We start from the raw sequence: 57,458 nt of genomic DNA, 5'->3' as shown, positions 1-57,458 counted from the left end.
AAGATTACGGATGACACGCTGCTGATTTCGGCGATCCCGAATGGCGGCAGCATCGCCTGGACCTGCAAGTCAACTGACCTTCCGTCCAAGTATCTGCCGTCGTCCTGCCGTTAAGTTTTTCAGCTGCGCAAGAAGGGCCGCTACGTGCGGCCCTTCTTTATTTGTAATCGGTGAAAATTCACGCGCTCTTCCAAGCCACGCAGCCCGGTGTTCAACATCACGACTCATTTACGCCCCCAGGGCCGATACGCGCTTCTGGGTTGCGGTCTGATGGCCGTTACGCTGGCGACAGTGTGGCTCGTGTACGCGCCCGGCCTGCATGGCGCTTTTCTTTTCGATGATTTCGCCAATCTGCCGGCGATCGGCGCGACCGGCCCGGTCGACAACTGGCCGGCATTCTGGCGCTACATCACATCGGGAACTGCCGATCCGACGGGTCGGCCGCTGACGCTGTTGAGCTTTCTGCTGGACGCGCGCGACTGGCCCGCAGACCCCTTTGCCTTCAAGCGCACGAATCTGTTGCTGCACATGCTGAATGGCGTCCTGCTATGGCACCTGCTGAGACAACTGGGTTTCTTGCTGGCCAAGCCCTCCCCACCCACCGCCGCACAGCGCGTCGAAATGGCCGCCGTATTCGGCACAGCGCTGTGGTTGCTGCATCCGCTATTCGTTTCCACAACGCTGTATGTCGTGCAACGCGAAGCGATGCTCCCTGCAACCTGCGTCATGCTGGGCCTGCTCGCGTGGCTACACGGACGAACGCATTTTGCTGCAGCAAGGCCCGGTCCGGGCTTGGCCTGGATACTCGTCGGCATCGGCGCCGGGACGTGCTTCGGCGTGTTGAGCAAAGCCAATGGCGCATTGCTGCCGGTCTATGTACTGCTACTGGAGCGGAGCATCCTGCGCGCCGCCCAGCCACTTCCGTCGCCGATCCAAGCGCGCTACTACCGCTGGCTCGGCTTGCTGGCGGGGTTGCCGACCATCGCACTTCTGGCATACCTCGGCTGGGAAGGCTATCGCGGCATCGCATCCGGCATTGGAACCCTGCGTCCCTGGACGCTGACGCAACGTCTGCTGACCGAGCCCCGGGTTGTCCTTGAATATCTGCGACTGCTCCTGCTGCCACAGCCATTTACGACCGGTTTGTTCAACGACCAGATTGCGGCGTCGCGCAGCTTGCTGTCCCCTCCTGGCACCGCACTCTCGATCCTGATCGTGTCCGGGTTGCTGGCGTTCGCCTGCTTTGCCAGAAAGCGCTATCCGATTGTCGCTGCCGCGCTGCTGTTCTTTTTTGCCGGCCAGCTGCTCGAGTCCACTACAATCCCGCTTGAACTCTATTACGAGCACCGGAATTACATTCCGGCCGTGCTGCTGTTCTGGCCGCTGGCATGGTGGATCTGTGGACTTGAGCTTCGTGCGCCAAGCGGCATGTCTCTCGCCAGTCCAGGCGCATTTGCAAGAGTACGGCTCCCCCTCGCCGTTGCGATCCTCGCCGGTCTGACACTGATGACGCACGCCCGCTCCAGCCTCTGGGGCAATGTCCGGGATCAGGCGATCTTGTGGGCGCAGATGAACCCCGCCTCACCCCGTGCGCAGGCCAATGCCGCCCAGATCGAAATGTCCGCCGGCATGCCGGACCGCGCCCAGGCGCGGCTGCTGCGCGCACTCGCAGCGCATCCGGACGAGACCCAGCTCGCGCTCAATCTGATCGCCGCACGTTGCATGCTCGGTGGCGCCGACTCAGGCTCGCTTCACTCTGCGGAGAACGCACTACGCACGGCCCGCGAAGGCGGCACCTTGCTGGTTGGCTGGTTCGAACGCATGATTATCAACGCTGCCGAGGATTCGTGCCCGGGCCTCGATCTGCACGAAGCGGATCGCCTGATCTCCGCGGCGTTTGCCAATCCTTTCACCGCGAATCAGCCAGGGCGGCTGCAGGATCTTCATTATCTGCGCGGCTCGCTCGCCATCAAACGCAAGGACGGCGACGCTGCATTGGCCGAATTCGATCGTGCCCTCGCCCTGCAGGTCCGCAGCGGGGCAGCCATGCGCTACGCTGCGCTGCTGGGATCCGCGGGCTACCCGAAACTGGGCCTGGAGCACCTCGACTATTACGCAACGATCAAGGAGCGCGCGTACCAGCCGGGCTGGGGCATGCCACGACTGCACGAACTGGTACTGCAAAAGCAGCAATACACGGACAACGAACTCTCGCACCTGCGTACTGTTCTGGAACAAGACGAACACGATGCGAAACGGCAAGATTGATCTCGAATGGTCTACCCATAAATGGCGGCATGCTCGCCCCGCAGCCGGTGCGGCCCGTCCCGGAACGAACAAATGTTGATCTCGCCAGCATCCGTACGCAGCCTCAAACCGCAACACCTCGCCTGGGGGCTTGTTGCCGCCGCGATGGTACTGACCGTGCTGGTCTATTGGCCGATGCTGCATGGCGGCTACATCTTCGACGACTACATCTATTTCGTCGACAACACCGACGTGCACGTCACCACGTTGAACAGCAGCGACTGGATCAAGGCCGCGTTGCAGCAATTCCACGGCGGCACCAATCAGTTCCGCGCACTGAGCATGCTGAGCTTTGCCGCGAACTACTACTTTACGGGGCTGGATCCGTTCTGGCCGAAACTCACCAATGTCGCGATCCACCTGCTCAACGGTTTTTTGCTTTTCCTGTTGATGCGCGAGCTGTTTCGCCTTCGACTGACCGTAGCGCGACTCGACTCGGACGCAATGCCCGGCGACGTGATCGCAGCCGTCATCGCGGCGGTCTGGCTATTGCTGCCGATCAATTTCACCGGCGTGGCGTATGTCGCGCAGCGGATGGAGTCCCTCGCCAATGTCTTCATCTTCCTGGGACTGTTCTGGTACTTCCGGGTGCGTCGGCGCGGCTACGCTACCGATGCGCAGGGAGGCTCCGGTCCGATGCTGTTCGTTTGCATGCTGGTCAGCACGGCGTTGGCGCTCGGCGCAAAGGAAACCGGCGCCATGCTGCCGCTCTATACCGCGTGCGCAGAATTCTCGATCACCCGCTTCCGAAAAGCCGATGGAGCGCTCAGTCGCCCGGCATTGTGGCTGCACGGGATTTTTCTCGGGCCGCCCCTCATTGCGGGCTGCGCATGGATCTCCACCTGGATCTTCCGCAGCATGGCACATTCCCGCACGTTCACCGTCGGGGAGCGCCTGCTGACCGAGCCGCGCGTGATCATGGATTACATCGGCTGGTCACTCGCGCCGAATCTCAATGCGCTGTCGTTTTATCACGACGACATCAAAGCTTCGCATACCCTTTTTGACCCGCCGACCACGCTGGTCGCGATAATTGCCCTGTTTGCCCTGCTGGGGCTCGCGCTGCGGTGGCGACGAAGCAAGCCCCTGTTCTGTCTAGGCGTGCTCTGGTTCTTCGCCGGCCACGTCCTGACGGGTACGGTCATCATGCTCGAGCTGGTTTTCGAGCATCGCAACTATTTTGCGTCAGCCGGTCTTTTGCTCGCCGTGGCATCGCTGCTCGCCATCGAACCCGGATTGCGTCTTCCGAGCGCACGCGCCGCGATTGCGGGCGCATTCATTGCGGCGTGCGCGTTCACGACCCTCTTGCGTTCAGAGGAATGGTCTGATCCGCTGCGCCTGGCCTATTCCGAAGCGCTCAAGCGCCCCGACTCTCCGCGCGCGCAATACGAGCTCGCACGCACGCTGGTCGTCGCGGCCGGAAAAGACGAGAACTCGCCATTGATTCCCAAGGCGATCGGCATTCTCGAGCGCATCGCCATGCGGCCGGACAGCGGGATCGCGCCGCTGCAAGCCCTGATCTTCGCCAGGCGCCACGAGCCAGAGAAGATCGATCCGCGATGGTGGCAGGCAATGTCCGAGAAGCTTCGCAGCCGCCCTCCGGATTCGACCGATGTCAGCGCGATTATCTCGCTGTATCACTGCCAGTATCGCGGCGAATGTCCGAAGCAGACATCGGAATTGCTGTCCGTGTTTGCCGCCGGACTGGAATCCTCGGATGGCAACGTCTATTTGATGAGCGCATACGCGGACTTCGCGCTCAACAGTCTCGGGGACAGCGAATTGGCGGAAAGAATGTCGCGCGCAGTCGTGGACGCAAAGCCGGATGTGCCGATCTACCGCGCCAATCTTGTTCGCTTGCTGATCGATATCGGCCATTTCGACGCAGCCGAATCCGAGATTTCCGGCATCGCGCCGCTGAACCATGGCGGGGCGTTGGACGGCTTGATCGCGACGCTGCGCAATGAAGTTGCAAATGGGAAAGCCGCAGCAATGGCAAAGCCGACGACACCGTCACCCGAAATGCCGACTCCCGACGCTGATGCAGCGGCGGTTGCCGGCTCCCCTGCCCAAGTTCATTGACACAGTTCATGAAGTTAATCATCCAGATTCCGTGTCTCAATGAAGCCGAATCGCTGCCCGTGACTCTTGCGGCGCTGCCGCGCAGCATTGCGGGGTGCAGTTCAGTTGAATGGCTGGTCATTGACGACGGCTCCAGCGATGACACCTCGGCCGTGGCACATCGGTGCGGCGTGGAGCATGTCGTACGCCATCCCGTCAATCGCGGTCTGGCAGCGGCTTTCATGACTGGGCTCGACGCAGCGGTGGCGCGAGGAGCAGACATCATCGTCAATACCGACGCGGACAATCAGTATGACGCGCGCGATATCGAAACCCTCGTGCAACCCATCATCAAGGGCGAGGCGGAATTCGTGATTGGCGCGCGGCCGATTGCAACCATCCGGCATTTCTCCTGGATCAAGCGCGCGCTGCAGAAGCTAGGAAGCACGGTGGTCCGCATCGCTTCGCGAACGACTGTCGCGGATGCGCCGAGCGGCTTCCGCGCCATGACACGCAACGTGGCACTGCGCCTGAATGTGTTCAATACCTACACCTATACGCTGGAGACCATCATTCAGGCCGGCCGCAGCAACATCAGGGTAGCGTCCGTCGCAATTCGTACCAACCAGGACATGCGGCCATCCCGCCTGGTAAAGAATATCGCTCAGTATGTGATGCGTTCGCTGGGCACCATCGTGCGCATCTTCGCAACCTATCGGCCAATGCTGTTCTTCTGGATACTCGGCGGTCTGTTCACGCTTGCGGGTCTGGTGTCAGGGGTACGATTTCTTGCGTACATGGCAACGGGGCATGGGGCCGGTCACGTCCAGTCGGTGATCCTGTCCACGCTTTGCGTGACGCTCGGCTTCCTGCTATTTATGCTCGGCTTCCTTGCCGACCTGATCGCAACAAATCGACGCCTCCTGGAGCGCATCGAATGGCGGATTCGAAAGCTCGAATTGTCGCTACCTTCCTCGTCACAGAATTCGTCAAATCTTCCTTGAGGGCCCGATGGCGAAGTGCGCATTAATTTCCGGAGTCACCGGACAGGACGGCTCTTACCTTGCGGAGTTCCTGCTGTCCAAGGGCTACGCGGTTCATGGGATCAAACGCCGCGCCTCGTCTTTCAATACCGAGCGCATTGACCATCTTTACGAAGATCCACATGCCTCCGGGCGCCGGTTCACCTTGCACTACGGTGATCTCACCGATGCGACCAATCTTATCCGCATCATCCAGCAGATCCAGCCGGACGAAATCTACAATCTAGGCGCCCAGAGCCATGTGCAGGTTTCGTTCGAAACGCCCGAGTACACCGCAAACGCCGACGCGATCGGCACGCTGCGCATGCTCGAGGCGATCCGGATATTGGACCTGGGATCCAAAACGCGTTTTTACCAAGCCTCCACTTCCGAATTGTTCGGAAAGGTTCAGGAGACCCCACAACGCGAGACAACGCCGTTCTATCCGCGTTCGCCTTATGGCGTAGCCAAGCTATATGCGTACTGGATTACGGTTAACTATCGTGAGGCCTACGGTTTGTATGCCTGCAATGGCATCCTGTTCAACCACGAATCGCCGGTTCGCGGTGAAACCTTCGTTACTCGCAAGGTCACCCGGGCACTCTCGAGGATTCACCTGGGACTGGAGAATTGCCTGTATCTGGGCAATTTGGATGCACGCCGCGATTGGGGTCATGCCCGCGATTTCGTGGAGGCACAGTGGCTGATGCTGCAGCAGGCTGCCGCTGAAGATTTTGTCATCGCAACCGGAACACAATATTCGGTTCGTGACTTTGTCACTGCCGTCGCGTGCGAACTTGGTATCACCCTGGAATGGCGCGAGAAGGGCCGACATGAGCATGCCGTCGCGGTGATGGCGCCTTCTGATTCGGCGGTAAAGCCGGGGCAGCGCGTCGTCGAGGTCGACCCTCGCTATTTCCGCCCGGCGGAGGTGGAAACCCTGCTGGGCGATTCGACGAAGGCACGCGAGAAGCTGGGTTGGACGCCGAAAACGAGCTTTGCCGAATTGGTGAGTGAAATGACGCGCAGCGACCTGGAGCTTGCACGCCGCGACGCCCTGGTCAATTCTGCGGGCTACCATGTACCCAGACAGCATGAGTGAAACAGGTTTTGATGCTTCGGCCCGAATCTATGTCGCGGGTCATCGCGGTCTGGCGGGGGCTGCTCTGGTGCGCAGACTCCGTCAGGCCGGCGCCGAGCATCTCATACTGCGCCGTCACGACGAGCTTGATCTGACCAATCAGGCCGCCGTCGAACACTTCTTTGCCGAACACCGCCCCGACTATGTGTTCCTCGCAGCCGCGCGGGTCGGCGGCATTCGCGCCAACAGCACGTATCCAGCCGAATTCGTCCACGACAACCTCGCGATCCAGAACAACATCATCCATTCGGCCTGGCGGAACGGAACCCGCAAGCTGCTGTTCCTCGGCTCGTCGTGCATTTATCCCAAGCTGGCGCCGCAACCGCTGCGTGAAGATTCGCTGCTGACAGCCCCTCTGGAATCATCCAACGAGTGGTATGCGATCGCCAAAATCGCCGGCATCAAGACCTGCCAGGCCTATCGTCGCCAATACGGCTTTGACGCGATCTGCGCGATGCCGACCAATCTCTACGGCCCGGGCGACAACTTCGATCCGCTGGATTCGCACGTTCTCCCCGGCCTGATCCGACGTTTTCATGAGGCCGTGCAACGCGGAGACGACACGGTGACGATCTGGGGCACCGGCACGCCATTGCGCGAATTCATGCATGTGGATGACCTCGCTGACGCTGCATTGCTGCTGATGCAGCGTTACAGCAGCGAGGAAATTGTCAATATCGGCTCCGGCGACGAGGTCAGCATTGCCGAACTGGCACAACTGATCGCGGAAGCGACGGGATTCCGTGGACGCATGGAATTCGATCCATCGCGCCCGGACGGAACGCCACGCAAGCGCCTCGATACATCAAGGATGGACGCGCTCGGCTGGAAAGCCGGCATCAGACTCCAAGCTGGCATCGTAAGCACCTACGCTGCGGTTGTCGCCGATCGGGAATTACCTCTGGGCAACATCAGGGCCCGTCAGATCAGGTCATCCTGATGGCTGCCCGCTTGGCGCGCATTCTGACCTCACCGCGCCCATCCTCTTTGATAGGGCATCGTGGACGCAACATTGCCAACACCGCCAGTTGGGCGCTGGCGGCCAAGCTGGCCGCCGCCGCAAATCTATTCGTTGCGGTGCCATTCGTACTCAGCTCGCTGGGGCCGAAGGAATTTGGCGCTTGGGCGACACTTGTGTCGCTCGTATATTTTGCGGGCTTCCTAGATTTCGGTTTTGGCAGCGGAACGATGAACCTCGTCGCCGCGGCGCGCGGTCGTGGTCAGAGCAGCGAAATTCCGATAATTCTACGTGAAGGCCGGCGCACTCTTTTTAAGGTCGCCGCGTGTCTGGCACTTACCGTGCTGATTGCGCTCCCGCTGGCGCCGTGGCACCGGTTACTCGGACTTCCCGAGACCATGTCGACGGATTGCCGTTTCGCGTTCGCAGCGGTTCTTTTTTCAATAGTAGCCGCAGTACCGCTAAATCTGGCAAACCGCGTACAGCTTGGCCTCGGCCATGGCGCGCGCGCGTTCCGCTGGCAAACTGCGGGGCAGCTGCTGGCGCTTGCGGTCGTGATGGCAGCTTCCGTTCTGGGAGCCACTCTGCCCTGGCTTACTCTGGCCGCAGTCGGCACACCGCTGCTCGCGTCAATAGGCAATACATTTTCGCTCGCACACGATCCAGCGACGCAAACCTCAGAGATTGTTCCATATCAAGCCAGAATCGCCACGCAGATTCGCCGCGAAGGTTCGCTGTTCTTCGTAATGCAGCTGGCAGCAGCACTTGCCTTTTCGGCGGACCTGCCGTTGATTTCAGCCCTGCAGGATCCAACACAAGCTGGTGTTTACGCTATCGTACAGCGGCTCTTCTCAGTTATTCCCCTGGCCCTCAGCCTAATATGGGCACCATTGTGGCCGGCCTATCGCAACGCGCTTGCAGCTAAAGACCAGCATTGGGTGCTAAAGACGCTTAGAAATTCGCTAGCGCTGGCGGGCATCTTCTCGATCTTGTTCGCTTCTGTGCTTGTGCTCGGGTTCAAGTACATCCTGCGGTTCTGGATGCATCACCCAATAGACGTGCCAAGCGCGTTGCTGACGGGATTTGCGCTCTGGTCGATATTTGAATCTGTCGGCTCCGCAATTGGCACCTTCCTGAACGCCGCCAGTGTGATGCGCTACCAAATCATCGTCGGCTGCACATTCGCTGCGGTTTGCTTCTCTGCAAAAATCTGGGCGCTAGCCAATATTGGCGTCGTGGCGATGCCGTGGACTACGCTGATTAGCTATATAGGATGCAGCCTTCTTCCCCTGATACTGTTTAGCCGTCGGATCCTGACTGACGTTCTCGCAAAGACGTACTGATTCGCGGAGTCGCGATGCAATACCGAATACCAGTCTACCAACCTGATCTCTCGGGTAACGAGAAGGCCTACGTCGCCGAGTGCTTGGACAGCACCTGGATTTCGTCCAAGGGACGCTTTATAGAAATATTCGAGAGGAATTTCGCGAACTATGTCGATGCGCCCTACGCAGCAACCGTGTGCAACGGCACAGTCGCCTTGCATTTGGCCTTGTTAGCACTCGGTATTGGACCAGGTGACGAGGTTATCGTTCCGACACTGACGTACGTCGCGTCCGTAAATGCGATCCGCTACGTTGGCGCGGTGCCCGTTTTCGTGGATTCCCTCGCCGATACTTGGCAGGTCGATCCTGACGACGTCGAGCGCAAGATTGGACCGCGTACACGAGCAGTAATGGCCGTACATCTATACGGCGGCGCATGCGAAATGGAGAGGCTCGCAGCAACCTGCGCGCGCCACCGCTTGCTACTAGTGGAGGATTGCGCAGAAGCGATCGGCACCCGACTTTTCGGACGGCATGTCGGCACCTTCGGAGATGTCGCCACTTTTAGCTTTTTCGGGAACAAGACGATTACAACAGGCGAAGGCGGTATGATCGTCTGTCGGAACGCAGAGCTCGACGCTCGCTTGCGTCACCTGCGCGGTCAAGGCTTGGTAGCACATCGCGAATACTGGCATGACGAGGTGGGCTACAACTACCGCATGACCAATATATGCGCCGCACTCGGGGTGGCGCAGCTCGAACGGGTTGATGCCATTCTGAATGGCAAGATTGAACTCGCCACGCGTTACCGCACCCGTCTTTCCGGTACACCTCTTACTTTCCAAGGAGTGCGCAGCGGAGAGGAGTCCTCGTACTGGATGGTAACTGCTCTGACACCAAGTGAAAGGCAGCGTGACCAGCTACGCTCGGCTCTGTCGGCCGGTGGAGTTGAAACGCGACCGATATTCCATCCAGTGCACACGATGCCAATGTACCGTGAAGACTCGGAGCAGTATCCCGTGGCCGTCAACATTGCGTCGCGCGGCCTGAACTTTCCAAGCTGGCAGAGCTTGTCCGAAGATGGGTTCGAAATCATCATCGATCTGATCTTGGCGCACTTCGGGGAAACCGCATGATCTTGGTATTTGGCGCCGGCGGTGTAGCGCTCGAAATCGCGTGGCTTCTCGACGAAATGAACCCACGAGATGGATCGGAGCGCGTTGCCGCGTTCGTCGTCTCCGACTCTGATTGGCGCCCGGGCGAAGTAATCGACGGTATCCCGGTGACAGCCGAGGGCCAGCTTCAGGACTTGTGCGGAAAACAACTAGTCGACGTGTACATTGGGATCGGTGACAGTGCGGCGAAACGGCGAGCACTGACGGCGGCCGAGAAACTACCGAACAGGCGCTACCCGCCGCTGATCCATCCGTCGGTCGTAATGGACAGGCGACCAGGCAAGGTGACGTTTGGCCATGGCGCAATCGTCTATCCCGGAGCGTCGCTGAGCACTGAGGTCGCAATCGGCAATTTTGTACATATCAATCCGAGAGTCGCCATAGCGCACCATAGCCGAGTAGGCGACTTTTCTACAGTGTGCCCCGGCGGAATAATATCTGGGCGCGTAAGCCTTGGTTCGGATTGTTTCGTCGGAGCCGGCGCGGTAGTCAAAGACAGCCTCTCAATTATCGACGGCTGCACGATTGGCGCGGGCGCAACGGTGATCAGATCCATTCTCGCGCCAGGCGTTTATATTGGAACACCGGCGAGGCCGAAGACGTGAGGGTTCTACTACCACTGCATGGATTCATTGCGTGGAACGGCGGCTTGGACTTCTCACGAATGCTGGTCGCAGCGCTGAGCCACCATTCAGTGGCTGCCGACGTTTCCCTTCACTGCGCGCTTCCGGAGCCTTCGCTATCTCAGCGGGCGTGGCAAAGGACAATGCGAAAATGGCGATCAATACGTTCGAAATCCACGACAGGCTCTAGTGCACCTTCGCTGGCAGGTATCGCTCGCAGCATAGCCGGTGATCACTGCCTCGTGAGATGTGCCAACAGCGGGAGCGGGATACTGCAAGCTGCCGAAAAAATTGGGGCGGATATCGTGTTTCCAACCATGCTCCCATTAGCTAGGGAGAGTGCAATCCGTATCGGATACATTTTCGACTTCCAGCATCGTCACATGCCGCACCTCTTTGCCCCGCATACCCGATACCGTCGCGACCGGCGATTCCGCGCCATTGCCGCAGCATCGGACGGCGTTGTCGTCAACTCGAAAGATACGGCACGAGATGTTTCAAAGTTCCTTCACGTTGATGCTTCTCGCATATTGGCAATGCCATTCACGCCCTATGCGATGCCGTGGTGGTTTGACGCTGATCCTGCGGTTATAGAAAAGCGTTACGACATCAGCGGTCCGTACCTTCTTGTATGCAACCATTTCTGGAAACACAAGGATCATGCAACGGCATTGCGAGCCTTCGCCCTCATGAAAGAGGATTCAAAGTGGTCAAATCTACGTTTAGTACTGACTGGCGATCCGATAGATCATCGCGATCCAGCTCACTACGGGCGACTGCTTGACCTTGCACGGTCGCTTCAGATCAACGCCGACGTAAAGTACCTTGGACTCATCCCCAAGCGCGATCAGCTAGCACTTCTACGCGGATGCGAAGCGCTACTGCAGCCCACCTTGTTCGAGGGAGGCCCTGGAGGCGGCTCAGTCTACGAAGCGGTCGGTCTAGGCGTTCGAACCGTGGTGTCGGACATTCCCGTCAACAGGGAGATCGATTGCGGAAATATAAGTTTCTTCGCGGCGGGAGACCACCGAAGCTTGGCCACGGCCGCTGCCGAGATGATAGCCACACCACACGAGCGCCCGCAGCGCGACGAACTCCTCTGGCTGGGAGACCAGCGACTGAAACATCTGGCTCGCACCATCGTCACATACCTTGATGGCTGCCGAGCCCGTGACGACGTATAGCCTTCACATAGCAAACTGAAGTGAGACATTCTTGCGAGTACTCTTCGTCTGCAAGCGACATCCCCAGCAAAGGGATCTGATCGCCCGCCCCTATGGTCGTTTCTACCATCTGCCGGTCGCGCTGGCCGCGCTCGGTCACGACGTGCGCGTACAGTTGTGCGGATACCAGAAACAGCCTTCACTGGAAATCGATCGCGACGGCATTGTCTGGTCGAGCCACGATTTCCTTACGCTCGGCATTCCGAAGCTATGGCGCACTGTAGAGTCGGAAGTCCGCGCTTTCAGACCAGACTGGATCGTCGGTTGCTCGGACGCCTGGGCGGGATGGCTGGCCCATCGTTTATCGCGCTCCGCAGATTGCAGGCTGGCGATCGACGCTTATGACAACTATGAAGCCTATCTGCCAGCCAACCTGCCGCTGCACTGGTTGTGGCGTCGTGCGGTGCGGGCCGCCGATCTCGTCATCGCAGCCGGTCCACAGCTTGCGGAAAAGCTCGGTCGCTCGCGGCAGAATCCATCCGACGTGCATATCCTGCCGATGTGTGCCGACCCGAACTTCTTTCGGATGGATCGTGGCGAATGTCGCAGGCGGCTAGGATTGCCAGAGCGTGCCACGCTGTTCGGCTACGCGGGAGGATGGTCGAAGAGCCGCGGATCAAATCTGATCCTCGATGCATTCGCAGCCGTTCGCAAACAACTTCCGGAATCGCACATGGTCCTTACGGGCAGGCCGCCAGCGCACGCCATCTCGGCACCAGGTGTAATCAGCCTCGGCTACGTTGACGATGCAGCGATGCCCGTGGTGACGAACGCAGTCGACCTGTGCTGCGTCGTGCTTGCAGACACTTCGTTCGGGCGATACAGCTATCCCGTAAAGCTTTGTGAAGCCATGGCGTGCGGCGTAGCCGTTGCCGCTTCGGCGACCGCCGCCGTGTCCTGGATGCTGAGCGACAATGCACACTTCCTTGCTCGCATAGGCGATTCCGCCGGCCACGCGCAACGGATGATGGAGAACCGCAGCATGCGCACGCCCGAATACAAGCTGCCGCCATCATGGGATACCAGTGCGCTGCGTCTTGAAGAACTGCTTGCGTGACGCGATACCGAACCAGCGTTCCGTCCCATCGCGTGCCAACAATGCCATCCGGCTCGAGGGCTGTTAGCCGAAAATCGAAAAGCGCCAGACTTACCTCTCAAGAATGGTAGCGCGCAGCTTCGCCCCAAATTCGCCCCACCCGAACTGCCGGGCGAATTGATAGGTTGTCCGTCGGAATTCGTCGGCCGCCGGGTCCGCCATGAGACGAACGACTTCCGCAGCGAACCGTTCATGATCTCCCGGCTGGACCAAAACACCCGAAACGCCATCTGCAACCGCGTCGGGGATGCCCCCGGTCGAATATGCAACGGTAGGTACTCCGCGCGCGGCAGCCTCCAGCGCAACCATCCCGAAACCTTCGGGATCGCCAGGAATCTCGCGCACCGGAAAAACGTGCAAATCAGCCGATCGATAGACTTCGTCGAGTCGCTGCTGATCCGTGATGACACCCAGAAACAGGATATTCGCGCCGACGCCTGCCGCGTCGGCAGCATCCTGAATGCTCTGTCGTGTCTGAACTTCAGCATGCAACGAATGCGTCGGCGCATCGCCGACGATGACCAGCAGAACTTCGGGTCGCCGCGCAACGATCTTCGGCAAGACGTCGCTCACGAATTCGCGCAATCCCTTGCGTCGCGTGAGCCGGCCAACTGATAGCAGCAAGGGCCTGTCGCGAATGTCGCTCCGGCTCCTGAATATTCCCGCGGCGGCAACATCCGGTGATCGCGACGAAATATCAGAGCCCGGATGAATGATGCTGATGCGCGCTGCGCGAATGCCCAGTTCAGCAGCCAGAGCCGCCGTAGCGCGGCTATTGGCAACAACGCGATCCATTCTCCGTAATGTCGGAAACCAGATGGCGCGATAGATCGGGTGCGAAACCGCAACATCCAGTCCATGCACGTAAACGACAGATGACGCACCGCACACTCGTGCCGCGATCCAGCACAAAGGCGCCGTCAGTCCGCTTCCCGCGAGCACAATGTCGGGTTGCCATTTTTGCGCAAGCTGGAGCGCCCGCCACATGGACTTCAGCAGGAACCATGGCAGTGGCTTGAGCGGAATTTCACTGACTGCAACCGCTGCCGGTGCACATGCCGCCGAACCCGAAGGTCCAACTATGCGCACCTCGGCTTCTCGAGATAGTTCTTCGGCGATATGCCAGTTCAGTCGCTCCATGCCGCCCCAATAAGGGGGAAGATTTCGAGCAACAATCAGAACCCGCTTCCTTCTCGCCATTGCTCAGTCGGCGCGCCGATAGGTCAGTGCCGTGATCTGCTCCGAGATCAATCCGATCAGAAACACGACCACGGCCGCGGAGAACAGCAGCACGCTCATGTTGGTGAGGCGATGTTCGGTGACAAACGTGAACATGTAGTGCCCGAAGCCGAGCAGGAAAAACATCACGCTGGCAGGAACAAAGAGTTTCAATGGCGAATAGAGTGTTGCGATCTTGAAGATGATCAGCAGGAAGCGCATGCCATCGCGGATCGGCCTGATGTGGCTTTTGCCGACACGCTGGCTGACGGCGATCGGCAGGTAGGCGACCGCGTAGGCGCTGCGGAAAAACGCCATCGTGCTGGTCGTCGGATACGAAAATCCGTTGGGCAGCAGATGCAGGAATTCCTTGAACTTGTCGGCTCTGGCGATGCGAAAGCCCGAGGTCAGGTCTGCAACCTGGCAGTTGGTCATCCGTGACGCCAGCCAGTTGTAGAGCGTGTTGGCCAGACCGCGACCGACCCCGGCCTGACCTTCCCAGTTCCGGGCACCGACGACCATGTCGTAGCCCTCTTCGAGTTTCGTTCTGAGACGTTCGATATCGGCCGGATCATGTTGGCCGTCGGCGTCCATGAAGACCAGGATGTTGCCGGTCGCAGCGCGAGCGCCTCGCTTGATCGCGGCGCCGTTGCCCATCGAATACGGCGATGACAGGCACTGCACACCGGCTTGCAGGCAAAGTGCACGAGTGTCGTCGGTTGAACCATCGTCGACCACGATGATTTCGGCGTCCGGTTGCGCCGCCAGCAACCGAGGCAACAAGCCCTTCAACGCTGCGGCTTCGTTCTTGGCCGGCAGAATAATGCTGACGTCGCTCAAATTTGGTCCTGTTTCGTGATTGCGGCGATCCGGAAGACACGCTCATCGCCTGCTATTGCCAAGCCAGGGTCGTCAACTTTCGAGTGCAGCCAGCGGTGCCATTGAGCCTTTCGTCGTGGGCTCACGTGGCGCGATCAGCACGAGGCACCGCGGCCGAGATCACCCTGCGATTCATCCCCCTCGTCCCGGGCGGCAGTATGCCGGCACATTCCCCAGCCTGCCATCCCTGTGACCTGGCACACAGTTGATGCCCGCTTACGGCAAGTGATTGATCAAAATGTGATCGTCGTCGCGGAAATCGCGGTGTGTGGTTCGGATACTCGCCTGGCACGGAACGTCCCGTGCTGACAGGGAGCCTGAAGATGAAAACAACCCTTTCAGCCGTACTGCTCGGCCTGGGTCTCGCACTCGCAACGCCGTCGTTTGCGGCGGTCGACATCAATACCGCCGACCAGAAGGCCTTGGAGAAGCTGCCGGGTGTTGGCCCGGCGAAGGCCAAGGCGATCATTGCGCATCGGCCTTACAAGACCAAGGAAGACCTCAAGAAGGTCGACGGCATCGGTGACAAGACCTACAAGGTTCTCGAACCGGAAGTCACGGTGACAGCCGGCAAGTCCGCGAAGTAGTACCGGCAATTTTGAGGTGAAGAACGGGCGGATCTTCCGCCCGTTTTTTATTGCGCCAAACGTGGCACGATCGACCCGTGAAGCATCTGCTCGTCATCTACAGCGGTCAGTCCGGACATACGCAGGCAATGTGCGACGCCGTGTGTGCAGGCGCCGCGGCCGAAGCTGCCGGTGTTGAAACACGTTGCCGGCAGGCATCCGAAGCAATTCTCGACGATCTGCTCTGGGCCGACGCCCTGCTGCTGGGGACTCCGGAAAACTTCGGGTACATGAGCGGTCTGCTCAAGGATTTTTTTGATCGCACCTACTACCCGGCCGAAGGCAAGACACTGGGATTGCCGTACGCACTGTTCGTCAGTGCCGGCAACGATGGCAGCGGCGCCGCGCGCGCAGTCGAGCGGATCGCCACTGGCTACGGCTGGAAAGCGATCGCCGAGCCCCTGATCCTGAAGGGTGATGTCGGCGAGGCCGGTTTGCAGCGGTGTCGCGATCTTGGCGAGGCTCTGGCAGCCGGATTGGCGAGCGGGATTTTTTGACGTGCCCTCTGCGGGAGCGCTGGATCTGCTCGCGAAACCGGGCAGGCCCGATAACGGCTCCTGCGCTGTGCATGAAACAAATAAAGACGGCTCGGTGCCCACCGCCAGACTCGTCTCCAGGCAGGCGCGGCGTGAGCCGCGATGTTCTCCTCGCAAACGGTCGCAGCTCGCGCCGCGCCTGCAGACCAAGCCCTCGCTCCATGCGGAACGAGGGCTGGTCCAGTTCGGCGCCGCTCAGCGTCCGGTCAGACGCGGACCGAAGTTGTAGCGCACGCCGGCTTCGAAGCGATCATCGTCACCGGACTGAACCGCGGCCTGCAGATCGAGCGCGGCGGTGAGCTGATACAGGCCGTCGAGCCGTGCAGACGTATCACTGTGTCCGTGGCCGAGGTCGACGTAGCGAAGGCCAGGATCAAGTTCAAGGCGCGTGTTCGGCACCATCCAGCGCACGCCGCCACGCAAGCCGAATCCGCTGTCGCTGCCACCGTGGTTGTAGTCGTAGTGCTCGTACGAACCGCCGAGGTCGAGGTCGACGTTGCGGGTCAGCGGTGTGTGCCAGAGACCGCCGACGCTGAGCTGCTCGAAGTGACCGACATCGTCGTACTCGCCGAAAACCGCGACCGGCGACAGCACGTCGAACGAACCGTTGGCGCGAAAACCGTCCTCGTCACCAGCCTGATCGCGGTGGACATAGCCGCCCTCGAGATAGTTGTAGTTGTGCGCGAACGCGAGCGCGGGTGCCAGCAACAGCGCAGCCGCGCCGGCCTTCAGCAGATGGGATCGGGTCGCTTTTTTCATCGTTGTACTCCGCTGGATGATGTTCATTGCGGCGCAGAGCGTGAAGGCCGACGGCTTTATCCCGGCTGAATTCAGGACATTCCGATGCCCCGCGATATCACGTCGACCCAAGGTGCTGCGCGATCATGTCGGCGATTTTCGGCATCAGCATCCTGGGCAGGTCGTGGCCCATGCCCGTGATCGTTTCGAGCCTTGCGCCCGGAATCACGCGCTGCAACTCGCGCCCTGCCGCCACCGGAATCAGGGGGTCATCGGTTCCGTGAACGATTAGCGTGGCTTGCTGCAGCCTGCGCAGCGACGCGACACGATTCGGCGCGGCGAGAATCGCTGCGGTCTGTCGCGCAACACCGGCCGGGCGGTGGCTGCGATCGAATTGCGCGGCGCTCTGCGCTTGCAACTCATCGTGTGGCGTCACGAATTGCGGACTGCCGATCAGGCGCATGGTCTGCATGGAGTAGCGGATGATGTCATCACGCACGCGCAATTGCGGACGCCGCACCATGCGCAGCCGGATGGGCCAGCGCGCGCCGGGCAGACGCGGATTGCCGGAATGCGTCATCAACAGCACGAGGCGGCGGACACGCGCCGGCTGCCGCATCGCCATCAGTTGCGCAATCATGCCGCCCATCGACACGCCGACAACATGCGCCGACGGGATTTGCAGCGTGTCGAGCAGCCCGAGCGCGTCGTCGGCCATGTCCTCAAGCTGATAGGGCGCGCGCACCGGCAAGCGCAGGGTGCTGGCAATGCCGGCGCGCAGCAGATTCGGTTTGCCCAGTTCGCTCATCTGTGTCGACAGACCGGCGTCGCGATTGTCGAAGCGGATCAGATAATGACCTGCCGCGACCAGCGCGTCGCACAGCGATTGCGGCCAGGTGATCAGCTGGCCGCCCAGGCCCATCACCAGCAGCACGGGCGGGTTGCCGGGATCACCTGCCGTTTCATAATGCAGGGTCAGTCCGTTGCTGGCAGCTTGCGGCATGCGTAGGGTTGCGATCCGGGCCAGCCGGCATGATGCCTTGGCGGCACGACGCCGTCAGCAGTGCCGTCGCACCGCGCTACGGTGCCGATTCGGCCAGCCGGTCGACGCTGTCGGCAGAACAATGATCGAGCGGCGGCAACTCCGTGCGCGTATCGCCCAACGCCGCCGCATAACGTCGATCGACATCGAGCGCGGCCGCGCGATCGAGATCGCCGAGCGCGAGCCTGCGGCATTGCAGGGAACCGAGTGCACTGGCGCGGTTGTTGAGCGTGACGATGTCGTCGCCCAGTTCGAGCGCACGGTTGTACGCCGCAATTGCCGCAATCCACTCTGCGCGCCGCGCGTCGATGTTGCCGAGCGCGGTCCAGGCCAGCGCGGAGTCGGGCCAGCGCATCGTGGCGGCACGATAACCTCGCTCGGCATCGTCAAGCTTCCCCAGCGATTCGTACGGTGCCACAGCCGTCAGCCACTGCACGGCCGTGGCGGTCGCGGGGGGCGTCTGCAACCCGGACACGATAACCGCCCAGCGATCACTGTATGCCCAGCTGCGCATCAGCTCCGCGGCCGACATGCGTGCGCGCTTCCGGGTGCCGGATCGCAGGATGAAGCTGCTGCTCTGCGGCTCGTAGCCGACGACTACCGCGTAGTGCCAGACCGGCAGCCAGGAGAAGCCGAGATTGAGCAGCAACAACGGCGGATGGCCAGCCCGCAACTCCTGCACGAGGCCTTCGAGATCAGGCTCGATCTGCGTGGCGACGCGCTGATACCGTCGCGTCGCCGCGATCAGTTCCGCCTGCAGGCTGCCGTGCCGGCCCGGCAGGTAAACATCGGCGACCAGGTCATCCGGCGTGACGTCCACGCCGCTTGCGCCGAGCGCGGTCGCCAGCGCTGCCGGCCCGCACTGATAGCGCTTCTGCGGGAAAAACGGCGTCCCGCTCAACTCGATCGCTTCATTGCCGCCGGGCAGCTTCAGCTGTGGAGCAGGCACGGCCGCACAGCCTGCCAGGAAGCAGGCTGCGACGACCGCGACCCAGCGCTTCAAATGCCGTTGAAGATGTGCGTGACACCCACCAGCTCGAGGATGATCAGGATCACGAACACCAGACCGATGACCGCGAGCAAGGCATCGCCGCCCGCAGGTTGCTCGCGGACATGCTGCGCGAGCTGGCTCAGCTCCTCGTCACTGAGCGATGCGACCCGGTTCTGTGCGTCGACCGGATCGACGCCCATCTTCTCGAATTCACTGGCCACCTGGTCACGGGACATGAACGCCGTCACCGTACTGAGATCGTCGGCGCGCGTGTGCGCAGCCACCATCTGTTCGGTTCCGATCATGCTGGCGCGCGCCGGCGCAGGTGTCATCGTCACCGTCACGCCAAGACACAGCATGCCGATGAACGCCCCACGAGCTAGTCCTTCCATGGTTCTCTCCTTGCGTGATCCGGTGAAACGCCCTTTGGCGTGGACCGTACGCTCGCCCGGCAGCACTGAACGAATGCTGAAAACGGGGGCGTCGGGGCCGGCGGCGCACCGCGCAATCGTACCGAGAGTTTCAGCGTGCACAGTATTTGCGTGACAATAGACGACCTCGTCCACGCGTTTCCGTTCATGCCTCGCAATATCGCTCTCCGCCGCTCGCCGATTCACGGCAATGGCGTCTTCGCCGCCCGCGACCTGCCGGCCGGCACCCGTCTCGTCCAGTACCGCGGCACCTTGCGCCCCCACGAGGAAGTCGACGACTGCTACGGCGGCGAGTACGACTCCGGCCACACCTTCCTGTTCACGCTCAACGAGCACTACGTGATCGACGCCAATGTCGGCGGCAATGTCGCGCGCTGGATCAACACCAGCTGCGCGCCGAATTGCGAAGCCGTGATCGTCGAAGACCCGAAGGGCAATCCGAAGCGCGATCGCATCTTCATCGAAACGATCAAGGCAATACCGGCCGGTACCGAGTTGACCTACGACTACGGCATCACGCTGGACGAGCCGCACACGCCGAAGCTGCGCAAGATCTGGGCCTGCCGCTGTGGTGCCCGCAAGTGCACGGGCACGATGCTGCGTCCCAAGCGCAAGCGCGCCGCGGCCTGAAGCGCCGCCCGTGCCTGCTCGCCGGGACACCGGACATAGCGCTTCAGGCGGCACTCGTGATCATCTTGCGCGAGCCCTGACCGGCATCGCCGGAAACGGCTTACCAGCCTGCAGCGCGACGACGCCTCAAATACAGGAACGCGAGCGTCGCACCGACCAGTTCCGTGACGACGAAAAAGCCGAGCGCCGGCGGCGCGCCGACGACCAGCTGGATCACCAGCAATACCGCCACGGCCAGACGTGCGACCGCATCGATCCCGAGCAGTCGACGATCATCGGGCCGGAACAGGCGCGCACCGTTCCAGCAGGCCCCCAGCACGCCAAGCAGCTGTGCGAACAGGAGCGTCGCCGGCGTGAATTGCGACCACCGCTCGGGCACCGGCAACAGGCCAGCCGCCGACAGCAGCAGCAGGGCCCACGCGTGTGTCAGGCCCGGTACTGCCAGCGGTGCCGTGATCAAGACATCGAGCAATGCGAAAAAGCGAATCCCGCCCATCCCTTTCATGACGCCTCCCGGCGTGCCGCACGGAACTGACCTGCGCCGGTCCCGCGGCTTTCATCCCTGAACGGCATGGCGCGTCGCTCCGCACCATGGCGTGTACCCCCAGCCGCAGCGACCTGCCGCGGCACATCAGCATATGCGGATCGACGCACACCGCAAGCAAGCGTGGTGCCATGCGCTGCCGCCACGATCCCCGTCGATGCGCCGGCAGGCCTGATCGCGAACGACGGCGCGGCGCGTCGAGGGGCCGGGCGGCGAGCTTCGGCGAAGCAGAAGCCCGTTCAGCAGTCATGAAAAAGCCGCGGCATCGGCCGCGGCTGGTCCGGCAACGGCGCCGAAAGCGGGAGGCTCAGAGCGGCTGGATCGCCGCGGCCTGCAGACCCTTGGGGCCACGCCGCACTTCGTACTGCACTTTCTGTCCTTCCTTCAGTGTCTTGAACCCGGTGCCCTGGATTTCGCGGAAGTGCGCAAACAGATCTTCGCCCCCGCCTTCCGGCGTGATGAAACCGAACCCTTTGGCATCGTTGAACCACTTGACGGTGCCGGTCGATACATTGGACATGCAACATCCCCTCTGACGTCAATTGAAAAACGGGCTCACACCCTTCCGGTGCAAACAGTGTTCAAGAACCGTAGCCGGGGCCGACACCAAGAAAAATACTGCGTCCCGCCGCAGCAACCTTGCCTGAGACACGCCTGCAGCAGTGAATTTACACCGACATTTGGCACGTCGTCTAACGTCGCGCGCGCCGAAGTTTCACGCCGGAAACGTCGTCGCAGGCCGGTCCTCCGACAAGGGCGACGCGTCCTGGATTCGCCTTGCCTGTCACGCGTTCGGGTCCTGATCGGCGCACACCAAGTTGCCGCAGCATGGTGCGTACTGCTGTTCGTGCTGCCGGCGCGCCGGGACGGACCGCGCCAGGCCGCACGAGAATCGCTTCAATCGTTGTGCTGCCGATGAACACTGACGGTTGCGTGTTCCTGAATCTGACCGACCGACGTGCTGTCGATCGTCGCGAATACACGGGCGTTGCCGCCGACGTTGAAGGGAACCAGCAAGCCGCCGTCCAGACCCGAGCCATTCACTGACAGCAGATCGGAATCGCCGGTGTCGATCAGGCTCCAGCTGACGGCGCGGCTCACCGGACGCTCGACGCCGTCGTCGAACACGCCATAGGCCTGCAAGTGACCCAGATTCGGATAGGTCAGGTCGGTCTGCGTGGGATCGATTCTCATGCTGAGAATGTCGGCATCCGAGAATGTGTAGACCCGCGTCGTCGTCGTCAAGTCGATGCCGGCCTTGTCATAGGTCAGCTTGAATGCGATCTCGCGATCAAGGCGATCGGCATCTCCCGACACGACCAGATAGGGCGTCGATTCGAGATATGTATTGCCGTTGACGTCCGTCACGGTCGACGCGGCAGCCGACAGCGCGCTGGCGTTGGCCTTGTTGTATCCGTCGGCAGCGTCGACTTCGACCTGATCGGAAAGATCCTGAGGCGGTGCGCTGGCGTCGTCGAATACGGCATCGACCCGCACGCGATCGCCGAGCGTGACCGGCACCGGCTGGTTCTGCGGCTGCTCGTAACTCAGTTGCAGATTCGCGACCGTGCCGATGCTCATGGTCTGCGACAGGTTCAGATTGCAGGTCGGCAATCGCGCTTCGAGCGTGAAGTTCTGATCGACCGGAGTCCGCGACGCGACCACCGTCGACGTGCCGGATACCACCGCCGGCGCGCCGGAGTCGGTGATCATCCAGTTCACATTGGCCGTGAGGTCCTGCTCGATCTGATCGAGTTGTGGCTGGACATAGAGATGGAAGGTCGTTGTCGAGTCCGGCGCCATCCTGGTCAATACCGGAGAGATCCGCATGCTCGAAATATCGACCGCGCTGACGCTGATCGAAGCCGTCATCGCGTCGGCGTAGGTGGCCGTGATCACGGCGTTGCCGGTGGCGCGCGCGATCACCGTGCCGACCGGGTAATAGGCCCCGGAGCCTGCATAGGTTTCGACATCGCCATTGCTGACGTCGATGATGCCGGGTGCGCTGCTGCTCCAGACGACGCGCGAGGTGACGACCGACGTGCTGGCGTGATCGCCATTGTCGTCAGCGAACGTCGCCGTGGCCGTCAGCGACGTCGTCTGGCATTCGACCATGTCGACCGCCGCCGTGTTGCCGTTGTAGGTCACCGCCAGCGCCTGCGGGCCTTTGCCGGAACCGATCGGTGAACCGTTGCTGCATGCGGCCAAAAAGACTGCGGCGCCCAGAAAGGCGCCGCAGCACAGGCGAATTGCCGTCACGGGATGTACATCTCCACGCGGCTGTTACTGCGATCGGTAATGTAGAGGACGCCACCTTCGACGTAGACGCCCGTCGGGCCGTTGAGCGTGTGCTCGGTGGCTGCACCGTTCTTCTGGTCGCTATCGTCGTTGTCGGTCTTGCCGTCCTGGTTGTCGTCATTGGCGGCCGACGAGGTGAAGCTGAGGTCGCCCTGCCCGTAGACCAGCGACGCGCTGAGGCCGTTCGAAGCCGGCATCGAATCGAACTTCAGGACGCGATTGCTGCCGCGATCCGCGACCCAGAACTGCGCACCGTCGGAGGTGACGCCGGTCGGCGACACGAAAGTCGAAGCCGAGGTGCTGTACGTCGAGCGCGAGAAGTCGGTCTGGCCAACGACATTGGTCGCCGGGCCCGCCGTCACCTGCGGGAACGTTCTCCAGTACAAAACGCGATAGTTGCCGGTATCGGCAACCAGCAGCTGCGCGCCGTCGCTCCAGACCGAGTTCGGCTGGAACATGCTCTTGGCGTCGTCATCGTCGCCGTTGGTGGTGAAGCTCGCCTGGCCGAGCACGATGCTCGCATCCTGCGTCGTCGACGTCGGCACGCTGTTCCAGACCAGCACGCGGTTGTTGTAGGTGTCGCAAACGATCAGCTTGTTGTTGACGATGATCGCCGACGTCGGGCCATTGAGGGTGTGGCCGGTCACGCCACTGCCGCCGTCACCGACGATGACGTCCGGCGCCGTGTTGGCCTGCGCCTGCGTGGTCGGCGCGGTGTTCCAGATCAGCACGCGATTGTTGCCGGTGTCGGCGACGACAAGCTGGCCGGACGCACTGAGGAACGCCGTCGACGGGCTCGACAGCTTGGTGCTTGTGGTGCCGCTGGACTTGCTGGTCAGATCGGTCTGGCCGATGACGACGGTCGCCGCCTGACCGTTGGTGTTCGGAATGCTGGGCCAGACCAGAACGCGGTTGTTGGCCGTATCGGCGACGTACAGCTTGGTTCCGTCAGTGCCGACATTGCCGAACGGCGTCGCGAGCGTGTAGCCCTGCGGCGTCGACTGGCCGTCATTGGTGCTCGTCTTCATGAAGTCCGTGTGGCCGATCACCTGGAATGCGGTCTGCCAGTCGATCTTGCCGCTGCCGCCGCCACCGCCGCAGGCCGTCAGCAGCGAGGCCGAGGCGATCAGCGCCAGCGCGGATTTCGGCATCAGGCGCCGGACGGACAACGAAGAAGCCGCGAAGGCACGACGAAGACGCATGAAGACTCCTTGACGCAAAACGGGGAATGATGCGACCGGCGGGGCCGCCAAGGCAGCGATGGTGCCGGGAAGGCGTGCAAGGCGCTGAAACAGTTTGTATGTAGTTGTAACAATGACGACGCACAGGAGGCCGTTGCGGACCGCGCTGGCGACAGTCGTGCCCGCGGCAACACGTCGCGTCCCGCCACGCCGGGGAGCGGCGGCAGCGCAGCGAAGGAAATTCCTAGGGAAGTGGCAGGCGAAGTTCGATTGCGAACGGCTGGCCGTCTTTCGCCGCACGCATGGTGAGCGCGCCGCCGTGCTGCTGTGCGACACGCTGCACGATCGCCAGACCCAGACCGGCACCACCCGGATTGCGCGCACGCGAACCCTGCGCGAACGGCTTGAGCAGGCGCTCCCAATGCGCCGCGTCGATACCGGGTCCGTGATCTTCGATCGTCACCGTTACCGCCTGGCCGTCACTGCGTGTCCCGAGCCGGATCGGCGAGGCACCGTGCGCGTTGGCATTGTCGATCAGATTGCGCAGCGCACGCATCAGCGACTGCCTGCGCAAGGGCAGCAGCTGCGGTGCGGCGAGATCGCATTCGACGACGGCGTCGTCGGGATCGTGCAGCACGGCGCGCACGACTTCGTCGAGCGAGATCAGGGTTGTCGCTTCGTCCTGACCATCGCGCACGTAGTCGATGCACTGGCCGATGATGTGATCGATTTCGCGAACGTCGCGCAACACGGGCGTCCAGTCGTCGCCGGGGCGCGCCCGCAGTTCGATCGCGGCCTGGATTCGCGCCAGCGGCGAGCGCAGATCATGCGACATGCCGGCCAGCATCATCTCGCGCTCCTGCGTGCTGCCACGCAACTGGCGCGCGAGCCGGTGCAGCGCCGCACCGATCTGCCGCAGTTCGCTGGGCGCCGCCATGCCGCCCGCCGCCGGCACGCTGCCGTGTTCGATGTCCTCGATGGCGCTGAGCAGCCCGCGAATCGGCCAGCGCACGATCAGACTGAATGCCAGCACCGCGAGCAGCACGACGATGCCGAGGCTCGCGAAGTTGATCCACAGGAAGTGCGCACGGATTTCGCCGAATTCGAACGGCGCGGCGCCGAACGTCGACGGCCCGTGATGCTCGCCCGGCCGGTGCTCGATCGGCGGCGGTCCGCCATCGGGCGTCACGACGCGAGGATCGTCGGGGGGCAGGCGGTGCGTGGAGAACGCGAACAGATGATCGCCGCCGCCCGGCCGCATGCGCAGCACGCGATCGACGCTGCCGTCCGGATTGACGTGCACGCAACCGCCGCGCTCGTCCTGCGGCAGCTCGTCCGGCCCGCAGCTGCGAATGTGGATCGCCACTTCCGGCGGAGGGAAAAGCTGCAGCAATGCAAGATTGATGGTCGGCACCATCACCACCGCGGCGGCCACCAGCAGGCCGAGCAGAACGCGCAGGCTCATGCAGGCTGATCGGGCACGAACATGTAGCCGCGACCCCAGACCGTCTGGATATAGCGCGGGGTGGCCGGGTCCGGCTCCAGCACCTGTCGCAGACGCGAAATCAGGATGTCGATCGAACGCGACAGCGCATCGCTGGGGCGGCCGCTGGTCAGGGTCATCAGCTCGTCGCGGTTCAGCACCCGCCGTGCGTGCAACACCAACGCTTCCAGCAGCTGGTATTCGCGTGTCGTGATATGCACCGCCTCGCCGTGCCGGCTCAGCGTCCGCGCCCACAGATCGAGTTCGAAGTCGCCGATGCGCGCGGTCTTCGGCGTGCTGACGGTTTCGGCACGGGCGGTCTGGCCGATGCGGCGCAGCACCGTGAAGATGCGGGCGACCAGCTCGCGCAGATTGCAGGGCTTGGCCAGATAGTCGTCGGCGCCGACCTCGAGGCCGACGATGCGGTCGACGTCATCGCCCTTTGCCGACAGGATGATGATCGGGATCGGCGAGGCGGCACTGCGCAAGCGCCGGCACAGCGCAATGCCGTCTTCGTCCGGCAGCATCAGATCGAGCACGATCAGATCGAAGCGGGTCCGCGTCAGCGCGCGCACGGCGGCGGCGGCGGTCGACACCCCGTCGGAATCGATGCCGTGACGCAACAGATATTCGGCCGTCATCTGACGCAGCCGCACGTCGTCGTCGACCAGCAGGACTTTCGCTTTCATGATTGGGGGACCCCGCAATGACACCGGCAGTCTGACCCAAGTCCTTGCGGGTCGTTCCATCTCGATACATTTCGAAACAATTCTCGAAAACGCCGACACCGCACGGGCGGCCGATCGCCACTACCGTGGCGCCACCCCAGAACCCGCCCGGCTCATGTCCTTTTCGATCCGTTTTGCCGCCTCGACCCGCCTCCTTTTCGCCCTGCCCCTGCTGGCCGGCGCGGTCCTGCTGACCGGCTGTGAAGCCAAACTCGGCGCCGACCTCGGCGTCAGCCAGCCCGCCGCGACGATCAAGGCCGTCACCCTGGCAATTCCGTATGTCGACTTCGAAGACAGCGACGGCGCCATCCACAGCTTCGACACCGAACGCGGCGACGCCTTCGACACGCTGCAGCACTACAGCGATTCGGACAGCAGCAACGATGCCGACACCTACAAGCTGTTCAGCGACAACAGCGCCAAGGGCAACTATGTGTCGGTGCGGCCACGCTTCGACGTCAGCAACGCCAGCATCACCGACAGCAGCGGCGCCCAATATCCGCTGAGCCTGGCGGCGCAGCCGGACTACCAGAGCTATGCGCTCGACATCGGCAACAATGATTCGGCGAATCTGGTGTTGACCCTGGAACTGCCGTTCTCGCTGATCAACCAGGTCAGCAGCAGCGGCAGTTACGAGCTGCAGCCGGTGATCCGCGTCGCCCGGGTCGACACCGCCGGGACCATTGCCGGCACCATCGCTACCGGCCTCGTCCAGGCCAGCGGCTGCCGCAACGGCCGCACGGCCGGCACGGGGGTCGCGGCTTATCTCTACACCGGCAGTGGCGTGACGCCGAGCGACTATTTCCGCACCGACACGGTCATCAACGTCAAGCAGCCGGTCGCCGCGGCCTTCGTCCACTACAGTGCCAGCGATGACGCCTACGATTTCGAGATCGACAATCTGGCGCCGGACACCTACACCATCGCCTGGACCTGCCAGGCCGATGCCGAGCAGCCGGACGTCGACGACGGGCTGACGTTCCAGGACAGTGAGACGGTCACGGTCTCGGCATCAACGACCAGCACCGTCACCTTCAGCAACTGACGCCCGCCGTCGGCACGCCCTGCTCAGGGCCGCGGGGCGCCGCGGCGCGTCAATGTGCGAACCCGCTCGCGCAGCCACGCATGGCCGGGGTCGTGTTCGGCGTTGCGGTGCCAGTACAGCATCACCTGCAGGCTCGGCAGTTCCAACGGCAGATGCACGAGTTTCAATGGCAGATGTGCGGTGAACCACTCGCCGTAGTAGCGCGGCAGGACCAGCAGCAGATCGCTGGTCGCGGCAACGTGGCAGGCCGCGTAGTAGTACTGGCAGCGCACGGCGACGTCGCGGCGCAGGCCCTCCCGCTGCAACACCACGTCTTCCAGCACCAGACCGAGCCGGCGTGAAGACACCGCGACATGCCGGGCGGCCAGCCACTGCTTGACACTCAGCCGGCCACGCGCCAGCGGATGATCCGGCCGCATCGCGACACACAGCGTCTCCTCGAACAGCGCTTCCTGGACGATGCCTTCGCCGACCGGCACCGGAATGTCGATCGACAGGTCCAGCGCGCCGGCGGCCAGCTCGCGATCAAGGCGCCGGCGCTCGATGCGCGCGCTTTGCAGCTGCAGACGCGGCCCCTCGGCCAGCAGTTCCTGTGTCAGGCGCGGCATCATCGCGAACTCGAGCACGTCCCGCATGCCAAGCACGAAGCGGCGCGAACTGGACGCGGCATCGAACACCTGCGGTGTCGCCAGGGTCTGCTGCAGGACCTGCAGGGCAGCGCTGATTTCCGGGGCGGCGGCGCGCGCGCGCGGTGTCGGCGCGACACGGCGGCCGTCACGCACGAACAGCGGGTCGCCGAACTGCAGGCGCAGCCTTGCGATCGCATTGCTGATCGCCGGCTGCGTCAGATGCAGCTGGGCGGCCGCCTGCGTCAGGCTGCCGGCACGGAACACCGCATCGAAGACGCGAAACAGATTGAGATCGACGCGGCTTGTCGCACGCTCGACATCCGGTTTCATTGATTCACCATGTGAATGTCATTTGATTCAGAAATATTAGTCGACCGAATGATAGGACAGGCTTATGGTGTGCGCCTGACCACCGGAGGAGACCGGCAATGGACTTTGCCCACAGCGCCCGCGCGCAGGACCTGATCAAGCGCATCCGCGCGTTCATGCGCGACCACATCCAGCCGGTCGAAGAAGCCCTGTTGCGCGAACAGATGGCCGCCAGGCGTGGTGGCGACTGGACGCAATGGCAGGTCTCGCCGCAGGTCGAGTCGCTGAAGGCGCAGGCCCGCGAAGCCGGCCTGTGGAACCTGTTCCTGCCCGATGCCGAACTGGGCGCCGGCCTCAGTCACGTCGAATACGCACCGCTCGCCGAGGAAATGGGCCGCAGCTTCCTGGCACCGGAGGTGTTCAACTGCAATGCGCCGGACACCGGCAACATGGAAGTGCTGTGGAAGTACGGCAGCGACGAGCACAAGCAGCGCTGGCTGCAGCCGCTGCTGGCCGGCGAGATCCGTTCGGCGTTCTGCATGACCGAGCCGGACGTCGCATCCAGTGATGCCACCAACATGCAGGCGACCGCCGTGCTCGACGGCGACGAGGTCGTCATCGACGGCAAGAAGTGGTGGTCGACCGGCATCGGCCATCCGAACTGCCGCTTCGTCATCTTCATGGGCCTCTCCGACACCGGCGCGCATCGCCACCAGCAGCACAGCATGGTGATCGTGCCGCTCGACACCCCGGGCGTGACGATCGAACGCATGCTGCCGGTGTTCGGCGAATACGACGAGCCTTACGGTCACGGCGAGGTGCACTTCAACAAGGTGCGCGTGCCGAAAGCGAATCTCATCAAGGGCGTCGGCAAGGGCTTCGAGATTGCCCAGGGCCGCCTCGGACCGGGTCGCATCCACCACTGCATGCGCTGCATCGGCGCCGCCGAGCGCGCGCTCGAACTGATGATCGAGCGTGGCCTGCGCCGCGTCGCCTTCGGCAAGCCGCTGATCAACCTGGGCGGCAACCGCGAGCGCATCGCCGACCTGCGCATCGCCATCGACCAGGCACGGCTGCTGACACTGTTCGCGGCCTGGAAGATCGACAAGATCGGCGTGCACGCGGCGCTGACCGAGATCTCGGCGATCAAGGTCGTCGCGCCGGGCGTGCTCGAACAGGTGGTCAGCGAGGCCATCCAGATCCACGGCGCGGCCGGCCTGTCGCATGACTTCCCGCTCGCGGCGTTGTACGCCACCGCGCGCGTGCTGCGACTGGCCGATGGTCCGGACGCCGTGCATCGCGGCATGATCGCCCGCGTCGAACTCGGCAAGTACGCCAAGCTGATGGCGCAACTCGGCACGGGAAAGCACTGATGAACGGCAAACGCGTTTTCATTACCGGCGGCGCTTCCGGCCTCGGGCGCGCGCTGGCCGAACGTTACGCGCGCGACGGCGCGCGCATTTGCATCGGCGACGTCAACGATCAGCGCGGATCGGAAACGCTGCAGGCGCTGCGCGCCGCAGGCGTCGAGACGCATTACCTGCATTGCGATGTCACGCAGGAAGCCGATCTCGACAACGCCGCGCAGTGGATGCAGACCCATTGGGGCGGTGTCGACATCGTCGTCAACAATGCCGGTGTTGCCGCCAGCGGCGGCATCACCGAACTGTCGCTCGCCGACTGGCAGTGGATCGTCGACATCAATGTGCTGGGCGTCGTACGCGGCTGCAAGGCGTTCGCACCGCTGCTGAAAAAGCAGAAGAGCGGTCACATCGTCAACGTTGCGTCGATGGCCGGCCTGATTCATCCGCCGCTGATGTCGGCATACAACGCGACCAAGGCCGCGGTCGTCGCCCTGTCGGAGACGCTCAAGGTCGAACTGGCGGACGACAACATCGGCGTCTCCGTCGTCTGCCCGGCATTCTTCCGCACGAACCTGACGGAAACCGCGCGCGCCGGCGACGCGGATTCCAGCCGCATGATGAACAAGCTGGTCACCAAGGCACGGCGCGGTGCCGACGAGATCGCCGCGCTGGTCCATGATGGCATCGAGCGCGGCGACTTCCATATCCTCACGCACAAGCGCGAGGCACGTATCTGGCGGCTCAAACGTCTGCTGCCATATCCGATGTTCTCGCGCATGATGCTGAAGGCGACGCGGCAGATGATGGGCAAGGCCGCGCAGCGCGCACGCGACGGATCGTGAGCGGCCGGTGCTGAAGCGCATCGATGCGCAGCTGATCCCGCATCGCGTGCCGAGCGTGCTCGGCGCGCTGCAGGTCCGCGTTGCCGGCACCGGACCGGCGATCCTGTTCTGGCCGAGCCTGCTGATGGACGGCACGATGTGGCGGGCGCAGGCGGCGCACTTCACCGAACGCGGATTTCGCGTCGTGCTGATCGATCCGCCGGGCGCCGGCGCCAGCGAAGCGCTGACACGTCATTTCACGTTCGACGAATGCGTACAGTGCATCGTGCAGATTCTCGACGCACTGCAAATCGATCGCGCGCACTGGGTCGGCAATTCCTGGGGTGGCATGATCGGCGGCACGTTCGCCGCGCGACATCCGCAACGAGTCGGCGTTGCCGTGCTCATGAATGCCACGGCATCCGCGGCAGGCTGGCGCCACCGTCTCGAATTTCCGCTGCTCGCGCACGCCGCCCGCGCACTCGGCGGCATTCGCGGTCCGCTGACCGAGCGCGTCGTCGACGCTTTCGTCGGCCCCAGCACGCGCCGCGAACGGCCGCAGGTCGTGCAGGCGATTCGCGAATCGCTGGCGACGGTGAACACGCGTTCGAGCTACTGGGCCGTCAACAGTGTCGTGCCGCGACGCCCCGATCAGCGTCCGCTGCTCACGACGATCCGCACGCCGGTGTTGGTGGTGGCAGGCGCCGAAGATCGGGTATTTCCGGTCGCCGAGGCGCGCACCATGGCCCGGGCCATTCCCGGCGCGCGCTTCGAGCTGCTGCAGAACGCGGCACACCTTGCCGGGCTGGAATGCCCGGACATCGTCAATGCACTGATCGACCAGATGATTGCGAACCATGACCGAAACTCCCAGCACTGATCGCGCCGGCAGCGTTCGCGCCGGCGAGGAACTCGACGCCGCGGCCGTCAGCCATTGGCTGCGCGCCCAGGGCGTGACACTCGACGGCGAACCGACGGTGACGCAGTTCGCCGGCGGCGCATCGAACTGGACCTATCGGCTCGAATACGCAAATCGCGATCTGATCCTGCGTCGGCCGCCGGCCGGCACCAAGGCCAAATCCGCGCACGACATGAATCGCGAGTATGCAGTGCAGAAGGCACTGAAGCCGGTCTACCCGGCGGTCGCCAACATGGTCGCGCTGTGCCACGACGAGACCGTGATCGGCTGCGAGTTCTACGTGATGGACCGCATCGCCGGCCTGATCCCGCGCCGGAATCTGCCGGCGGGCGTCGAACTGGGCCCCGAACAGGCACGCCAGTTGTGTGTCAACGTGATCGACAAGCTGATCGAACTGCATCGCGTCGACTGGCGGGCCGCCGGTCTCGACAAGCTCGGCAAGGGCCAGGGTTATGCGAAGCGGCAGATCGACGGCTGGTGCGATCGCTGGGACAAGGCACGGACCTGGAACGTGATGCCGGGTCGCGACGTGATGCGCTGGCTCAAGGCCAACACGCCGGACGATGTCGCGACCTGCGTGATCCACAACGACTGGCGGCTCGACAACATCGTCTTCGACGCCCGTGATCCGACGCAGGTGATCGGTGTGCTCGACTGGGAGATGGCGACGCTCGGCGATCCACTGATGGAACTCGGCACCACGCTGGCGTACTGGGCGCAGGCGGACGACGATCGTTTCATCCTGAGCATGCGCCGCCAGCCGACGCATCTGCCGGGCATGCTGACGCGTCGCGAGATCGTCGAGTACTACTGCGACAAGATGAATCTCGGCCCCGGCAACTGGGCGTTCTACGAGGTCTATGGCCTGTTCCGTCTCGCCGTCATCATCCAGCAGATCTACTACCGATATCACCACAAGCAGACCCGCAATCCGGCCTTCAGGCAATTCTGGCTGCTGGCCAATTACCTGATCTGGCGCAGCCGCAAACTGATCAAACAAAGTGGCAGGGGCAACTGATGGGCGCGATCTACCTGATCCGGCATGGCCAGGCGTCGTTCGGCGCCGGCGACTACGACAAACTCTCGAAACGAGGCGTCGAACAGGGCACCGTACTCGGTCGCGCGCTCGCGGCGCGTGGCGTGACCCCGGACCGCGTTGTCTGCGGCGGCATGCTGCGTCATCGCGAAACCGCGCAGGCCTGCCTGGATGCGATGAAGCTTGCGGCGAACTGGCAGGAAGATCCGGCCTGGAACGAATACGATCACGAGAACATGGTCGAGGCCTACCGGCCGCGCTTTCGCAACAAGGCGGTGATGGCGGCCGAACTGGCGGCATCGCTGAATCCGCGGCGCGCATTCCAGGACGTGTTCGCGGAGGCGATGAAGCGCTGGATCGGCGGCGAACACGATGCCGATTACCCGGAGAGCTGGGTTGCGTTCTGCGCGCGCTGCGAAGACGCGGCGCTGCGCCTGCAAACTGCGCTCGGCCGTTCGAAGACGGCGCTGGTCTTCACTTCCGGCGGACCGATCTCGGCAGTCGCGCGGCATCTGCTCGGCTTGTCCAGCGAGCGCGCGATCCGCCTGAACTGGACGCTGGCGAATGCCGCCGTCACCAAACTGATCTACAGCGAGCGCGGCATCTATCTGTCGACGCTCAACGAGCACGCGCACTTCGAGCACGACAGCTCGCTCATCACCTATCGCTAGGACCTCATCATGCGCAAGACCATCCTGATCACAGGTGCCAGCTCCGGCCTCGGCCGCGGCATGGCACGCGAGTTTGCCGGTCGCGGCCACGATCTCGCACTGTGTGCGCGCCGCACCGAACGGCTGGAAGAACTGAAAACCGAGCTGCTCGCGGCCAACCCGGACATCAAGGTCTCGTTGCGCGCACTCGATGTGCTGAACTACGAGCAGGTGTTCGAAGTCTTTCGCGCGTTCCGCGATGACTTCGGCCGCGTGGACCGCATCATCGTCAACGCCGGACTCGGCAAGGGGCAGCCGCTCGGCACCGGCTACTTTCACGCCAATCGCAAGACCGCGGAAACCAATTTCGTCGCGGCGCTGGCGCAATGCGAAGCGGCCCTCGAGATCTTCCGCGCGCAGAACGATGGTCATCTGGTGATGATCTCGTCGATCAGCGCCATGCGCGGCATGCCGCGCAATCTGACGACCTACGCCGCGACTAAGGCCGGCGTCGCCGCGCTCGCCGAAGGCATACGCGCCGACCTGCTCGGCAAGCCGATCAAGGTCAGCACGATCTATCCGGGCTACATCCGCTCGGAGATCAACGAGAAAGTGAAAAAGACGCCGTTCATGGTCGACACGGAAACCGGCTGCCGCGCGCTGGTGCGCGCGATCGAACGCGAACCGGCGAACGCCAGCGTGCCGGGCTGGCCCTGGATCCCGCTCGGCTTCGCGATGCGGCATCTGCCGCTCCGCGTCGTCGCGAAGATGGGTTGATGTCAAATTGCCGGAGCGCGCGCTGCGCGCGACCGCAACAAACGTGATGGAGATGACGATGAACTGGATGATCTACGGCGCCAACGGCTACACCGGCGAACTGATTGCCCGCGAAGCGGTCAAGCGCGGGCAAACGCCGATCCTTGCCGGCCGCAACGCCGACAAGCTCGCGGCACTGGCGCGTGAACTGAAACTCGAGTCGCGCGCGTTCGGACTCGACGATGCCGGGCAGCTGGCCAAGGGCCTGCAGGGCATCGAGCTGGTCCTGCATTGCGCCGGCCCGTTCTCGGCCACCAGCGCGCCGATGATCGAGGCCTGTCTGCAGGCCAAGGCGCACTATCTCGACATCACCGGCGAGATTTCGGTGTTCGAACATGCGCAGGCGCAGAACGCGCGCGCGCAACAGGCCGGCGTCGTGGTCTGCCCTGGTGTCGGCTTCGACGTGATCCCGACCGATTGCGTCGCGGCCTCGCTGAAGGCGGCGCTGCCAGACGCGACACATCTGGTGCTCGGCTTCGATTCGCGTTCGGGCTTTTCACCGGGCACGGCGAAAACCTCGGTCGAAGGTCTGGCGCAGGGCGGCAAGGTTCGCGAGAACGGCAAGATCCGCGCGGTGCCGCTGGCCTACCACGTCCGCAAGATCGACTTCGGCGACGGCGAGAAGCTGGCGATGACGATTCCCTGGGGCGACGTCTCGACCGCGTACGCAAGCACCGGCATCCCGAACATCGAGGTCTTCATTCCCGGCTCGCCGGCGATGATCGCCAATGCCAGACGTGCCAACTACTTTCGCTGGCTGCTCGGTCTGGCGCCGGTCCAGCGCCTGATGAAGAACCGTATCGCCAAAACCGTGAAAGGACCCAGCGAGTCGCAACGCGCCAAGCTCGTGACCCACGTCTGGGGCGAAGTCCGCAACGCCGCGGGCGTCACGCGGACCGCAAGAATCCGGGTTGCCAACGGCTATGCGCTGACCGTCACCGGCTCGCTGGCGGTCGTCGATTTTCTCCGCGAACACCGTCCGGCCGGCGGCAGCTACACCCCATCGAAACTGTGCGGTGCCGACCTCGTACAGAAACTGCCGGGCTCCGGACCCTTGCAGATCAGCTAGACGACTCGTCGTTTTTGTGGGAGCGACGCGAGTCGCGAAAGCTTTTCGAACCCAGGCAGGGTTCGCGACTCGCGCCGCGCCTGCAGACACGCAAGCCGGCTGCGATTGCTCGCCGATTTCCAGCGAGGGCGACCAAACGCTTCGCCATTCTCGCCACTTCGGAATCGACAGATTCCGTAAGGCTTTGATTCAAAAAGGCTCGAAACCTGGCAAAGGCCTTGCTCCACTCCCGGCACAGATTCAAAAACCGGGAGCCCCTCGCATGTACAAGCCACTGATCGTCACCATTTTCGTGGCCGCCCTGCTGCCGCTGAGCGCGAGAGCGGCGGACCGCGAATGTCACTGTGGCCTGCGTGCCGATGTCGCCCTCGACGGCGACGCTGTCGAGCTGCGCGGTGACGACGGCGTCTACCGTCTGGAAGGCGACCGCCTGATCCACGATGGCCGCGAGGTCCGTCTCGACGCCCGGCAGCACGCCGCGGTGGCCGACTATCGGCGCGGCATGCAGAGCCTGGTGCCGCAGGTCAGCGGCATCGCTCTCGATGGCGCGATGCTCGGCCTGGAAGCGATGACGATGACCTTCGCCGCACTGGGCAACGATCCCGACGATCTGCACAAGTACGAGCGCCGCAGCGAGAAACTCGGCGAGAAGATCCACGCGCGCTTCAACGGCCGTGAACTGCGGCGCGACCGCCTCGGTGCATATGGCGACGACAACGAGCTCGACGCCGAGATTTCCGACATGGCCGAAGACTTCGCGGCCGACATCAGCGGCAGCGTGACGTCGCTGGTATTCACTGCATTGATCCATCCGGGCCGCATCGAAGCGCGCGCCGATGCAACCGAGCGCCTCGTCGAACAGCGCATCCAGCCGAAGGCGGACGCGCTCGAGGCGCGTGCAGAACCGCTGTGCGAGGAGTTCGCGCGGCTCGACGCACTGGAGCCGCTGATCGGCATCGACGCCATCACCCAGCACGACGCCGGTGGCGATGCGCACGCACATCGGCACGGCTTCACGCTGTCGTTCTGAGCGGGGCCGCGGCACGGACCAGGCTTGCACTCCCGGGGGCGCGCTGGCACTTTGGCGCCCTTTCCTTTCGGGAGTCCCCATGCGCGTTCTTCACACCATGCTTCGCGTCGGCGACCTCGATCGCTCGATCGCGTTCTATCGCGACGTGCTCGGCATGAAAGTGCTGCGCCGCCAGGACTATCCGGAAGGCAAGTTCACGCTCGCGTTCGTCGGCTATCAGAGCGAGGCCGAGGGTGCGGTGATCGAGTTGACCTACAACTGGGGCACCGATCGCTATGAACTCGGCACCGCGTACGGTCACATCGCACTGGAAGTCGACAACGCCGCGCAAACCTGCGATCTCGTGCGCCAGCGGGGCGGCAAGGTCACGCGCGAAGCCGGGCCGATGAAGCACGGCACGACCGTGATTGCCTTCGTTGAAGATCCGGATGGCTACAAGATCGAATTCATCGAGCGGAACGCACGATAAGCTGCTGCGCTCGACATCTCGCGCGCGGGCGGTGCTCGCGACTTGCGCACGGACGATCCATCCCGCTAGACTCGCGGCGCTTTTTCGCAAAACCAAAGCAATGAACCTGTTCAAGCAGCTCGCCCTTCTCGTTGTAGCGGTCGTCGTTAGCGACGCGCCGTAGGGGCTGTTCGACATCAAGAACCCCCGCCGGCGCACACGACCGGCGGGGGTTTTCTGTTTTCTGAGGGTTCGCCACCGGTCCATCGCCTCCAAGGGTTTCCGCCATTCACACGGAACCGACATGGACATCAACGGTGCAAACCTGATCACCCGTTTTCTCGAAGCCCGCATGGACGCGCTCGGCGCGTCGGCGGGCATCGTTGCCGGCATTCCCGGCGGCGCGCTGCTGCCGCTGTATCGCGCGCTCGCCGACTCGCGCCTGACACATGTACTCGCGCGCCATGAGCAGGGTGCCGGCTTCATCGCGCAAGGCATCGCCCGCGTCAGCGGCCATGCCGGTGTCTGCCTCGCGACCTCCGGGCCGGGGCTGACCAATACCGTGACCGCGCTGGCCGATGCCAAGGCCGATTCGGTGCCGCTGGTCTGCTTCGCCGGGCAGGTGCCGCGGGCACTGATCGGCAGCGACGCCTTCCAGGAGGTGCGCACGGGCCACATTGTCGACTCGATCACCAAGGCGCATTTCGAGTTGCGCGCCGCCGCGGATCTCGTGCATTTGTTGCCGGAAGCCTTCCGCATCGCCGAAAGCGGCCGACCGGGACCGGTGCTGATCGAACTGCCGAAGGATGTGCAGACGGAGGCGTTGCAGCTCGACAAGCTGCCGCTGCCGTGCGCCGTGGCACGCGCCGGAGAGCCGGGCGCCGACGCCATTGCCCGCGCTGCGGCGATGATCGCGCGGGCGCGGCGTCCTGTGCTGTATCTGGGCGGCGGCGTGGTGCAGGCGCGCGCTCAGCATCTGGCGCAGACCTTCGCCGAACGCGCCGGTCTGCCGACCACGACCACGTTGATGGCGCTCGGCACGATGCCACCGGACCATCCGCTGGCGCTCGGCATGCTCGGCCTGCATGGCGCGCGCTACACCAACCGCGTGATCGACGAATGCGATCTGCTGATCGCGATCGGCTGTCGTTTCGACGATCGCGCGACCGGCCGCCTCGATCGCTTCGCGCCAAACGCCAGGGTGATTCACATCGACGCCGACCGCCGTGAACTCGGCAAGCTGCGCAAGCCGCAACTGGCGATCGAAGCCGATGCCGGCGCCGCGCTGCGCGCGCTGATCAAGGCGGTGACGCCGCAACTGCGCACCGACTGGCTCGCACGCGTCGGCAGCCTGCACCGCGAATCGCCGATGCCGCGGCCGGGTGCCGACGATCCGCGCAAGCCGCACGGACTGATGCGCGCAGTCGCCGCGATCGCCGATCCGGATGCCGCGATCACGACCGACGTCGGCCAGCACCAGATGTGGGTCGCACAAAGCTATCCGCTGACACACCGGGCGACGGGCGAAACGATGGCGGATTCCCTCTCCACGCCGCACCGCTGGCTGACCTCCGGCGGACTCGGCACCATGGGCTTCGGCGTGCCCGCCGCGATCGGCGCGGCGCTGGTGAACCCGCAGGCCGGTGCGATCTGCTTTTCCGGCGATGGCAGCCTGATGATGAGCGTGCAGGAACTCGCCACGCTGGCCGAACTCCAAGCGAACGTGAAGATCATCGTCATGGACAATGGCGCGCTGGGCATGGTGCGCCAGCAGCAGAACCAGTTCTGGGACGGACGCTACAGCGCTTCGCTGTATCGTCACCCGCCATCCTGCTGCGCGGTCGCCGAGGCCTTCGGCGTGCCCGCCATCGATCTCGGCTTCGCGCGCGATCCGCTGCAGGCCCTGCGCAGCGCGTTCGCGCAGCCCGGACCGATGCTGATCCGTGCGCCGATTGCCGTCGAAGAAATGGTGCTGCCGGTGGTGGTCCCGGGTGGCGCCAATGTCGAGGCGCTCGGCTAGGGCCTCCGTTGACGCCATGGCAATCGCTGCGACGGAGTGCTGCGGTTCGCGCCTTGCCTGGCGCCATTCCGGGCAGCAACGCAGCGATCGTCCATAACGTCGACAGGCCTCGGTCGCCGCGCAGCCACGCCGAAGAGAAACCTTCATCCCGATTCGCTAATCTTGCCAACGCACAACGGAATCCGACGATGCACACACCTCCAACCGGGCTTTACGAAGCGCCCTTGCCGGCCGACTGGCCGGAACCGGAAGCCCTCGGTTTCGGCCGTATCCTCGGCCCCTATCTCGCGCACGCGCAACATGGCGAGGACAGCGGCTGGCACGCGCCGACCGTCAGCGCGCGCAGCGCCCTGAGCGTGCCGGTTGCCGGCGGCGGCCTGCAATACGGCTTCTCGGTATTCGAGGGCCTGAAGGCCTACCGTGATGCGGACGGCCGCATCCACCTGTTCCGGCCGCGCGACCACGCCCGTCGCCTGCAGCAGAGCGCGCAGCGGCTGGTGATGCCGGAACCGCCGGAAGAAGTGTTCATGACGCTGTGCCAGCTGGCGGTGCAGGTCCACGCGCGTTACGTGCCGCCGTTCGGTCGCGGCTCGCTGTATCTGCGCCCGACGCTGTACGCCGAAGAGGACGCCCTGGGCTTTCGCCCGGCGACGCGGCATCGTCTCGCGGTCGCCGTCACGCCGTGCTCCGATCCGCTGCCGAAGTCGCAGCGCCTGTGGGCGGAAACCGAACTGATCCGTGCCGCGCCCGGTGGTCTGGGCGCCGCCAAGACCGGTGGCAACTATGCAGCCGGCCTTGCCGGCCAGATGCGCGCGCGCGCCAACGGTTTCGACGACGTGGTCTGGCTCGACGCACTGACGCATCGCGAAATCGCCGAGGCCGGCACCATGAACCTGTTCGTGCAGATCGGCGATGAAGTCGTGACGCCGCCGCTGGACGGCACCATCCTCGCCGGCATCACCCGCGACTCCGTGCTGCGCCTGCTGCACGCCGATGGCGTGCGCGTATCCGAACATCGCATCACGCTCGACGAACTCGCCGCGGCCGGCATGGCCGGTCAGCTCGGCACCGCGTTCGGCGTCGGCACCGCGGCGCGCCTGGTCACGATCAGCGAGATCAGCGATGGCACGACCGCGATCCGTTTCCGCGATACCGGCCTGGCCGCGCGACTTTACGAACGGCTCAAGCAGGTTCAGGAAGGCGCGACACACGCCCTGCGCGAATGGCGCGTGGCCGTGCCGACACCGCAGAATCCGTGAAGATATCGTTCACCAACGATGCAGCCCCCTCGATACAGCGCCTGCGGCGCCACTCGGGGCGAACGACAAAGTGAGGGGCCGCTTTAACTGCCCGCTCATGCCGAGTGCCGCGCGACTGCGCGGTGTATCGAGGCCCGCACGGCGCATGCAACGCGTCCCTACAAGCTTCGCGATGCTCTTCACGGATTTTTGAATATGGTCCGACACGTCATCGATCGCGATGCGCTGCCGTATGCGCCGGACAAGCTGCCGCGCAAGGAACCCTGCGGCATCGACGGCTTTCTCGCCGTCGACCTGCGCATCGGCACCATCGTGTCGGCCGAGCCGTTTGCCGCGGCGCGTAAACCCGCGTACCGCCTGCGCGTCGATTTCGGCCCGGCCGTCGGCGTGCTCGAGACCAGCGCACAGATCACGCACTATGCGATCGCTACACTGATCGGGCGGCGCGTGGTCGGTGCACTCAATCTGGGCGAAAGGCGCATCGCCGGTTTCAAGAGCCAGTTCCTCGTGCTTGGTGCACTGGCGCCGGATGGCCAGGCGCATCTGCTCGCGGCCGATGGCGCGCCACCGGACGGCGCGCCGATCGCTTGAGGAAAATCCCATGCGCTCGTGGTGGCGAGTACCGCGACGCGATCCGCCGCGAAGCCGGATTGCGCAGTGACGCGCCGGACGGCGTCGTCGCCGCTCGCCATGCACCCGATGTCGCGATGGCTCAGAACTGATACTTCAGATAGGTGCGCGCCACGTCGCGGTCACGCAGCAGGTTGCCGTCGCCACCACCGAAGAACCATGTGTAGCCGAGGTTCAGCGACAGGCTGGAGCGGTAACGGACTTCGACCCCGACATCGGCCTGCTTGCGGCCCTGGATGAAATTGGCCGCAAGGCCGGGCGCCGTCCCCTGGACGTCATGCTTCCAGACGATCTGCGGCTGCAGCGAAATGCCCGGCAGCACGGATTCGTACTTGATCTGCGAAATGATCACGTAGCCCCAGGAAAACTTGTCGGGAAAATATTTGCGGTTCTGCTGATGCGGATTGAAGCGCAGACCGTCCGGACCGTAGCTGCAAGCCTGGTTGGTCGAGCACGCCTGACGCGAGCCGTCGGCACCGGAGCCATCGGCACCGGCGCTGGCATGCGTATAGGTGCCCGGCGCTTCGAGCTGCAGGCGATCGAGCGCCGGCAGACCCGGCACCCAGGTCGCACCGAACTCGAACAGGGTGATGATCTGGTCGGCCTTGATGAAATTGAAGGTATCGGTCGCCCCCATCACATAGGTTGAACCGAGGTTGAATTCGTAGCTGTCGAAATTTTCCCAGCCGCGGATATAGCCGGGGTTCCGACGGTTGTACGGCTTGCTCGGATCCGAGCCGGGATTGGTGCCGACCACGCCGCCGCGATACGGAATGACGAACGACGGGAACGCGCGCCCCGAGCCGGGCATGTGGCCGACCAGCAGATCGTAGGTGTCGTTGTAGCCGCCGCTGCCATTGGCGGTGACAAAATCGCTGCCGCGATAAATGCAGGCGTCGGGGGTCAGTATCGCACTGCATACGCTCGGATCTTCGTAGATGCCGATGCCGCCCAGTGCATTGATGTTGTTCAGCCCCAGCGACGACGCCAGTGCACCGAATGCCTGCTGCAGTTGCGCGGGCAAGGCACCGGCCGGTATGCCCAGACCGTTGCCGGTGCCGGCGCAGCCGGCGTCCGGCAGATGACAGTTGGTCAGCGTCGGCCCGAATGCCGCGAACGCGAGATCTTCCAGATCGACTTGCATCGGCTCGTTCGGCCGATAGGCCACCTCACCCTGCAGCGACCATGCTCCGACCGTCGTGTTGAACGACAGGCCGAAAAGCTTGATGTTCTCCGGATACTCGACCTGCAGCTTCGCTGAATCGAAGCCGACCGCGTCGCTGCTCGCGCCTTCCGGATCGTTGGGATTGAGCAGCGCGTGCAGCAGCGGCACGTCGCCGCAGGCGGCGAGGAATTCGACCGTGCTGGTCGTGTGCTTGGCGCACGACTCTTCAGTCGCGTAGAAGCTCACGTAGGGCGCACGCGCGTGATAGTTCTCGAAGTAGAACGCCAGCTCGGTGCCGCTGCCCAGCCCTTCCGCGTAGTACTTGAACGCGGCACCGTATTGCCCGCCATTGCGCGGATCCCGATCGCGCAGGCGCTGAATGGTGGTCGAGGTGTTGGTGATGCCCGACAGGGGATTGTCGAGCAGCAGGCCCAGACTTTGCGGATCTTCCGCCGCACCGCCGAAGCTGACGCTCGCCTGATTGACGGCGTTGCGCGTGCCGACATCGAGGAATGAAAAATACGAGCCGGGCGCCGGCGCTTCCAGCGGTTCCCATTCGTACTGATAGAAGGTTTCGATCGTCGCGTCGTCGAACGGCTCGAACGAGGCGAACGCCATGCCGACCGGCGTGAACACCTCCTCGACCTGATAGCCAACGCGGAAGAAGTTGTTGGTGTTGACCGGATTGATCGAATTGATCGAATCGAACACCAGCAGCGTCGACTCGCCCCAGTTCAGGGTCTGGCGGCCGATCTTGACCGTCAGCTCCTTGTCGAACGGCAGCGGCAGGTGGCCGTAGACGTAAGCGTCGAGCAGCTGCAGGTCAGTGCCGATCTGCTTGAGCGTTTCTCCATCGCTGCGCTTGTTGCGCACCACGCCACCGGGTCCGTAGACGATGCCGCAGGGGCCGCCGGTGGGGTTGCGATAGGCGGGACAGGGGCGCGAATCATTGCGCACGATCAGCGTCGAAACCGGCAGGGGCAGATTGACCGGCAGCAGCTCCGAGCCCGGTGTCGACGCATAGCCGACATCGAGATAGTTGTCGGAGGTGATCCGGTTCGGGTGATACTCGCGAAAATTGGCGTTGACGGCGTCGTAGAAATACAGGCCTTTGACGAACAGCCCCCAGTCGCCGACTGTCAGATTCAGATCCTGGGTGATCTTGAAGGGCGCCTGCACGATGTCGTAGCGGTCGTAGTTGAGATCACCGTCATCGGAATTGATCGAGAACTGGCCCGGCGCCCTGGCGAGTTCCGTCGCGGGAAACGTCTGCTCGCGGAACAGCCCCTGACAGGACTGGTAATGGATGCGTTCGGTGCCGCCGCTGTCGACACGACCGCAGACACCGGGGTCATTGTTGGATTTGCCGACCAGGCTCCTGGAGCGGCTTTGCATGCGAACCGCAATGCCGGCCGTCACCGTCGTGTTGAGCGTGCCGTCGATCTGCAGATCGTCGCCGAGCGGCACATCGAAGCTGAGTGCCTGCGCGGTGATCGAGTGCAGGCCCAACAATGCGGCCCCCCACGCGAACGCAAACGCGTAACGCTGCTGCATGGCTCTCCCCCATTTTTCGTGGGTTGCACCTCTGTGGGTGCCGCCGATTCATGTCGGCGTTCGCGATGTTCGCGCGGCTCACGTCCACGCTCAGATGCGACACATCGCTTGCGATTCGATTATCGGCGGAAACCTTGCTGGCGCAAGGAGATTTTCGATTACCGGGGAAGCAGCAACTCCGTGCCGTACGCGGCAGGCAGCACCAGCGCAGAAGCCCGGCGATCGCCGACCCGCCGCGCGCCAGCGGCGGATCGGATCATGCCGTGATCAGTGAAGCGCGCGACGACGGCGACGCGCGAGCGCTGCGGCGCCGAGCACCAGCAGCGTGCCGCCACCGAAGGCGCCACTGCCGTTGTCGCCGCTGCGGGTGCCGACGCTGCTGCCCGTGGTGCCACCGTCGCCGCCGGTCGTCGTGCCGCCCGTCGTGTCGCCACCCGTCGTCGTGCCGCCTGTGGTCGTGCCGCCGGTCGTGGTGCCACCCGTGGTATCGCCGCCCGTCGTGTCGCCACCGGTGGTATCGCCACCCGTCGTATCTCCGCCGGTGGTCATGCCGCCGGTCGTGTCGCCGCCCGTCGTCGTGCCGCCCGTGGTATCGCCGCCGGTCGTGTCACCGCCGGTGGTCGTGCCACCCGTGGTGTCGCCACCGGTCGTGCTGCCGCCGGTGGTATCGCCACCCGTCGTATCGCCACCGGTGGTCGTACCACCCGTGGTATCGCCGCCGCCATTGAGCAGCGTGGCGCAGTTGTCGTTGCCGATCAGCGTGTACGGCTGCGCCGAACCGGCGGAGTCCTGCGTCAGTCCGACACCAAGCGGCAGATTGCCGCTGGTGTCGTCCGGCGTGGAGATGCGTGTACTGCTGATGATGCCGGTGAGTTGATCGCCGGTCTTCAAGCCCAGTGCGCTCTTGTCGAGCACCAGCGTGATCACGCCATCGGCGCTGTAGTTGCTCGCCGGATTCAGACTGCCGAGCACGGTGAAGTCGCCGACACCAGCCAACGGGATCGAGCTGTGCGTGCCGTAGTTGAACACCGGTACAGCACCGTCCGAACTCACCATCGCGACGTAGTATTCGGTGTCCGGATCACCGGCAATGTTGAAGTAGGTGACCCAGCGGAAGCCGGGCAATACCGTGCTCAGATTGTCGACCGTCATCGTGATGACGAGCTGGTCGTCCAGCTCGGCCGGCTCGGCGAACTGCGTCGACAGCAGGTCGTCCGTACCCTGCGCGATGTCGATGCCTTCGACGCCGGACGACACACCGGCAGGGCTGGTGATCAGGGTAGCGCCCGGCGCAACGCAAGCCTTGGGCACGCCATCGACCGTGATCGTGTGCGTGACCGACGCGCTGGTGCCACCACGCGCATCGCGCACCTGCAGGGTCGCGGTATAGGTGCCCGGATCAGCGTAGACATGCGCCGGAAAAACCGGCGTGCTCTGGAACACGAGCGGCGAGTTGTCGCCGAAATTGAGTACGTAGTAGTCCAGCGCATCGCCATCGATGTCATGCGAGGCCGCGGCGTCGAACGTGACGGCCAGCGGCGCATCGCCCTCGCTCTGATCGGCCTGCAGCGCCGCGACCGGCGGGGTATTGTCGGCACAAGTGGCAGCGGGCAGCGCCGCGTTCACGGCGGTGATGTCGAAGCTGCCAAAGCCGGTCGTGTAGTCCCAGCCCGGCGTTGCAACCCAAAGGCCGTTGGTGCCGAGCGTGATGTCGTGGAAACCGGCCGCCTTCGACAAGGGGCCGCCGCTGCTGTCGAGCGCGTAGAACATCGGCGCAGCGAAGCCGTAGCTGTTGCAATGCGCCGTCTGGATGCGCGCCCAGACGCCGGTGCTGAGCGGCGACGAGAGGCTGGTGCCGATCACCGCGCTGTGCACGCCGCCCACCACGACGTCGGCTGCCGAATAGAACAACGCGACGGCAACGTTGAAGCCGGCATCCATCGACACGTCCGGCACCGCACGCAGACCGAGCAGCGAGGTCGGCACGATACCCTTCTGCCAGTCCGGTGCCGGTTCGAAGGTGCTGGTACCGCCGCCGGTGCCGGTCCAGGTGATTTCCTGCACATAGTTGTAATCGGTGTCGGTGAACAGCGACGTACCGCCGACGGCGACGACGTATGGCGAGGATGCCGGATATTCGACCGATGGCGGACCGCTGTCCGGCGTACCAAGGTTGATCAGCACCGAGCACGAGGCGCCTGCATCGCCGGCCGAAACGAATACCGTCTGGCCCTGCGCCATCGCTTCCATGTACAGCTGATCTTCCATGTCGCTGTCGCCGAGCAGCACGTTCAGCGCTTCGCAGCCGCCAATCGAAATATTCAGCGCCTTGGCGACATTGTCGGTGACGAACTGGTTGGTGCCGTTGAGGATTGCGTCGTCGAGACCGGCGCCGTTGTAGAAGATCACCTTCTTGAGATTGGTGGCGATGCCGGTTGCGGACTGGCTGTCCAGATCCCACTCGCTGTCGCCGCTGTGATCCTGCGGATCCGGCAGATCGGTGACCTGCTTCACTTCAACCGGCACGTAAGGCAGACCGGCATCGGTCTCGGCCTGACGGAGATCGGCGATGACCTGCGCCAGATCGGAGCCGCCGGAGATGATGCCGATCGTCGTATTCGCACCGGTCGGTGTTGCATCGGCGTTGTAGGCCTTGCGAAACGCCGCCGCAGTGAAGGTCTCGTTGAGCGCTGCCGAGCCCGCATCGGCCGGGCTCAGCGCCGGCGCCGCGGCGCTGGCCGACTGCGCCTTGTGACTGACGTCGGCACCATTGACGAGTGCCGAGATATGAGTATGCGGCTTGATGGCGTTCTGCAGACCCTGCACGCCGAGCACCAGACCGGACAGTGCTGCCGGTACCTGCACGTCGCGCGTATTGATGCGCAGCGTCTTGCCGCCGGACACGATGTTGACGAGCCTCGTGTTGAACGCCGCCTGCGCCGCAGCGGCGCTGACGTCGGCGTTGATCAGCAGACGATTGTCGGACACGACGATGTGACGAAAACCCTGTGCGCTCAGGTAGTCGACGACCGACTGCACCTGCGCCACACTCGGCGAGTAGCTGGCGATGGTCTGCGCCGATGTCAGTGTCTGGCCATACTGCGGGCTGCCGGCGTGGTGCTGGTTGGCGAGGAAGGCCTTCAGCTGGTCCTTGTGCTGGACATTGAGGCTGACGATGACATGCATCGTCTGCGCCGATGGCACCGCGCTGCTCGAAAAGCCGGGATCCAGCGGCAACGCCCTGGTGCTGGTGCTGACCCAGGCCGACGCCGCATTGGCGACCGTCGTGGCGCCAAACAGCGCAACGGCACACAGCATCGGAACAGAGCGACCGATCGAACGCATAAGGAAAGCCCCCCAAGGCTTTTCCGGTGCTCGAATTCCGGCAGGACGATGTCACCGCCTGGAGGCGAATCCGGGCACTGGTATTTCAGGTTTCATTACATGCCGGGCGCCGGATTTCGGCAATGGTAAAAACCACTAGACGCCTGTCCGCCAACGGCGCGCACGCGCGACGGTGATTGTCGCGTCCGGCAAGCCGCCCCGCTTGATCGGACCTGCCAGAAGGCCTGCGACGGCCCGGCGAAGTGCCCGGATCAACCGGGCGCAGTCGCGATGTCCTCCGGCCTGCGATGGCAATGACGCACGCCGTCGGCCACGGACTCGGGCGGTGGCCGCAGCCGGTAACAGAGATCGACGGCATGCTCGCAACGCGGCGCGAAGCAGCACGCCAGCGGCGAGATTTCGGCGCGCGTCAGGCTGCCGGCAATCGCGAACATCGGCGCATCGGGGTCGGTGTCGAGCCGTGGCCGCGCCCGCAGCAGGGCCTGTGTATACGGATGTGTCGGCGCCCGCAGCAGGCGCTCGCTGTCACCTTCCTCCATCACGCGCCCGGCATACATCACCAGCGTGCGGGTGCAGAGTTCGCCGACGACGCCAAGATCGTGCGTGATCAGCAACAGACTCAAGGCGAAATCGCGCTGCAATTCGCGCAAGAGCGTGATCAGTTGTCGCTGCACCGTGGCATCCAGTGCCGTCGTCGGCTCGTCGGCGATCAGCAGTTCCGGGCGGCACGCGAGTGCTGCGGCCAGCATCACGCGCTGGCGCATGCCGCCGGAAAGCTCGTGCGGATACTGGAGCAGCCGTCGTGCGGCATCGGCGACGCGCACCGCATCCAGCAGACGCAGCGCGACGCGGTGCGACTCGGCACGTGACAATCCGCGATGCACCTCCAGTGATTCGCCGATCTGCATGCCGACCGTCAGGTAGGGATTGAGGCTTGAAGCCGGGTCCTGGAACACCATGCCGATGCGCGTGCCACGCACGACATCGAGCATCGAATCACGCGCACCGATCAGCTCGATCCCGTCGAAGCGCGCGCTGCCGCTGACACGCAGTCCCGCACCCTGCAGGCCCAGCAAGGACAGGACCGCCTGGGTCTTGCCGGAGCCGGACTCACCGACGATCGCCAGACTGTCGCCACGGCTCAGCGTGAACGACAGACCATCGACGATCGGCGCCGCCGCCGAATCCACTGGTCCAATGCACAGACGGTCGACGCTCAGCAGGCTCATGCCGCCGGCCCGCCGCGACTGGAGAGGCGCGCGCGCAGTTGCTCGCCGAGCAGATTGAGCAGCAGCAGCGTGACGCTCAGGAACGCGGCCGGAAACAGCAGCGACCAGGGCGTGACGTCCATCTCGCGCGCACCGTCGTTGATCAGCGCACCCCAGCTGGTGGCCGGTGCCTGCACGCCAAGACCGAGAAAGCTCAGAAACGATTCGATGAGGATCACCTGTGGCAGGGTCACAGCCGCATAGACCGCAACGAGGCCGAACAGATTCGGCACGACGTGGCGCCGGATGATCTGCAGATCGGAGAGACCCGACAGCCGTGCGGCGGCGATGAAATCACGCTCGCGCAGCGCCAGCGTCTGACCGCGCACGACGCGCGCCATGTCCAGCCAGTTGACCGCACCGATCGCCACGAACATCAACAGGAGATGGCGACCGAACAACACCATCAGCACGATCACGAAGAACATGAACGGCAAGGCGTACAGCACGTCGACGATGCGCATCAACAGCCCGTCGAGGCGCCCGCCGATGTACCCGGCCACGGCGCCGCAGGCGACGCCGACCAGCAGCGATACCAGGGTCGAGACCGCTCCGACCAGCAGCGAAATCCGGCCACCGCAGAGCGTCCGCACGAACAGGTCACGGCCGAGGCTGTCGGTCCCGAACCAGTGTGCGTGCACCAGCGTCGGCGCTGCCGACCAGGTGCCGGAAAAATCGATTTCGTCGCAGGCGTACGGACTGAACCATGGGCCGACGATGACCAGCGCGACCACGCAGGCGAGTGCGGCCAGTGCCGCGCGCATGCCCGGAGATGTCGTGTGCGGCCTCATGTCCTGCGCAGGCGCGGGTCGAGCGCGCCGTACAGAAGATCCACGACAAAATTGAACGCCAGTATCAGTGCGCCGTACAACAGCACCACGCCGAGCACCAGCGTGTAATCACGGTTCAGGGCCGCCTGCACGAAATAGCGCCCAAGTCCGGGAATGCCGAAGATCTGCTCGACCACCACCGAGCCGGTCATCAGACCGGCCGTCGCCGGTCCGAGATGCGAGATCACCGGCAACAGCGCCGGGCGCAGCGCGTGGCGGAAGATCAGCAGATGTTCCGGCAGACCCTTGGCGCGCGCGGTACGCAGGTACGGCATTGCCAGGGCATCGATCAGGCTGGCACGCAACAGGCGCGCGATGTAGGCGATCTGCGGCAAGGCGAGCGCCACCACCGGCAACACCATGTCGGCATAGTCGCGATGCCGCCAGCCGCCGGCGGGCAGGCAGCCGAGCACGATCGCGAACAGCAGGATCAGCAGCGGCGCGACGACGTAGTTCGGCACCGACACGCCGAGCAGAGCCAGATTCATCAGCAGGTGATCGAGCACACTGCCGGGGCGTCGCGCAGCCAGCACGCCGATCGCGCCGCCCACCAGCAGCGCGAGCAGCAGGGCACAGACACCCAGCGCCAGCGACACCGGCAGACCGGCGGCGATCAACTCCGACACGCGATAGCCTTCGTACTGGAACGACGGACCGAGATCGCCGTGCAGCACGGCCTCGACGTAGTTCAGATACTGGCGCCACAGCGGCGCGTCCAGCTGATATTCGCTTCTCAGCGCCGCCTCGATCTGTGGCGGCAGGCTGCGTTCGGAATCGAACGGTCCGCCGGGCGCCGCACGCATCATGAAGAACGCCAAGGTCAGCAGCACGAACAGGGTCGGCAATGCGGCGAACAGACGGCGCAAGGCGAAGGCCAACATCAGCGACGGTTCCGGACATTCGGCGCGCATCGCACGCACCGGTCGCGCCGCCGTTCACGATCAATCCGCCGGGTCATCGAGGCGCAGATCCTTGCTGTAGTGCACGTCGAGCAGATTGTCGTGCCAGCCGCGAACGCGCGGCTTGACGAGATGCTTGGAGACGTACCAGTAGATCGGAATGAAGGGCATGTCGTCGACTGCGCGGCGCTCGGCACGTTCCAGCAGTGCCGCGCGCCGTCGCGGGTCGGCCTGTTGCGCAGCGCTGTCGATCAGCGCGTCGTAGGTCTGGTCGTGCCATCCCATGTCGTTGCGTCCGTTGCGGGCCGTCAGAACGTCCAGAAAACTGGAAGGATCATCGTAGTCGCCGATCCACGATGCGCGAAACACCTGCGTGATGCGTCGCAGCCGGCGCTGCGCGAGAAACACCTTGTTCTCTTCGTTGATCAGGCTGGTTTCGACCCCCAGCGTCTGCTTCCACATCGCCGCGATCACCGTGGCGATGCGCTTGTGATCATCGTGCGTGTTGTAGCGCAACTCGATTCGCAACGGGCGGTCCTTCGAGTATCCGCAAGCCGCATACAGGCGCTTCGCTTCGCTCACGCTTTTCTGCCGGGACCATGACGCCCACGCTGGCGACTGCGCCCGATAGTCGGCCACGCCGGGCGGCACCCAGCCATAGGCCGGCAGCGCGAGGCCGTTCATGACCTTGTCGACGATCAGCTCGCGATCGATCGCCAGCGACAAGGCGAGCCGGAGATCGCGCCGGCCGGCGAACGGCGGCTGCTGCACATTGAAGCCATAGTAGTAGCTGCCGAGATACGGGGCGACATGCAGCTGCGCGCCGAACTGCGTACGCAAGGCTGGCGCCTGTACCAGCGGGATCTCCGAGCTCACGTCGATTTCATTCGCGCGATAGCGCTGGAGTTCGGAGGCGATGTCATCGGTCGGCAGGTACTGAACGCGGTCGATGTGCGTGTCGGCATCGTCCCAGTAATGGGCGTTGCGTCGCAGCTCGACCTGCGCCTGCACCTGCCAGTCCACCAGTTGGTATGCACCATTGCTGACGAGTCGCCCCGGCCTTGCGAAGCCGCGTCCGTAACGAGCCAGCGCCGGGCCGTAGACCGGAAAACTCACGGGGTGTGCCAGCAGGCTCGGAAAATAGGGTGTCGGCTGCTTCAGCAGGATTTGCAGTCGTGTCGGCGACAGGGCCCACGCCGCCAGCATGCTCACCGGCGCCTTGCCGCCGGTGATCGCATCGGCGTTGGCAATCGGCGACAGCAGCTGCGCGAACGGCGAACCGGTCGCCGGATCGACGGCGCGACGCAGGCCGTCGACGAAATCCGATGCGGTCAGCGCCTCGCCGTTGGACCAATGCAGGTGGTCACGAAGTTCGAAGGTATAGCGCCGTCCGCCATCGGCGATCTGCCAGCCTTGGGCGGCGGCCGGCAGCACCCGCCCATCGGCGGCGATCCGTGTGAGGCCCTCGCCGAGATCACGCGCGATGTTGAGCGCGCTGACACTCGACATCCGCTGCGGATCGAGCGACTCCGGCTCCGGACCGTTGCCGATGCGCAGCAGGGAGTCCATCGCCGCCGAAGAGCAGACAGGCAACAGCACAGCGATGCACCCCACGAGGCAGTGCAGCGCGCGCCGCCTCATGCCGATCGGGGCTGCCGCGACGCCAGGCTGACGCCGATCACCGACAGCAGGATGATCAGCGTGCCGCCGATCTGCATTTCGCTCAGACGCTCGTCGAGCACCAGCCAGCCAAGCAGGACGGCAACTGCAGGGTTCACGTAGGCATAGGTGCCGAGTTGCGACGGCGTCACCTCGTGCACGAGCCAGAAGTACGCCCCATACGCGAGACAGGAGCCCAGCAGGGCAAGATAGATCAGCGCGCCGACGGTGCCGGACGTCCAGTGCCACTGCGCCGTCTCGCCGAGCGACAGCCCCAGTCCGGTTTGCACGATGCCGGCGATTGCCATCTGCAGGGCCGCGGCCATCGGTGGTGGACAACCGACCGGATGCCGTCGCGACACGACCGATCCCGCCGCCCAGAAGATCGGCGAAATGACCAGCGCCAGATACGCCGGCCAGGGCGCGAGCGCCGCACGCAAACCGTCACCCACCAGCACCGCGACACCGAGAAATCCGACGATCAAGCCAGCCAGCGTCCAGCGACTCAGGGCCTCGCCACTGAGGCCCAGCGTCCCGAAGCCGGCCATCCACAGCGCCGAGGTCGCCACCAGCAGGGCCGCCTGGTTCGACGGCACCCATTGCTCGCTCCAGGTAACGAGGCCGTTGGCACCAACCAGCATCAGCAACGACGTGATCGCGATCACGGCCCAGTCGCGGCGCGCTTTCGGCAGGCGCGCGCCACGCCAGTACGCATAGGCCAGCATCGGGCCGGTCGCGAGCAGAAAGCGCGTGCCGGCAAACAGGATCGCAGGCGCGTCGTGCACGCCGATGCGGATCGCCAGATAGGTCGATCCCCAGACGACATAGACGATGGCGAAGGCGAAGGCGACGCCGCCTACCGAACCCTTGCTGTTCACGAACATTGCATCTTCTTAATCCGTACGCCGTTCTGCCTGCATCGAGGGACGTCCAGTTGGCGAGTGCTGCCGATCTGAATCGAGACTGGCGGCCTGACCGGCGGATTATGAGGTCGCCCGACCGCTGCGAGAACCTCCGTCGATCCGCAGCAGACCTGCTGCGCGTGTCCAGGGTCCGTCTGCCCTGCGTCACATTGCCAAAAAACGGCCGCCAAAGAAAAAGGAGACGCCAAACCTGGCGTCTCCTCATTTCGTGCCGCTTCAGCTCTGAAGTTCGACGTCCGTTCAGAACGTGACTTCGTACTGCAGGTAGTAGGCGCGTCCCAGCGGGCTGAAGTACGACGGACCAGCACCCGTGATGAACTCGTTCGCCGTGTTGGAACCGCCCACCTTCTCGGTCGGATCGAGCGGGAAGTCACGATCGAGGATGTTGTCGATGCCGAGACGAACCATGCCCAGCGAAGCCGGCAGCGTGTAGCGCAGCTGCAGGTCTATGGTCAGGAACGACGGATAGAACTCATCCGACGCAATCGGACCGCTGGTCTCGTTCGGCAACGCACCCGGCAGCTTGCCGATGAAGTTCGTCTTCACATAGGCACCATAGGCGCTGTACGACCAATCGTTGACCAGAGAGAGACGATGCCGGGGCACGGTCACGCTGCCACCGTAATTGAGCTGCTCTTCCGCCGGCGCCGAAGGATCGATCTTGACCTTGAGCGACTGCAGCCAGGTCCAGGTCAGCGTGTTGGTGAACTTGCCGACGCCGGTATTGATGCGATAGTCGATCTTGGTGTCGGTTCCCTTCAGGCGCTGGCTCGCGAAGTTCGCGGCGCCGGCGCTGATCTGTGCGTCGGAGTAGCCACCAACCGCGTTGCCCAAGCCACTGGGCGAGCCGGGATGCGAAACGGAATCCGTGATCTGATCGCAGAGCAGCCCCTCGTTTGCGCAGCTGTCCACCACCTGCTGAGCCGTCAGTACTTCGACGATGTTGTTGAGCGAGATCGTGTAGTGATCGACCGAGACGGTCAGATCCTTGACGATTTCCCAGCTGACGCCGACGTTCCAGTTCCAGCCCTTCTCCGACTTCAGGTCGGGATTGGAGCCATTGACGACCGGCACGGACTGGATGTCCGCGCACTCCGGCACGTCGTCGCCCGGATTGTGGCCGGAGGCACGGCATGCGCGGGTGTCAACCACTGTCTCGAAGCCCGAGGACTGACCGGCGTACAGCGCGACCAGGTCCGGTGCGCGGAAGGTGTTGCCGTACGACGCACGCACCAGCACGGTCTCGAGCGGACGATAGGCCAACGACACCTTCGGGCTGAACTGGCCACCCACGGAATTGATGTTGTAGTCGTCGTAACGACCCGCCAGACCGAGCTCGAGGCTGTTGATGATCGGCAGCTGCAACTCAAATGCCAGACCGTAGTAGGAACGCGAACCCGCCGCGTCCGGCGCCGCGCCGTCCGGCGTATCGCCGAACACCGACAGTTTGTCGTTGCGGCTGCTGAAATCTTCGTGGTTGTAATCCCAGTGCAGAGCAGCCTGGATCGGACCACCCGGCAGATCGATGTGCAGCGGACCGGAGACCGTTGCGTCGATACCTGTGTTGTTCGATACACCGAGGCTGGTCGGCGTGTAGCCGGCCTCGTCGACCACATCCTGCGGAATCGGATCGAACAGATTCAGCCCACGCGACAGGACCAGATAGTCGAGCACGCTGCTGATGAAGTTGCCGCGAGTCCGCGTATAGACCGACGCGTGGCTCTGCGACACCGCCGCTTCCCAGTCGTAATCATCGAGACGACCGCGGACGCCCAGCACACCGTTGTAGTTCTGGCTCGAGACGTCACTGCCGCGACCACCGAACTCGACCAGACGCCGGTTGAAATATCCGTCCTGCTCGTCACCAGTGCCGGTCGTCGGATTGCCCGGCGAGCCGGCCGGAATCAGGCCACGACCGTCCGGAAATTCGCTGTCGGGAATGACGCCGTTCGAGGTCTCGCCGCCGCCATACGGGAACGGCTCGAGCCGGAACGCCTGCTGTTCCTTGACGTAGGTGAAGCGGCCGAACGCAGTCGCGTCCAGGAACGGCAGCGTGCGGTCGCCCCAGACCGTCACCGAGCCGCGCTCGGAGTCCGGATACCATTCGCGGTACTTGGCGCGATCGAAACGGCAACGCGTTCCCACGATCACGCCGGCACCGGCAGTCGAGTCGCCGGCATTGCCCGTGCCGCAATCCGGATCGGATGCAAGCAAGGCGCCTGACGGATCGACAAAATTCGAACCGTAACCGCTGAAAGTGCCGCCGTTGGTGGCGTCCGACTCCGAATACTTGCGGTCGGTGAACATCAGGCGGTTGCTCTTGTTGTACGAAGCCGCGACGTTCAACGACATCTTGTCGTTCGCGACACCGGCACCGAACTGGATTTCACCGTTGTCGTGGCCGCCGTGCTGCGTCGTGCCGCCGCGAACGCTGAGCATGCCCCCGTTGATCGACTTCTTGGTGATGATGTTGATGACGCCGCCGATGGCATCCGAACCGTAGATGGCGGACGCGCCGTCGGTCAGCACTTCGATGCGATCGACCATCGCCAGCGGAATCGTCGAAAGATCGACCGACTGGTTGGTTTGCGACAGGAACACCGGATCGATCGCCTGACGGCGGCCGTCGATGAGAATCAGCGTGCGATTGGAGCCGAAGCCCTTGAGGTCGACGGTCTGCGCACCGGCACCGAACGAGAACGAGGTGCTGGTGTTGAACGAACCGCCGGTGTTCTGGGACATGCCTTCCAGCACGTCGGTGACCGACTGGTATCCGGCCTTGTCGATATCGTCGCGCGTGATGATCGTGACCGGGGTCGGCCCCTCTTTCTGCACCTGACGGATGCGCGAACCGGTGATGATGATTTCCGCCGGTTCCGTCGTCTGGTCGGCGCTTGCGCCCGCCGTGGCTGCGGCATCCTGTGCGTAAGCCGCACCCTCGAAACACATTACCGCGGCGACTGATGCGATCGCGGTGAGGGCAAACTGCACGCCCTTCCGCTTGCGCTTAGACGTCATTTCCATTTTTCACTCCCAAGTGAAATCGACCTGCTGTCATGGTCCGGCTGGAAGCAAGAACACACGCCCCCACCGGCTGTATTGAATGCGGCTCGAGCCTAAGCCTGCGTCGTGAACTGCGTCAATAATCTGTAACAGAATTGGGTGTTTTCCCCAGATCGATATGGATTGGTACTCTTTCGCATCTGCCAGCCGGGACGGTCCGAAATGACGGTTCACCACGAAGCCCTCGGGCCGATTCATCGCGTCTCGATCAACCGCCCCGCGGCGCGCAACGCAGTCGATGGCGCGACGGCCGCGGCACTGGCCGATGCGTTCCGGCGCTTCGACACCGACGAGACCGCTGCCGTGGCGGTCCTGAGCGGCGTCGGCGGACATTTCTGCGCTGGAGCGGATCTGAAGGCGGTCGCATCGCAGGATGTGCGACGCAGCAATCGACTGGAGACCGATGGCGACGGCCCGATGGGGCCAACGCGCATGCAGCTGTCGAAGCCGGTGATCGCGATGGTGTCAGGCTACTGCGTAGCCGGCGGCTTGGAACTTGCGCTCTGGTGCGATTTGCGTGTCGCCGACACGACAGCGACCTTCGGCGTGTTCTGCCGTCGCTTCGGCGTTCCCCTGATCGATGGCGGAACTGTGCGCCTGCCGCGACTGATCGGGCAGTCACGGGCGCTGGACATGATCCTGACCGGGCGCCCGGTGCGCGCGGACGAGGCGCATGTCTGGGGACTGGTCAATCGTCTGGTCGCACCGGATCAGTTGGAAGCCCATGCCCTGCAATTGGCACACGAAATTGCGCAGCACCCGCAACTGTGCATGCGCAACGACCGGCGCTCCTCGTACGCGCAATGGTCCATGACGGAGGCGGCAGCGATTCGCAACGAATTCGCGCTGGGAACGCAGACCCTGGAATCCGGCGAGACGCTCAGCGGCGCCACGCGCTTCGCGTCCGGCCGCGGCCGGCACGGCGCATTCACCGACGAGTAGCGCGCGGACGAGAGGTCGGTCGATCGCGCTCAGCGAGCCGGCTTCACCAGCATCCACAGTTGGGCAAGCGACGCGCCACCGTCCTGCCCGCTGACGCTCTTGAAACTCGCGGCCGCGTCGGCAGTCTTGCCCGCGCGCATCTGCGCATAGCCCAGGTGAAGGTTCGCATCATCGGGGGCCTTCAGATGGCCCTTGTCGATGCCTTGCTGCATCAGCGCGATACCCTTGTCGTACTGACCATAGCCGACGTAATTCAAGCCGGTGTTAATCAGCGCGTCTCCCGACTTCAACTTGGCTGCCGCGCTTTCGCCCTCGGCCTGGGTTCGCTTGTCTTCGGTGATCTTGGCGGTAACGGCCGCCTTTAGCGATTTGTCCTTGACCGCCCGCGGCCCGGCGCCGAGCAGGCCTTTCGCATAGCCCTGATCGATATATTGCTGGGCCTCGCCGGGCAAGCCGGCGGCGAGCGCGAGCTGCGCTGCGTCTTCGTACTCATCGGCGTTGTCGATCGTGTCCGTGGCCGCCTTCAGGCGATACATGTCGAGCAGCAGGCGATTGGAAAACCCCGGCTGGGCGACCGTGTGGGTGATCAGTTCCTGCCATAGATCCGCGCTGGGGTAGTACGTCACGAGTCGGCGCAGGGCATCGCGATAGACCGTCTTGTCGTTCTGCTTGACCGCGCAGCTCATGTAAAGCCTGAGTGGCAGTTCCGGCGGCGTCTGTCCCGCCTGTTGCATCTGCTCGAACTGCGCGAGCAATTCGTGCTCGGCGTCCGCATAGTCGTCGCTGAGATAGAGCGCCTGCGCCAGAATCAAGGGCATCTGGGCGTCGGTGCCGCCTGCGGCACGATAGGCTTTGGCGTACTCGGCAGCCTTCGCGTAATCCTTGCCCGCATATGAAAGTCGCGCCACCGTATCGAGCACCGCCTGCTTGTCGTCGCCGACCAGTTCGGGCCGATCGAGTACCGCCTTGTACGCAATCAACGCCGCCGCATCGTCGCCAGTGCCGAGCGTGGCGCTCGCCCGCATGCGCGCAATCACGTAGCTTTCGTAGGCGGTCAGCTTTTCAACGGCAGCCGCCTCATCTAGCTTGGTCAATGCGTCCGCATACTTTTTCGCCTGAATGTCAGCTTGCGCTTCGGTCAGCGGCTTGCCAACCTGCGGCCGCACCGTTTGAGCCTTGCTGTCCGCATCCGCTGCGCCTGCCGCCAGTGACACGGCCAGCAGGCCGGCCGCAACCAGCGTCCCTAAAGAAGCTCGCATCATTCCTCCAGACCTGCAGAGGCGACTCTGCAGCGATTCTTTATCTACATCGCCTCGTTGCCGACGAGTCCGATGTTGGTGACACCGAGACGCTGGGCGCTGGCCAGCACGGCGGCGACGTACTTGTACTCGACCAGCTTGTTCGGCCGGATGTGAAACTCCGGCTGCTGCACGGCATTGGCCGCCTGCACCAGGCGTGCTTCCAGCACCTGCCGGTTCGGGATCGTCTCGCCGTTCCAGATCACCGTGC

General features: G+C 63.7%; 52 protein-coding genes (1 of these 52 running past the window's edge). 29 read left to right on the top strand and 23 right to left on the bottom strand.

What is annotated here, in order from left to right:
• From G7Y85_RS19530 to G7Y85_RS19480, 11 genes are all read left to right on the top strand, one after another.
• Window positions 1-114: the 3' portion of a pilin gene (locus G7Y85_RS19530; protein ID WP_166261542.1), read on the top strand. It extends 318 nt beyond the left edge of the window; only the last 114 of its 432 coding nucleotides appear in the window; its start codon lies off the left edge, out of view; the stop codon is at window positions 112-114.
• A 156-nt stretch (window positions 115-270) separates the two neighbouring features.
• A complete protein-coding gene (locus tag G7Y85_RS19525) occupies window positions 271-2,268 on the top strand; it encodes a tetratricopeptide repeat protein (RefSeq protein WP_166261539.1) in 1,998 nt (665 codons plus the stop codon).
• A gap of 72 nt (window positions 2,269-2,340) precedes the next feature.
• Window positions 2,341-4,389 carry a tetratricopeptide repeat protein gene (locus tag G7Y85_RS19520; RefSeq protein ID WP_166261536.1) on the top strand — a complete coding sequence of 683 codons (2,049 nt, stop codon included), beginning with the start codon at window positions 2,341-2,343 and terminating at the stop codon, window positions 4,387-4,389.
• Between the two features lie 8 nt (window positions 4,390-4,397).
• Entirely contained in the window at window positions 4,398-5,372 is a 975-nt protein-coding gene (locus G7Y85_RS19515; protein ID WP_166261533.1) for a glycosyltransferase family 2 protein, read from the top strand.
• Window positions 5,373-5,379: 7 nt separating this feature from the next.
• Window positions 5,380-6,492 carry a GDP-mannose 4,6-dehydratase gene (gene gmd / locus G7Y85_RS19510; RefSeq protein WP_166261530.1) on the top strand — a complete coding sequence of 371 codons (1,113 nt, stop codon included), beginning with the start codon at window positions 5,380-5,382 and terminating at the stop codon, window positions 6,490-6,492.
• On the top strand, window positions 6,485-7,471 hold the full coding sequence (locus G7Y85_RS19505; protein WP_206675629.1) for a GDP-L-fucose synthase family protein: 987 nt from the start codon (window positions 6,485-6,487) through the stop codon (window positions 7,469-7,471). The genes gmd and G7Y85_RS19505 overlap by 8 nt, the downstream gene beginning before the upstream one ends.
• A gap of 11 nt (window positions 7,472-7,482) precedes the next feature.
• Entirely contained in the window at window positions 7,483-8,832 is a 1,350-nt protein-coding gene (locus tag G7Y85_RS19500) for a lipopolysaccharide biosynthesis protein (protein WP_166261524.1), read from the top strand.
• A 14-nt stretch (window positions 8,833-8,846) separates the two neighbouring features.
• Window positions 8,847-9,950: a DegT/DnrJ/EryC1/StrS family aminotransferase gene (locus G7Y85_RS19495; protein WP_166261521.1), complete on the top strand. Its 1,104-nt coding sequence runs from the start codon at window positions 8,847-8,849 to the stop codon at window positions 9,948-9,950.
• Window positions 9,947-10,594: an LbetaH domain-containing protein gene (locus G7Y85_RS19490; protein ID WP_166261518.1), complete on the top strand. Its 648-nt coding sequence runs from the start codon at window positions 9,947-9,949 to the stop codon at window positions 10,592-10,594. Before G7Y85_RS19495 ends, G7Y85_RS19490 begins: the two co-directional genes overlap by 4 nt.
• Window positions 10,595-10,995: 401 nt before the next feature.
• Window positions 10,996-11,796, top strand: coding sequence for a glycosyltransferase (locus G7Y85_RS19485; protein WP_166261515.1), 801 nt, complete (start codon window positions 10,996-10,998; stop codon window positions 11,794-11,796).
• A gap of 31 nt (window positions 11,797-11,827) precedes the next feature.
• On the top strand, window positions 11,828-12,892 hold the full coding sequence (locus tag G7Y85_RS19480) for a glycosyltransferase family 4 protein (RefSeq protein ID WP_206675628.1): 1,065 nt from the start codon (window positions 11,828-11,830) through the stop codon (window positions 12,890-12,892).
• A gap of 90 nt (window positions 12,893-12,982) precedes the next feature.
• On the opposite strand, the gene G7Y85_RS19475 is transcribed toward G7Y85_RS19480, so the two are convergent.
• Together G7Y85_RS19475 and G7Y85_RS19470 are read right to left on the bottom strand one after the other, a co-directional pair.
• Complete coding sequence (locus tag G7Y85_RS19475; protein ID WP_166261512.1) at window positions 12,983-14,131, bottom strand: glycosyltransferase family 4 protein; 1,149 nt, start codon at window positions 14,129-14,131, stop codon at window positions 12,983-12,985.
• A 3-nt stretch (window positions 14,132-14,134) separates the two neighbouring features.
• A complete protein-coding gene (locus G7Y85_RS19470; protein WP_166261509.1) occupies window positions 14,135-14,989 on the bottom strand; it encodes a glycosyltransferase family 2 protein in 855 nt (284 codons plus the stop codon).
• A 362-nt stretch (window positions 14,990-15,351) separates the two neighbouring features.
• Between G7Y85_RS19470 and G7Y85_RS19465 the strand changes: the two genes are divergently transcribed.
• Both G7Y85_RS19465 and G7Y85_RS19460 read left to right on the top strand, forming a co-directional pair.
• Window positions 15,352-15,615 (top strand): ComEA family DNA-binding protein, encoded by a 264-nt coding sequence (locus G7Y85_RS19465; protein ID WP_166261506.1) that lies wholly within the window; start codon window positions 15,352-15,354, stop codon window positions 15,613-15,615.
• A 77-nt stretch (window positions 15,616-15,692) separates the two neighbouring features.
• A complete protein-coding gene (locus G7Y85_RS19460) occupies window positions 15,693-16,151 on the top strand; it encodes a flavodoxin family protein (protein WP_366515006.1) in 459 nt (152 codons plus the stop codon).
• Between the two features lie 234 nt (window positions 16,152-16,385).
• Here G7Y85_RS19460 and G7Y85_RS19455 read toward each other — a convergent pair whose 3' ends face one another.
• The 4 genes from G7Y85_RS19455 to G7Y85_RS20720 form a co-directional block, all read right to left on the bottom strand.
• On the bottom strand, window positions 16,386-16,949 hold the full coding sequence (locus tag G7Y85_RS19455) for a hypothetical protein (RefSeq protein ID WP_166261503.1): 564 nt from the start codon (window positions 16,947-16,949) through the stop codon (window positions 16,386-16,388).
• A gap of 97 nt (window positions 16,950-17,046) precedes the next feature.
• Complete coding sequence (locus tag G7Y85_RS19450; RefSeq protein WP_166261500.1) at window positions 17,047-17,931, bottom strand: alpha/beta fold hydrolase; 885 nt, start codon at window positions 17,929-17,931, stop codon at window positions 17,047-17,049.
• Between the two features lie 76 nt (window positions 17,932-18,007).
• A complete protein-coding gene (locus tag G7Y85_RS19445; protein ID WP_166261497.1) occupies window positions 18,008-18,919 on the bottom strand; it encodes a PA2778 family cysteine peptidase in 912 nt (303 codons plus the stop codon).
• A 50-nt stretch (window positions 18,920-18,969) separates the two neighbouring features.
• On the bottom strand, window positions 18,970-19,527 hold the full coding sequence (locus tag G7Y85_RS20720) for a PA2779 family protein (protein ID WP_166261494.1): 558 nt from the start codon (window positions 19,525-19,527) through the stop codon (window positions 18,970-18,972).
• A 12-nt stretch (window positions 19,528-19,539) separates the two neighbouring features.
• Here G7Y85_RS20720 and G7Y85_RS19435 point away from each other — a divergent pair, with 12 nt between their 5' ends.
• Window positions 19,540-20,022 carry an SET domain-containing protein gene (locus G7Y85_RS19435; protein ID WP_166261491.1) on the top strand — a complete coding sequence of 161 codons (483 nt, stop codon included), beginning with the start codon at window positions 19,540-19,542 and terminating at the stop codon, window positions 20,020-20,022.
• 100 nt (window positions 20,023-20,122) lie between these two features.
• Here G7Y85_RS19435 and G7Y85_RS19430 read toward each other — a convergent pair whose 3' ends face one another.
• The 6 genes from G7Y85_RS19430 to G7Y85_RS19405 form a co-directional block, all read right to left on the bottom strand.
• Window positions 20,123-20,527, bottom strand: a complete 405-nt coding sequence (locus G7Y85_RS19430) for a hypothetical protein (RefSeq protein ID WP_166261488.1) — start codon at window positions 20,525-20,527, stop codon at window positions 20,123-20,125.
• A 346-nt stretch (window positions 20,528-20,873) separates the two neighbouring features.
• Entirely contained in the window at window positions 20,874-21,086 is a 213-nt protein-coding gene (locus tag G7Y85_RS19425) for a cold-shock protein (RefSeq protein ID WP_166261485.1), read from the bottom strand.
• A 377-nt stretch (window positions 21,087-21,463) separates the two neighbouring features.
• Complete coding sequence (locus tag G7Y85_RS19420; RefSeq protein ID WP_166261482.1) at window positions 21,464-22,774, bottom strand: hypothetical protein; 1,311 nt, start codon at window positions 22,772-22,774, stop codon at window positions 21,464-21,466.
• A gap of 47 nt (window positions 22,775-22,821) precedes the next feature.
• Window positions 22,822-24,066, bottom strand: coding sequence for an NHL repeat-containing protein (locus tag G7Y85_RS19415; RefSeq protein WP_166261479.1), 1,245 nt, complete (start codon window positions 24,064-24,066; stop codon window positions 22,822-22,824).
• A 223-nt stretch (window positions 24,067-24,289) separates the two neighbouring features.
• Window positions 24,290-25,510: an ATP-binding protein gene (locus G7Y85_RS19410; protein WP_166261476.1), complete on the bottom strand. Its 1,221-nt coding sequence runs from the start codon at window positions 25,508-25,510 to the stop codon at window positions 24,290-24,292.
• Window positions 25,507-26,217 (bottom strand): response regulator, encoded by a 711-nt coding sequence (locus tag G7Y85_RS19405; protein ID WP_166261473.1) that lies wholly within the window; start codon window positions 26,215-26,217, stop codon window positions 25,507-25,509. The genes G7Y85_RS19410 and G7Y85_RS19405 overlap by 4 nt, the downstream gene beginning before the upstream one ends.
• Window positions 26,218-26,371: 154 nt before the next feature.
• Between G7Y85_RS19405 and G7Y85_RS19400 the strand changes: the two genes are divergently transcribed.
• The gene (locus tag G7Y85_RS19400; protein ID WP_166261470.1) at window positions 26,372-27,301 is read left to right on the top strand and encodes a hypothetical protein; all 930 of its coding nucleotides are present in this window, start codon (window positions 26,372-26,374) and stop codon (window positions 27,299-27,301) included.
• Window positions 27,302-27,324: 23 nt separating this feature from the next.
• Here the strand turns inward: G7Y85_RS19400 and G7Y85_RS19395 are convergent, their stop codons facing one another.
• A complete protein-coding gene (locus G7Y85_RS19395) occupies window positions 27,325-28,260 on the bottom strand; it encodes a LysR family transcriptional regulator (protein ID WP_166261467.1) in 936 nt (311 codons plus the stop codon).
• Between the two features lie 98 nt (window positions 28,261-28,358).
• Between G7Y85_RS19395 and G7Y85_RS19390 the strand changes: the two genes are divergently transcribed.
• The 12 genes from G7Y85_RS19390 to G7Y85_RS19335 all read left to right on the top strand — a co-directional run bounded on the left by G7Y85_RS19390 (window position 28,359) and on the right by G7Y85_RS19335 (window position 40,262).
• Window positions 28,359-29,612 carry an acyl-CoA dehydrogenase family protein gene (locus G7Y85_RS19390; protein ID WP_166261464.1) on the top strand — a complete coding sequence of 418 codons (1,254 nt, stop codon included), beginning with the start codon at window positions 28,359-28,361 and terminating at the stop codon, window positions 29,610-29,612.
• A complete protein-coding gene (locus tag G7Y85_RS19385) occupies window positions 29,612-30,445 on the top strand; it encodes an SDR family oxidoreductase (protein WP_166261461.1) in 834 nt (277 codons plus the stop codon). The genes G7Y85_RS19390 and G7Y85_RS19385 overlap by 1 nt, the downstream gene beginning before the upstream one ends.
• A 19-nt stretch (window positions 30,446-30,464) precedes the next feature.
• Window positions 30,465-31,304, top strand: coding sequence for an alpha/beta fold hydrolase (locus G7Y85_RS19380; protein WP_436286646.1), 840 nt, complete (start codon window positions 30,465-30,467; stop codon window positions 31,302-31,304).
• On the top strand, window positions 31,282-32,361 hold the full coding sequence (locus G7Y85_RS19375; RefSeq protein ID WP_166261458.1) for a phosphotransferase family protein: 1,080 nt from the start codon (window positions 31,282-31,284) through the stop codon (window positions 32,359-32,361). The genes G7Y85_RS19380 and G7Y85_RS19375 overlap by 23 nt, the downstream gene beginning before the upstream one ends.
• Entirely contained in the window at window positions 32,361-33,050 is a 690-nt protein-coding gene (locus tag G7Y85_RS19370) for a histidine phosphatase family protein (protein WP_166261455.1), read from the top strand. The genes G7Y85_RS19375 and G7Y85_RS19370 overlap by 1 nt, the downstream gene beginning before the upstream one ends.
• Before the next feature lie 9 nt (window positions 33,051-33,059).
• A complete protein-coding gene (locus G7Y85_RS19365; RefSeq protein WP_166261452.1) occupies window positions 33,060-33,806 on the top strand; it encodes an SDR family oxidoreductase in 747 nt (248 codons plus the stop codon).
• A 58-nt stretch (window positions 33,807-33,864) separates the two neighbouring features.
• Window positions 33,865-34,914 carry a saccharopine dehydrogenase family protein gene (locus G7Y85_RS19360; protein WP_166261449.1) on the top strand — a complete coding sequence of 350 codons (1,050 nt, stop codon included), beginning with the start codon at window positions 33,865-33,867 and terminating at the stop codon, window positions 34,912-34,914.
• Between the two features lie 262 nt (window positions 34,915-35,176).
• Window positions 35,177-35,944 carry a DUF2884 family protein gene (locus G7Y85_RS19355; protein ID WP_166261446.1) on the top strand — a complete coding sequence of 256 codons (768 nt, stop codon included), beginning with the start codon at window positions 35,177-35,179 and terminating at the stop codon, window positions 35,942-35,944.
• Between the two features lie 79 nt (window positions 35,945-36,023).
• Entirely contained in the window at window positions 36,024-36,413 is a 390-nt protein-coding gene (gene gloA, locus G7Y85_RS19350) for a lactoylglutathione lyase (RefSeq protein ID WP_166261443.1), read from the top strand.
• 283 nt (window positions 36,414-36,696) lie between these two features.
• Window positions 36,697-38,412 carry a biosynthetic-type acetolactate synthase large subunit gene (ilvB, locus tag G7Y85_RS19345; protein WP_166261438.1) on the top strand — a complete coding sequence of 572 codons (1,716 nt, stop codon included), beginning with the start codon at window positions 36,697-36,699 and terminating at the stop codon, window positions 38,410-38,412.
• A gap of 188 nt (window positions 38,413-38,600) precedes the next feature.
• Window positions 38,601-39,671: a branched-chain amino acid aminotransferase gene (locus G7Y85_RS19340; protein WP_166261435.1), complete on the top strand. Its 1,071-nt coding sequence runs from the start codon at window positions 38,601-38,603 to the stop codon at window positions 39,669-39,671.
• A 195-nt stretch (window positions 39,672-39,866) separates the two neighbouring features.
• Entirely contained in the window at window positions 39,867-40,262 is a 396-nt protein-coding gene (locus G7Y85_RS19335) for a tRNA-binding protein (RefSeq protein ID WP_166261432.1), read from the top strand.
• A gap of 121 nt (window positions 40,263-40,383) precedes the next feature.
• On the opposite strand, the gene G7Y85_RS19330 is transcribed toward G7Y85_RS19335, so the two are convergent.
• Window positions 40,384-43,020 carry a DUF1302 domain-containing protein gene (locus G7Y85_RS19330; protein WP_166261430.1) on the bottom strand — a complete coding sequence of 879 codons (2,637 nt, stop codon included), beginning with the start codon at window positions 43,018-43,020 and terminating at the stop codon, window positions 40,384-40,386.
• Between the two features lie 267 nt (window positions 43,021-43,287).
• Complete coding sequence (locus tag G7Y85_RS19325) at window positions 43,288-46,206, bottom strand: protease pro-enzyme activation domain-containing protein (protein ID WP_166261427.1); 2,919 nt, start codon at window positions 46,204-46,206, stop codon at window positions 43,288-43,290.
• Here G7Y85_RS19325 and G7Y85_RS19320 point away from each other — a divergent pair.
• Window positions 46,196-46,504: a hypothetical protein gene (locus G7Y85_RS19320; RefSeq protein WP_166261424.1), complete on the top strand. Its 309-nt coding sequence runs from the start codon at window positions 46,196-46,198 to the stop codon at window positions 46,502-46,504. The two genes, G7Y85_RS19325 and G7Y85_RS19320, sit on opposite strands and share 11 nt — an antisense overlap.
• A 112-nt stretch (window positions 46,505-46,616) precedes the next feature.
• On the opposite strand, the gene G7Y85_RS19315 is transcribed toward G7Y85_RS19320, so the two are convergent.
• The 6 genes from G7Y85_RS19315 to G7Y85_RS19290 all read right to left on the bottom strand — a co-directional run bounded on the left by G7Y85_RS19315 (window position 46,617) and on the right by G7Y85_RS19290 (window position 54,968).
• Complete coding sequence (locus G7Y85_RS19315) at window positions 46,617-47,594, bottom strand: ABC transporter ATP-binding protein (RefSeq protein WP_166261421.1); 978 nt, start codon at window positions 47,592-47,594, stop codon at window positions 46,617-46,619.
• Window positions 47,591-48,397, bottom strand: a complete 807-nt coding sequence (locus G7Y85_RS19310) for an ABC transporter permease subunit (protein WP_241696300.1) — start codon at window positions 48,395-48,397, stop codon at window positions 47,591-47,593. The genes G7Y85_RS19315 and G7Y85_RS19310 overlap by 4 nt, the downstream gene beginning before the upstream one ends.
• Before the next feature lie 23 nt (window positions 48,398-48,420).
• Window positions 48,421-49,344: an ABC transporter permease subunit gene (locus G7Y85_RS19305; protein WP_166261415.1), complete on the bottom strand. Its 924-nt coding sequence runs from the start codon at window positions 49,342-49,344 to the stop codon at window positions 48,421-48,423.
• 60 nt (window positions 49,345-49,404) lie between these two features.
• On the bottom strand, window positions 49,405-50,931 hold the full coding sequence (locus G7Y85_RS19300; RefSeq protein WP_166261412.1) for a peptide ABC transporter substrate-binding protein: 1,527 nt from the start codon (window positions 50,929-50,931) through the stop codon (window positions 49,405-49,407).
• A gap of 68 nt (window positions 50,932-50,999) precedes the next feature.
• Window positions 51,000-51,905: an EamA family transporter gene (locus G7Y85_RS19295; protein ID WP_166261409.1), complete on the bottom strand. Its 906-nt coding sequence runs from the start codon at window positions 51,903-51,905 to the stop codon at window positions 51,000-51,002.
• A 279-nt stretch (window positions 51,906-52,184) separates the two neighbouring features.
• Window positions 52,185-54,968: a TonB-dependent receptor gene (locus G7Y85_RS19290; RefSeq protein ID WP_166261406.1), complete on the bottom strand. Its 2,784-nt coding sequence runs from the start codon at window positions 54,966-54,968 to the stop codon at window positions 52,185-52,187.
• 201 nt (window positions 54,969-55,169) lie between these two features.
• On the opposite strand from G7Y85_RS19290, the gene G7Y85_RS19285 reads away from it, so the two are divergent.
• Complete coding sequence (locus tag G7Y85_RS19285; protein WP_166261403.1) at window positions 55,170-55,949, top strand: crotonase/enoyl-CoA hydratase family protein; 780 nt, start codon at window positions 55,170-55,172, stop codon at window positions 55,947-55,949.
• A gap of 29 nt (window positions 55,950-55,978) precedes the next feature.
• Here the strand turns inward: G7Y85_RS19285 and G7Y85_RS19280 are convergent, their stop codons facing one another.
• Entirely contained in the window at window positions 55,979-57,208 is a 1,230-nt protein-coding gene (locus G7Y85_RS19280) for a hypothetical protein (protein ID WP_241696299.1), read from the bottom strand.
• Between the two features lie 44 nt (window positions 57,209-57,252).
• The coding region (locus tag G7Y85_RS19275) for an ExbD/TolR family protein (protein ID WP_174839807.1) at window positions 57,253-57,458 on the bottom strand (206 nt) is incomplete at its 5' end.

It is taken from the genome of Solimonas terrae (assembly GCF_011067135.1).
Taxonomy (GTDB): domain Bacteria; phylum Pseudomonadota; class Gammaproteobacteria; order Nevskiales; family Nevskiaceae; genus Solimonas; species Solimonas terrae.
The sequence above is the reverse complement of the archived record's forward strand: the minus strand, read 5'-3'. Positions and strand labels throughout refer to the sequence as shown.

What these genes read in the sequence shown, in the direction of transcription:
- gmd (WP_166261530.1), top strand. Translation starts at nt 5,380, where the DNA reads ATGGCGAAGTGCGCATTAATTTCCGGAGTCACCGGACAGGACGGCTCT.
- G7Y85_RS19465 (WP_166261506.1), top strand. Translation starts at nt 15,352, where the DNA reads ATGAAAACAACCCTTTCAGCCGTACTGCTCGGCCTGGGTCTCGCACTC.
- G7Y85_RS19395 (WP_166261467.1), bottom strand. Translation starts at nt 28,260, where the DNA reads ATGAAACCGGATGTCGAGCGTGCGACAAGCCGCGTCGATCTCAATCTG.
- G7Y85_RS19520 (WP_166261536.1), top strand. Translation starts at nt 2,341, where the DNA reads ATGTTGATCTCGCCAGCATCCGTACGCAGCCTCAAACCGCAACACCTC.
- G7Y85_RS19320 (WP_166261424.1), top strand. Translation starts at nt 46,196, where the DNA reads ATGACATGCATCGTCTGCGCCGATGGCACCGCGCTGCTCGAAAAGCCG.
- G7Y85_RS19375 (WP_166261458.1), top strand. Translation starts at nt 31,282, where the DNA reads ATGACCGAAACTCCCAGCACTGATCGCGCCGGCAGCGTTCGCGCCGGC.
- G7Y85_RS19300 (WP_166261412.1), bottom strand. Translation starts at nt 50,931, where the DNA reads ATGGACTCCCTGCTGCGCATCGGCAACGGTCCGGAGCCGGAGTCGCTC.
- G7Y85_RS19475 (WP_166261512.1), bottom strand. Translation starts at nt 14,131, where the DNA reads ATGGCGAGAAGGAAGCGGGTTCTGATTGTTGCTCGAAATCTTCCCCCT.
- G7Y85_RS19485 (WP_166261515.1), top strand. Translation starts at nt 10,996, where the DNA reads ATGCCGCACCTCTTTGCCCCGCATACCCGATACCGTCGCGACCGGCGA.
- G7Y85_RS19295 (WP_166261409.1), bottom strand. Translation starts at nt 51,905, where the DNA reads ATGTTCGTGAACAGCAAGGGTTCGGTAGGCGGCGTCGCCTTCGCCTTC.
- G7Y85_RS19290 (WP_166261406.1), bottom strand. Translation starts at nt 54,968, where the DNA reads ATGGAAATGACGTCTAAGCGCAAGCGGAAGGGCGTGCAGTTTGCCCTC.
- G7Y85_RS19355 (WP_166261446.1), top strand. Translation starts at nt 35,177, where the DNA reads ATGTACAAGCCACTGATCGTCACCATTTTCGTGGCCGCCCTGCTGCCG.
- G7Y85_RS19525 (WP_166261539.1), top strand. Translation starts at nt 271, where the DNA reads ATGGCCGTTACGCTGGCGACAGTGTGGCTCGTGTACGCGCCCGGCCTG.
- G7Y85_RS19430 (WP_166261488.1), bottom strand. Translation starts at nt 20,527, where the DNA reads ATGAAAGGGATGGGCGGGATTCGCTTTTTCGCATTGCTCGATGTCTTG.
- G7Y85_RS19315 (WP_166261421.1), bottom strand. Translation starts at nt 47,594, where the DNA reads ATGAGCCTGCTGAGCGTCGACCGTCTGTGCATTGGACCAGTGGATTCG.
- G7Y85_RS19505 (WP_206675629.1), top strand. Translation starts at nt 6,485, where the DNA reads ATGAGTGAAACAGGTTTTGATGCTTCGGCCCGAATCTATGTCGCGGGT.
- ilvB (WP_166261438.1), top strand. Translation starts at nt 36,697, where the DNA reads ATGGACATCAACGGTGCAAACCTGATCACCCGTTTTCTCGAAGCCCGC.
- G7Y85_RS19335 (WP_166261432.1), top strand. Translation starts at nt 39,867, where the DNA reads ATGGTCCGACACGTCATCGATCGCGATGCGCTGCCGTATGCGCCGGAC.
- G7Y85_RS19305 (WP_166261415.1), bottom strand. Translation starts at nt 49,344, where the DNA reads ATGTTGGCCTTCGCCTTGCGCCGTCTGTTCGCCGCATTGCCGACCCTG.
- G7Y85_RS19495 (WP_166261521.1), top strand. Translation starts at nt 8,847, where the DNA reads ATGCAATACCGAATACCAGTCTACCAACCTGATCTCTCGGGTAACGAG.
- G7Y85_RS19400 (WP_166261470.1), top strand. Translation starts at nt 26,372, where the DNA reads ATGTCCTTTTCGATCCGTTTTGCCGCCTCGACCCGCCTCCTTTTCGCC.
- G7Y85_RS19370 (WP_166261455.1), top strand. Translation starts at nt 32,361, where the DNA reads ATGGGCGCGATCTACCTGATCCGGCATGGCCAGGCGTCGTTCGGCGCC.
- G7Y85_RS19450 (WP_166261500.1), bottom strand. Translation starts at nt 17,931, where the DNA reads ATGCCGCAAGCTGCCAGCAACGGACTGACCCTGCATTATGAAACGGCA.
- G7Y85_RS19415 (WP_166261479.1), bottom strand. Translation starts at nt 24,066, where the DNA reads ATGCGTCTTCGTCGTGCCTTCGCGGCTTCTTCGTTGTCCGTCCGGCGC.
- G7Y85_RS19365 (WP_166261452.1), top strand. Translation starts at nt 33,060, where the DNA reads ATGCGCAAGACCATCCTGATCACAGGTGCCAGCTCCGGCCTCGGCCGC.
- G7Y85_RS19360 (WP_166261449.1), top strand. Translation starts at nt 33,865, where the DNA reads ATGAACTGGATGATCTACGGCGCCAACGGCTACACCGGCGAACTGATT.
- G7Y85_RS19410 (WP_166261476.1), bottom strand. Translation starts at nt 25,510, where the DNA reads ATGAGCCTGCGCGTTCTGCTCGGCCTGCTGGTGGCCGCCGCGGTGGTG.
- G7Y85_RS19435 (WP_166261491.1), top strand. Translation starts at nt 19,540, where the DNA reads ATGCCTCGCAATATCGCTCTCCGCCGCTCGCCGATTCACGGCAATGGC.
- G7Y85_RS19330 (WP_166261430.1), bottom strand. Translation starts at nt 43,020, where the DNA reads ATGCAGCAGCGTTACGCGTTTGCGTTCGCGTGGGGGGCCGCATTGTTG.
- G7Y85_RS19340 (WP_166261435.1), top strand. Translation starts at nt 38,601, where the DNA reads ATGCACACACCTCCAACCGGGCTTTACGAAGCGCCCTTGCCGGCCGAC.
- G7Y85_RS19310 (WP_241696300.1), bottom strand. Translation starts at nt 48,397, where the DNA reads ATGCGCGCGGCACTGGCCGCACTCGCCTGCGTGGTCGCGCTGGTCATC.
- G7Y85_RS19515 (WP_166261533.1), top strand. Translation starts at nt 4,398, where the DNA reads ATGAAGTTAATCATCCAGATTCCGTGTCTCAATGAAGCCGAATCGCTG.
- G7Y85_RS19390 (WP_166261464.1), top strand. Translation starts at nt 28,359, where the DNA reads ATGGACTTTGCCCACAGCGCCCGCGCGCAGGACCTGATCAAGCGCATC.
- G7Y85_RS19325 (WP_166261427.1), bottom strand. Translation starts at nt 46,206, where the DNA reads ATGCATGTCATCGTCAGCCTCAATGTCCAGCACAAGGACCAGCTGAAG.
- G7Y85_RS19490 (WP_166261518.1), top strand. Translation starts at nt 9,947, where the DNA reads ATGATCTTGGTATTTGGCGCCGGCGGTGTAGCGCTCGAAATCGCGTGG.
- G7Y85_RS19385 (WP_166261461.1), top strand. Translation starts at nt 29,612, where the DNA reads ATGAACGGCAAACGCGTTTTCATTACCGGCGGCGCTTCCGGCCTCGGG.
- gloA (WP_166261443.1), top strand. Translation starts at nt 36,024, where the DNA reads ATGCGCGTTCTTCACACCATGCTTCGCGTCGGCGACCTCGATCGCTCG.
- G7Y85_RS19285 (WP_166261403.1), top strand. Translation starts at nt 55,170, where the DNA reads ATGACGGTTCACCACGAAGCCCTCGGGCCGATTCATCGCGTCTCGATC.
- G7Y85_RS19405 (WP_166261473.1), bottom strand. Translation starts at nt 26,217, where the DNA reads ATGAAAGCGAAAGTCCTGCTGGTCGACGACGACGTGCGGCTGCGTCAG.
- G7Y85_RS19455 (WP_166261503.1), bottom strand. Translation starts at nt 16,949, where the DNA reads ATGAAAAAAGCGACCCGATCCCATCTGCTGAAGGCCGGCGCGGCTGCG.
- G7Y85_RS19280 (WP_241696299.1), bottom strand. Translation starts at nt 57,208, where the DNA reads ATGCGAGCTTCTTTAGGGACGCTGGTTGCGGCCGGCCTGCTGGCCGTG.
- G7Y85_RS19425 (WP_166261485.1), bottom strand. Translation starts at nt 21,086, where the DNA reads ATGTCCAATGTATCGACCGGCACCGTCAAGTGGTTCAACGATGCCAAA.